A 44,144-nucleotide genomic window follows, 5' to 3' on the forward strand; every position below is an offset into this window, starting at 1 on the left:
TCATTTTCGATTACAGTGGTATCAATATATGGGTAAAGGAAGGTTTGTAGAAATACATACTCCAAGTAGACTTGTGCGAACTAATTTGTGTATTAAATATGATGGATCAAGAATTCATTCATCTCTTGGTCAATCTGCTAATAAACTTGGCGGAAAATGTCCAGGATTACATTGTTCTATTCACCATTTGGATATGTTATATTCCGGAAGAACTCAAAAAAAACGAGGTATATACATCCGAGGGCTTGAAAAACAAATTAGTAACACTCCAGGTGTGGATTTACATAGCCGTTCAATGTATATGAATTTTTTGGGATGCGAATATGTAGCAATAGGTGATTATAAAAATGCAATTCAAATATTTAATGACATTATTTTATTACTACATAATAAATTTGATTATAAAGGTTTAAGTTATGCCTATTTGTATCTTTCGCAGCTTTATTTATTACAAGGCGAAATAAAAAATGCAAAAAAAAATGTGGAGCACGTAATAACCAATAATTTAGAAACCATAGACAGGGCTTATTCGGTTTTAGCACAAATTTCATTAGATGAAAGTAATATTAATGATGCTTATAAATTTTGCCAATATGCATTACAGCATAATCCAAGTGACATTTACCCATTGTTAAACATTGGATCTCTATTGCAAGAAAATGATCCTGTAATAGCACTTTCTTATTTTAATAAGGCAATTAGTTTAAATCCTTATCTGCTTGAACCAATTGTATTTAAAAATGGAGAAATAGCGAACCCTTATGTTTTTCAGTGTCTTTTATTATCTTCTTACACTAACATATTCGCACATTTGGAATATTGTTATAAGATGATTGGAGACAGTATAAAATCAAATTATTGGGCATGTAGGTATAAAGAGATATTGGAAAATGATATTAACCCTGCATAGATAGGAGACCTCGAATGGGAAAAAAAGACGCTCGTGTAGAAAAAGAAAAAAATGTCGAAGCATTTGAAGATCATTGTGAAGCTATTGATAGAATTCTAATCAATGGAAAAGTTGGTGAAAGTTATAATATAGGCAGTGGTTGTGAAAAAAGTATTAAAGAGATTGCAGATTATTTATTAACGAGATTCAATAAAGACGAAAGCTATATAACATATATTGAATCTAGGCCATCTCATGATGCAAGATATTTATTAGATCATACTAAAATAAAAAATGAATTAAACTGGGAACCGCGAACTTCTTTTGATGTTGGAATAGAAAAAACCGTTGATTGGTATATTAAAAATGAACAATGGTGGAGACCGTTGTTAGGGCGTAATATTATAGATGAGTCAAAATGGAGTAATATAAAATAATAAAAAATTATTTGCCTGCAAATGGTTAGAGCCCTTTCTTTTAGGCAATTCAATAACATATTGTATACCTTGCTATCTATATGTGAATCTATATGGGATAAAAAATTTTAATATGGTTGAATCGAATGAGTTATATTCTGCGCTCAGAAAAGATACCGATAAAGCAGCAGGGTTACCGGAGGCTTTAAAGAAGTTGCTTACAAATACACTATATTAGGAGAGAATATTACAATGGAACCGATGATTTGCTTAAAGAAAGTATGTAAAGAATTCAAGACATTAAACCGTAAGAAAGGCAGATTTGGTTTTATTAAGGATTTATTTTCCAACAATTATTCTATTATTAAAGCAGTCAACCAAGTAAGTCTGCAGGTAGAAAAAGGAGAAATTGTAGGATTTATTGGACCTAATGGAGCAGGGAAATCCACCATGATAAAGATGCTAACTGGAGTTCTTATACCTACTGAAGGGGAAATCTGTGTTAATGGATTTAAACCGTACAAGAATCGTGTTAAGTATGTAAAGGAAATTGGGGTAGTCATGGGGCAACGTAGTCAGTTATGGTGGGATCTATCAGTAGAAGATTCGTTTAAAGTTATGAAGGAGATGTATGAGTTAAGTGATGAAACTTATCGCAAAAACATGGAGATTTTTGACGACGAAGTACAGATATCTGAACTTTATGACAAATCGGTACGTCATTTATCATTAGGGCAAAAGATGTTATGTGAATTAGTGGCGATCCTTTTGTACAATCCAAAAATTATTTTTTTAGACGAACCAACCATAGGTCTAGATATTTCAATTAAAACAAAGATTAGAAATATTATTAAGAGGATGAACCTAGAGAATGGAGTTACGGTGATTCTTACAACACACGATATCAGCGACATTGAAGCATTGTGCGAGCGAATTGTGATTATTGATCATGGGGCCCTCATCTTTGATGATTCGATTGGGAAGATGAAGAAACTTATGGATGCCAATCATCGAGTCATTGAAGTGATCGCAAAAGAACCAATCAAAGAAGCAACTTTAACGGAGCTGGAGGCGAAGCTGAATCAAGATTCGATTAGGATTGCATCTAAATCCAAACGCAAAGTAGAACTCGTATACCAGAATGATAGAGTGGACCTCAATAATGTTTTCGCGAAAATCACACATGCCATTCAGATCGAAGATATTAGTATTTCAGATACAAAAATTGAGGATATTATTAAGCAAATTTATGAAGGTAATCTATTATGAAAAAGTATACAGTTTTAATCTTGGCTGGAGTCAAGACTTCTTTTAAATATCGCTTTAAGATAATTACTAGCATATTATTTAATTCAATATATTTATGTTTGCTCTATTTTGTTTGGAGAAGTATCTACAATGACAAGATAACTATTTCAGGGCTTACGTTTCTTCAGACCTATACCTATATGTGTATTTCTACAGTTTTAACCCATTTATTCAATTCACGTACAGATTGGAAAATGTCTATGAGAGTAGTCAATGGTAGTATCATTAGCTATTACACAAAGCCACTGCCAGTACAACTTCAATTTTTCTTTGAGGCAATAGGAAATGTGTGTGTTATATTCCTATTGGTAGTGATGCCAGTGGTCTTAGTAGTTCTTAGGATCAGACATCTAGGCATATACATGAATTTTGTTTTTTTCCTATTATCTCTTTTGTTAGCATTTGCAATTAATTTCTGCATGGAGTATATTGTTGGAACCATAGCTTTTTTTACCGAATCTTTATGGGGAATTATTATACTGAAAAATACACTTATTTCTTTCTTTTCAGGTGGACTGATTCCATTGCGTTTATTTCCGGAAACAATGCAGTCTCTACTTCAGTGGCTTCCTTTTCGTTGCATTATTGATGTTCCTATTAGTATATTATTTGAGCCAAACATAGGAATTGATGTGATATTTGCTCTATTGGTGCAGCTAACTTGGGCTATAGTTTTAGTACTAGTTTCGCAACTATTCTTCAAGATATCTGAGAAAGTACTTACAATCAATGGAGGATGAGAATGGAAAGGAAGAATTTTATAAAATGAAACGGTTAAGATATTATGTGAAAATTTATATGATTTTGGCATCGAGATATGTGAAGGCTCGAATGGAATACAAGACGGATTTTTTAATTAGTATGTTCGGAATTTTCTTTGAGAATATATTAAGTTTAGCATTTTACTCAGTAATCTTCTTTCAGGTAAAACAGATTGGAGAGTGGAACTATTATGAGCTGGTCTTTATGTATGGTTTTATGGTAATGGCATCGTCTTTTTTTCATGTATTCTTTGGTAACATGTTCAATTTGAAAGCATACTTAATTAATGGTGATTTCACAAAGTTCTATTTTCGACCATTGAACATTTTGTTCTCTTATGTGTCGGAAACCATAGATATTAAGTCTATCTTTCAATTTGTCATTGGCGCATTTCTTCTTATCACATCTTCGTGTGAATTAAATCTTAAGTGGACTTGGTCTGGAGTTATGTTGTTATGTATTTTACTAATTAGTTCTGCAATTATTATAACTTCGATAATGACTATTTGTGCTTCTTTTGGATTCTGGGTGAGAGACCCTTCGGTGATTATGGATTTTATGCTTAAAATCAAAGATTACTCCAAATATCCATTAAGTATATACAATCCAATTTTACGAATTGTCTTTACGTTTGTGATTCCTTTGGGATTTATGTCATACTACCCATCACTTAGATTTGTCAAGGGTATGTTTTGTTGGGATGTTAAATGGGTGATGCTTCAATTGATAATTACTGTTATATTGTTTTTGGGGGCAATTAGAATATTTATTCAAGGATCTAAGTTTTACGATGGTGTTGGGCACTAGATATTAATGCATTTAGTGGTATCGAGGAAGATTTAATTCTAGGAGAAAGTATAGAAGATTGGCTTATGAGAGCTTTCGTATACAACGTCACATAACATACGGTACTTTTTCCCTTTGATGCATCAATACCTATACTAATCATACTAAACCTCCTCGTGTTTTTACCGAACTGAATCTTCCGAGAGCTACCGTACTTGCCTGTCCATTCGTTAAGAAAGTAAAGCAAAAATCTACCTGCTTACGTGTGGTACTTAGTAAAATAGAAGTTCTTACATAAAACATAAGTAAGTATAACTAATACAAGCACAAATCATATAGCCCTAAATATATTAATATATATTGTTTCTTTACCTCAAGGAGGATTACAATGAAGAAATTCAGAATAGTTGCTCTCATGATGCTTGTATTTATATTAATTACTGGATTAAGTGCATGTAAAAAGGATAGTGACTTAATAAAGGTACAATTAAATGAAGTAGCACATTCTATGTTTTATGCACCTCAGTACGTAGCAATCGAATTAGGATATTTTAAAGGGGAAGGCCTGGATGTTAAACTGGTAAATGGACTTGGAGCCGACAAAACTATGACAGCGGTATTATCAGGTGAGGCAGATGTGGGATTTATGGGAGCGGAGGCCTCCATCTATGTTTACAATGAAGGCGCAGAAGATTATGTGGTTAACTTTGCCCAACTGACTCAGCGTGCAGGTAACTTTTTAGTATCCAGAGATATTAACGAAGAGTTCTCATGGGAGAATATAAAAGGAAAAACGGTTATTGGCGGAAGAGCCGGGGGTATGCCACAAATGGTATTTGAGTACATTTTGAAAAAACAGGGAATGGATCCCAAGACAGATTTAACAATTGTTCAAAATGTTGATTTTGGTTTAACTTCACAGGCATTTATTGCAGGTACTGGTGATTATACCATCGAATTCGAACCAAGTGCTAACGCTATTGAAAAAGAAGGTGCTGGTAAAGTTGTGGCTTCTCTTGGTGTAGAAAGCGGTAAAGTTCCTTATACTGCTTATGCTGCAAGGAAGAGTTATATTGAGAAAAACCCTGAAATTATTCAGAAGTTCACCAATGCCATTCAAAAAGGCATGGATTATGTACAAACACATACTCCGGAAGAAATTGCAAAAGTTATTGCACCTCAATTCCCGGAAACAGATCTAAAGACCGTTACTGCCATTGTAAAGAGGTATTATGATCAGGATACATGGAAAGACAATGTGATTTTTGAAGAAGAAAGTCTTGATTTATTACAGAATATATTAGGAGAAGCAGGAGAATTATCAGCTAAAGTACCTTATAAAGATTTGATAACAAGGGAATTTGCTGAAAATGCTTATAAGAAATAGAAATTAAAATTAGATAAATAAAGTGAATTAGAACATTGGGAGACATAATACGCATGGCTAAACTTCCTTGCGATATAATTTTTCCCATAAAATAAAGTGGCTTTGCCTATTGGTAAAAGCCACTTTATATATATCATTGCTTATAAACTTTGCTAAACTTTTATTATTTCTCATCTGATTCAGAATCTTCAGTAGTTGAACTTGCTTTCGTTTCACCTGTCATTTCGTCATCGTTATCAATGAAATCATCATCGAAGTCATCATCAAAATCGTCATCAAAGTCTTCCAGATAATCTGGTGTTAAGTATCTGTATACTGCATAAGCAATTCCCGCAACTGCAGCAACTGCACCTATTACAGCTAGAATAACCAGTAAAGTATTGGTGTCTTTTTTCTTCTCTTTTTTATGAAGTAGTTCACCAAGTTTAGCTGCGTTTAACAATTCTTCAAATTTATTATTCATACAAACACGTCCTTTCGTAGTAAATGAATTCTTTTTTATTATACCACAATAACATGTTTTTTACTATAGATTTTCTGGAAAATGAAAGAATTCTTACATATTTTATACTTTTTTTAGTTTTGCAAAAGAAGCTAGCATCTTTTTTATTCCATTATTTTCAAAATTTACAGTTACTTCATAGTCTTTTCCACCGGCATTGATATTTGTTACGGTACCGGTACCGAATTTAATATGTTCCACGGTATCACCAACACCATAATCTAAGGTACCCATATTCTTGCCCGGAATATCTTTTGGAACAGTAGTAATATATGGTTTGTCAAATAAGGTAGAGCCTAAATGATTGTTAGATGAAGCCTTGGCATTGTTACCGGTTTGTGATTGAAATCGATTAGAGGGTGTAACTCCTGCAGGTCTTAATCTATCATTTACTCCACTATTTAAACTGGTAAATGAATTACTTCTCATAGAATCAGACTTAAAGGGATTTCGCTCCATTGTAAGTAAATATCTTGGTATTTCGTTTATGAATCTGGAAGGTCTGTTAAACTGCGTATCACCCCGAACCATTCGTATGGAGGCTGCACTAAGTGCCAGGCGTTTCATGGCACGGGTAATACCTACATAACATAGTCTTCGTTCTTCCTCAATTTCGGATTCCGGATCATCAGCATGAATGGACATATAACTTGGGAAAATACCTTCCTCCATACCGCATAAGTAAACATAAGGGAATTCCAAACCTTTTGCACTATGTAAAGTCATAAGTACAACCTGATTGTTATCTTCATTTAAATTATCAATATCGGATACTAAAGCAACTTCTTCCAGAAAACCGCTAAGAGTTGGTTCTTCCGGGGTGTTCTCTACATAAGCAACAATTTTACTTTTTAACTCACCGATATTCTCAATACGATCTTCTGCATCGTCTATATTCTGACTTTCCAGATCTTCGATATAGCCAGTAGCCTCTAAGATTTCATCAAATAAATCAGTAAGTGAATATTCCGTAGAAGAAAGTTTTGATTTCAATATTTCAATTAAGCTTACAAAGGGTGAGATTTTAGAAGCCATTCTGCCCAAAGAAGAAATATAATCCGCTTGTTTTAAGGCTTCATAAAAGCTAAGATCGTTCCTCTGTGCATAATCGTCTACTTTATCTAAAGTGGCTAACCCAATTCCTCGTTTTGGAACATTAATAATTCTCTTTACTGCAATACTGTCCAAACCATTGTCTATGGTTTTTAAGTAAGCCAGTAAATCTTTGATTTCTTTTCTGGAATAGAAATTAATACTTCCGATAATTTTGTAAGGTACATTTCTTAACACTAATTTTTCTTCAAATGCACGGGACTGTGCATTGGTTCTATATAGTATGGCAAATTCATTATAGGCAGCCTTATCCTCAGAAACCATATGAGCAATTTCATTTACAATATGCTCCGCTTCTTCATAATCGCGGTCAAATTGGGTGAAAGAAATAGCGTCCCCGTCCTCATTATCCGTCCATAAGGACTTGTCCTTTCTGCCCATATTATTACTGATTACCTCATTGGCGGCTTCCAGAATACGTTTGGTAGAACGATAATTCTGCTCCAGTTTAATCACTTTGGCAGATTGATATTCTTTTTCAAAGTTCAGGATATTATAAATATTGGCACCCCTAAACTTATAGATGGACTGGTCATCATCACCTACCACACATAAGTTATGTTCCCGTAATCCCTCGTCATTTATTCCATTTGCCAGAAGACTGATTAATTTAAACTGGGCAGTATTGGTATCCTGATACTCGTCAACCATAATATATTGGAAGCGTTTTTGATAATAGGTTAAGGCTTCTTTGCTGCTTTGAAATAATTCCACGGTTTTATAGATTAAATCATCAAAATCCAAAGCATTATTATTCTTTAAACGTTTTTGGTATTCTTTATAAGCTTCCGCAAACTTTTTCTTTGTAAAATCCCCAACTGCCCTTAATTCATATTCTTCCGGTGAAATCAATTCATCTTTTGCAGAAGATATAACAGATAGAAGAGTACGCTCTTTCAGATTCTTTGTATCAATATCTAAATGCTTACATACTTCTTTCATTAAAGATTTTTGGTCATCGCTGTCATAGATGGTAAAGCTTCTATCATAACCAATCAGGTCAATCCAACGTCTTAAAATACGAACACAGGTGGAGTGAAAGGTACTTACCCAGATATTCTCGGAACCATATCCTACAATTTTGTCCACACGTTCCCGCATCTCGCTAGCGGCCTTATTCGTAAAGGTAAGAGCCAGTATATTCCAAGGGTTTACATCTCTGTGTTCCATTAAATAAGCTATTCTATGGGTTAAAACTCTTGTCTTTCCTGAGCCTGCTCCGGCTAAAATAAGCAATGGACCTTTATCGTGCTCCACTGCCCTTCGCTGTTCTTTATTCAAGGTATCGTATATACTCATAATTTCCTCCGAATTCTGAGAAGTTTCGACTTGCCCAGAATCATCTATGTATCTATATTTACTGCAAACATATGTTTAATTATAGCACGAAAATAAAGTTCATTCAACCTTATTATAAGTGGAATCATCATTATCACTATCACCCCTATTTGCGGCTTCTAAAATATCACGTTGCGCTGCAATGGTTGCCAAAGTATCGCCAATCTGTGAAAAAACAGATGCCAGCACATTCAGTTCTTCTTCTGATTTATCTTTTGCTATGGCGATGGAAACCGTGGAAATAAAAATGACTAATTCTTCAGGACTCAATGAATTCACCTCCATTTTTATTATATGTTAGAAAGGAAAAAGGATGATACCATGAAAGACAGAAAGGCGAGTACTCTTGTATTTATGATTTTAAAAACGAATTTAGTTTACATCTAGTTTTAAATACTATATAATGACATAAAGAGGTGATTTTCATGGAAAATAACAATGACGAATACTTAAAAAGCATATTTGAATGCTTTAAAAAATTAGATTATATTAATCCGGATGAAATTCCTAATATTGACTTATATATGGATCAGGTAACTACATTTATGGATGAGCATCTTCAGGCTTCCAAACGTTATAGTGAAGATAAACTGCTTACCAAAACAATGATCAACAATTATACAAAAAACAATTTGTTGCCTTCACCCAATAAGAAAAAATATTCAAAAGAGCATATGCTTTTATTGATATTTATATATTACTTTAAGAATATTCTATCTATTAATGACATTCAAAGTATTCTTACCCCTCTTACTGAAAAGTATTATGATGAAAAGGCAGACATTGGACTGGAAACAATCTACAAAGAAGTATTTAAGAACCAGAATGAGCAAATAGATGCTTTGGTTAAAGATGTTATAAGAAAGTATAACAAATCCAGAGAATCCTTTTCAGATGCACAGCCAGGGGAAGACAGAGAGTTTTTGAATACTTTTTCTTTTATATGTATGTTAAGTTTTGATGTATATATTAAGAAGCAGATGATTGAGAAAATTATTGATGGGACTTTAGCGGATAAAACTAAAGAGGAGAAGAAGAAAGAGTAGAGGAAATTGTAAGGGGAGATAAATTGTAAGATGGTCTGGGATAAGTTGCAATAATGTTTGGAGAAAAAATGTAGTAGGGCTGCAGAAAAGTGGAATAAAAATCAAGAAAAGAGAAGAAAGACTTGAAAGAGCTGGTGTAAAAATGTAGTGGGATTTGAAAAATCTGAAATAAGACTTGATGAAAAAGTGAAGTAAGATTGGAAAAATCTAATGTAGGCTTGAAAAAGTGAAATAAGATTTGAAATACTGTAATAAAGCTTGATAATAAAGGCTCCGTTTCTTATTTCGTGTAAACTCGTTTTACAGAATACTCCATTTTGAGCTTAATGATAATACACAAAATCCATGAACCACAGTCAAGGCTGAACCCCTTGCCTTGACAGCGTTTCATGGATTTTATAAAATAATTAAGGCTCAAAAGTTCCAAAACACTGAATTTGAAGCGGTCTCATAATAAACTTTGGGACTAAATAATAATAATATGATTTAATACTAATAAAATATTAGTATAATAGTAAAAAGCATTTTAATGTAATACAAATAAGAACTGCAAAAATAGAAGTAAATATAAAAAGGCTATTGAAAACAGTCTCTACCTGCATTCTGAGAGAAGAGTCTTGTTTCAATAGCCTGTTTTGGTTGACAAAATACAATAAATACTATTGTATGTAATTACGTATTCCCTTTTTAGTGGCTTGCCGTTTAATTAAATATATGCTATTCTTCATTTCCAGGTTTATCATTCATTCTTGAAAAAACCATATCATAGCCATCATTACCATAGTTTAAAGAACGATTTACTCTGCTGATGGTAGCTGTAGATGCGCCGGTTTGTTCCGCGATTTCTAAATAAGTTTTGTGATTGCGAAGCATACGGGCAACTTCAAAACGTTGTGATAAGGATAACAATTCATTGACGGTACAAATATCCTCAAAGAAGGTGTAGCATTCTTCTTTATCTTTTAAACTTAAAATTGCGTCAAATAAATAGTCTACAGAATCCGTTCTTATGTTTTTACTCATAATTTAAATCTCCTCATCTCCTGTTATGTGATCGGTACGAATAACCATAAGGTATATGGTAAAATTCTACCTATATTTTAACACGATAAAGTTTTAAAGTAAAGCATTTTTCTAGAAAAAATAATTAAAAGAATATAAAAAATTGTAAAATAAAATATCGGTTGTGGATGGAAATATAATATTGAGAAATTAAATTTTTAGAGATAGAACTGTTTGTAAATCTTAGAATATGGATATGCCTTTGAGAATATAGGGGTTAAAATTTTGAGAAAACAAAGTGGAGTGAGGAAAAAGAGCTACACATTCTAAGACTACAGAAATGCAGATTTAAAAACGATATTTGAAAAAATTCGTCATCTTGAAAATACAGTATATATTAGGAAGAAAAGATCGAGTAGAAAATGATATCTTTCTATTAAAAAGTTATGTTAATTTTAGAAATAAAATGCATAACAACCTTGATAAAAATATGTCATTCTGAGTGTAATTCAGTTAAGACTTATTTTAAATAAAAATCATTTAAAAAATTCTGACTTTAGCTCAGAATGACAGCAGTATGGGGCGGTATTTCCTGGTTATTATTTCTTTAAAGCTTCTGTATCTATTCCAGCGTCTTTTAGTGCAGCTTCTGTAGCTGATATTACAGCATTACTGGTTATGGTTGCACCTGATACGGTATCAACTGCTAAACTTTGTTTCGATATGATTGATTTAGCAACCTTTGGAGCTGCAGCGCCACCAACTTCTTTTGTCTCATCTGGAGCATCGACATCAATTGCATTAATAGTTCCGTCATCTGCAACAGTGACCTTAACGGTAACCTCTCCCTCATATCCCTGAGCCGTTCCAGTATATGTTTTGCCCTCTACTGCATCAGTACCTTTGTCTTTTGAACAACCCATAAGAAATAAGCCTAGAAAACAGGATAACGAAATTAACATTAAAAATTTAATATATTTATTGCTTCTCATAATTTACACCTCCTTTAGGATTATTATTATCAACAATTAGAAATATTATTAAAAGGATGAAACTAATGCCGGAATTATTGAAATACTGAGAGAAGGTTATAAAGATAAAACATATACATATGGACAAATAAACAGATTGTATCGTATAATAATTTTTATTAGTGTCTTAGCTAAGAAATCAAATTTAGAAATATGTGGTTTACAGCTTATAATAGATTACGCTTAATACAATTTACTTAATGGTCTTGGCATCAGTTCCTGAAATTATTTAACCAAGAACTTTGCCGTTGGTATAGTAAAATAGAAAAGAAAAGTAATAACAGAGGCAAGGTATTATCCAATATACCTATATAGAAATTCCTTGCTAAAACTATGGTACAAGGAGAAACAAAATGAAAAAGGGAAAAGAATATGAAGGTTATGTAAGTACACTGGAATTCCCCAACAAGGGAATAGTTGAAATAGAAGATGGAAAAGTAGCAGTTAAGAATACCTTACCAGGGCAAAAGATTTGTTTTGTTGTAAATAAAGTTCGTAAAAGCAAATGTGAAGGCAGACTAACCGATATCATTGAACCATCACCAATAGAAACGGTAACTCCGGCATGCAAACATTTTGGACCTTGCGGCGGCTGCACTTATCAGACCATACCTTATGAAAAACAACTGGAATTAAAATCGAATCAGGTAAAAAAATTAATTGATTCTGTATGTCCTGATTATTTCTTTGAAGGAATAAAAAGAAGCCCGGCGGAATGGGGTTATCGAAACAAAATGGAATTCTCCTTTGGTGATGAAGTAAAAGATGGGCCGCTAGCCTTAGGACTTCATAAAAAAGGAAGTTTCCATGACATTGTAACCATATCAGAGTGCCAAATTGTTAATGATGATTATAATAGAATACTTACTTGTACATTAGAGTATTTTACTCAATTAGGTACCGGCTTCTATAAAAAAATGACCCATATAGGTTATTTAAGACATTTACTTATTAGAAAAGCAGAAAAGACAGGTGAAATACTGGTTAACCTTATTACCTCTACTCAATGGGATAATAATCAACTGACAGAAGAAAAAGCCTTGGAAACCTGGAAACAAAAACTGATGGAACTTAATTTAGAGGGAAAATTAGTTGGAATCTTACACACATGCAATGACAGTCAAGCTGACGTTGTTCAAAGTGACAGAACCGATGTCCTCTATGGACAGGATTATTTTTATGAAGAAATCTTGGGATTAAAGTTTAAAATATCAACTTTTTCTTTCTTTCAAACCAATTCTCTGGGGGCAGAGGTTTTATACAGCAAAGCTAGAGAATACGTAGGAGAAACTAAGGACAAGTTAATTTTTGACTTATATAGTGGAACAGGTACCATAGCTCAATTATTAGCATCTGTGGCTAAGAAAGTGATTGGCGTTGAAATTGTTGAAGAAGCGGTTGTTGCGGCAAGAGAGAATGCGGCGTTGAATCAGCTTGATAACTGTGAATTTATAGCAGGAGATGTGTTAAAGGTAATTGATAGTATTGAAGAGAAGCCGGATTTGATTGTTCTGGATCCGCCAAGAGATGGGATTCATCCTAAGGCTTTGGATAAGATTATTGATTATGGGGTGGATCGAATTGTATATATTTCTTGCAAGCCAACTAGTTTGGTTCGGGATCTTGTTGTGTTACAAGAAAGAGGATATAGGGTGGATAGAGTGTGTGCTGTGGATATGTTTCCGGGGACGGTGCATGTTGAGACCGTCGTGTTGCTGGAGCGGAAAGCCCGGTAAATCAAACGATTTGGGGATTTTGGGAGAAGAATGGACGTGTGTTCTTTGTGATGCTGAACAGTCAAAGGAAACTTATTTTACCCCCGGGATAAATAAGAATTTAATGCTAAGGATGGAAAATGGATAAAAGAAAATTTGTTAACTGGATTTTGCTTTTAATTACTTCAGGTATCGTATTTTTTATTATTGAAATGTATACACCAGTTGGTATATGGGACTATGTTGCTGAATGGAATCTAGAAATATCTCAGGGACGAGTCATTTGGCTTTTTTTAATCTATTGGGGTGAAATTTTTATAATTTTACTATTTTGGGATTTGCTTGTACAAAAAGTTTCTGTGGAAGTTAGTATACTATTAGATGGGATATCAGAGCGTTTATTAAAAGCGAAGAAAATACGGTTAGCTATATTAGGAATTAGATTAAACTATGGTATTGGCAAATTAACGTTTTTTTTGAGACCTGGATGGTGGAGATATGGCTTATCAGATGAAGACGAGATAGTTTGGAATAGTATTAGAAGGCCCCCGATTAAGGATACTATTTTAGGAATATGCTTTTCTCTTATCAAACTCCCCGCATTAATATCACTATTCTTAACTGCTATTAGTCTTAGGTGGATTGAATTAAGTAATGTGTCAAATGAATTGAAGCGTCTCGGCAGTCTTGACTTTGACTTTTGGGAGTATATCAAATTGTTATCACCTTTAACCGTTTTTGTACTAATCGTGTTTATAGGATATTTCATTAGTTTCAGAGGTAATATGAGAAGAACGATAGCACAAGCAAATCGCAAGAAAATGGAAGAGATTATTCAAAAGCAAAGAGACTTATCTGAGGCTATTGGAGACGCCATTAACTTAATAGCTTCAAACCTTCAATATGTTATTAATTGTCAAGAATTAGTAGCTGATTTTTGGATTCATAGTAAATTTCCTCACTATGTTGACGAAAAACAGAGGTTGTGGAGAGACCTAAATATTGAAAGTTATTGTTTTAAAGATATACCAGAATTAGAAATCATTTCACAAAAGTTTGATGAATTGAATTCAAACGGAAACTGGAATGCTATGAGGGCATTTTCTAGCTACAAGTACGAGTTTTTGACTCTTGCAACAAGAAGTGGTTTTTTGAATTCAGAGAAATTGAATGAGATTTTTTTCACTAATGAAGGCATGAAAAAATTAGTTGATGATGCTAAGTGTCCAATGATTGAGTATTCCAAGGAAGAGATTCATAAAATGAGAGAAAATTATTTAGATGGGATACCTGGTAGAATTGTTGACAGCTTAGAATTATTATATAAATTCTGTAGATATTATGATGAGATGAATGCATTACTAAACTTTAGATCGGATAAGGTTGGTAGAGCATTGAGAATATTTACAGGAAAGGAATAAATTGTCGTATTTAGCAAAATGAGACTTATTATGAGATTGATTTAAATGGAAATCTCATAATGATGCGATAGGAGGACAAATGAATGAAGCACGAAAGTGATATTGAAAAAATGATTGATGTGGTAGATACAGAATTAAGTTTTGCGTCTATTTATGAAAAGGAGTATATGCCTAAAGAATATGAGAAAGAAATAAGGTCAGCAAATATATTGCTGATACCTAATGAAAACTTTAGAGATAAGCAAGGATTATTTTTTCCGGAGTGTACAGATGAACTTTTGGATTTTATGAAAGAAAAGGAAATTGAAAACGTAAAAGTTGATATTTGTATTTCTGATGAGGATTTTAAGAAATTAGAACTGCATGCAGATATTGTATATATTGATTTGGGAGTGTGTGCAGCTGGAGATTGAACGGCGGAAGCGATATCTGGAGGAGCATGGGATCAAGTCTTATTCTAATAATACGGAGAAGAATCCGTTTGCTTCGAAGATTATCTGCGGGGAGTGTAATAAGGTTTTTTCCCGTAAAGGGTGGTGGAGCAGTACCGGAGAAATACGGAAAATCTGGCAATGCAGTGAGCGGTATAAGGTGAAGGGGGTCATGGGGTGTGCGAATCGGCATGTGGAAGAGAGTACACTGGAAAAAGTGTTTGTTATGGCATGGAATGGGATTTTGGAGAATAAGGAATATATCTTGCGGAAGTGGGGGAAGCAGATGCAGGGTGAGGATTTGCAGAAGGTGTACCGGGCAAAGAAGTTCATAGAGTATACGGAGGAGACAGGAAACTTGATGAAGGTGGATACGGATTTCGTGTTGAAGACCTTGGATTGCATCAAGGTGTTTGAGGATGGGATGTTGTTGGTGAGGTTCTTGGACGGAACCGAGATTGAGTGTAAAAATGAAGAGGAGTAAGAAAAGATGCCGATTGGAAGTTACTTTCCTGATCGGTCTTTTTTCTTGCTCTTTTTTCGGATAGTAAAACATGGAGTGGTGTGATAAAATATATTAATGGGTGCAAGAGGTAGCGAAGGTATTCTGAAGGGATAGGAATAAAAATGATGATAGAGCTTGATTGGGCAAAATTTGAAATATTAAATAAAAAGTATACAGATGCATTTGAAACTCTGTGCTTACATCTTTTTAGTAGGTTTGTTCATACAGAGTGTATAGTTGCAGATTTTAACCAAGCTGGATTGGAGACAGAGCCAGTCAAGTATAAAGGAAAATTCTACGGCTTTCAATCAAAGTATTTTAGCCCAAGTATGGACTATAAGCAAATAGAACACTCTGTTAAAAAAGCATTAGCATTATTTCCTGATTTGGATGTTATTAAGATATTCTATAATTGTAATGCGAGACTGTCGATGTCTCCTACAAAAAAAGAATTAGATGAATCAGCTAGAAAGCTTGGAGCTAAGTTGGAATGGTTAGGAAGATCATATTTTGAAACAGCATTAAATAAAAAGGAAAATTTGGATTTATGTCAGTTGTTTTTTGGCACTGGAAGGGAATTGGAATATTTTGCCGATATAGTAGACGTTGAAAAAAGAACATTTTTAACAAGTGACAATTATCTAGAATTAGAGGTATTGTGTGCTGAAAAAAGATTAAGTAATAGTGAAGAACTTGTTGATGACCTTCTAGTGAGTAGCGAAATATCAGTAATTAGAGGTTTACCTGGCACAGGTAAAAGTGTACTTTTTGATAAAATATTTATGATATTAAGTGGAAGTAATCAAAATTTTTATGAGCAGATTGCGGCAATATCTAAAAATAAGAGTATTCCAATCTTGATTAAGTTAAAATACTGTTCGGCCTGTCCTTTAGAACAGCTTATCATTGCTAAAAAAACAGAATATAAATTGGATTTTGATAATTACTCGGTAATTTACTTATTTGATGGTCTGGATGAGGTTTCGAGTGAAATTGCAGAACAAACAGTGTCGTATATTAAAGAACTGGTAAAACAAAAGAGTACAAAGAAGATTATTTTGTCTGTTCGAAAAATGTCCAGTAACAATATGTATTTGTATGATTGTGTTAAAGAAAATGCTTCCTATGAGATTCAAGAACTGGATGAAAAAAAGATGTTTTCATTTTTTGAGAGTAGGAGAGAGAAAGAAAAGATTGAGAAACTTAAAAGTCTGAAAGTGACTAATAAAAAATTACTTTGTGAAATACAGGATATATTATTGCTTAATTTATTTTATGATTCTATTAATCATGTTAATGATGGAACAACGATTTATGATTTGTTTTGGCTAAAAGATCATTATTGGAATAGCAAAAGGAAGAATAAGTTAACAGCTTTAGATTTACCGGAACCTCAGTCAGATGAGATATTAGAAATAAATAAGCGAATAGCCTATCAGATGCATTGTAGTAAATCGGTAATTATATCGCAAAAGAATTTTAGAAATATCGTATCAAAAAGGTTTCCTAAATTAAGCTACAAAGGTGTAAATGCGATCTGCAATTACATTTTAGAAACATATTTTGAGAATGGTACGGAAGATGAGTTTTACTCATATCAACATAGACGATATCAGGAGTATTTTTATACGCTATCTTTATATGATTTGTATAAGTACGATGTTGGTAATTTGCGGAAAGAACAAATATTTACTAATTATGAACTCTTTGATGAATTTGTTTTACCCTATTTAGAAGATAGAAGTGATAAAGAAAAACAGTTGCCATATTCAATAGAAGTGAGATTGTTTAAAACATATATGGGAAAAAATCCACTATGGGGAGCAGATGAACCGGGATATAAATACTTAAATGAATTTTGTTATGCAATAGCTGCACAAGAGGATAATGTTTTTTATCGTTTAATCCAGGATGAAAATCTTTCATTAAAGGGTAATGTTTTGATTGATGCATCTTATATAAAAAGCATTGCTAAAAGTGAAAGGGCGTCAAGTATCGGCAGAATACCAGATCCACTTGAAGAAGTATTTCGCTTTGTATTGTGTAGCATAGAAATATTTTGGAAATGTAATAAAAAAGATGTAGCTTTAAAAGCAGTGCAAGAATTGCAGCAATCTATATGTTTCATAAGGAAAGAATATCCGGAATTGCTTCAAAAGGTGAATAACGCTTTCTTTGAGGAAAAAGGAGCACAGATTTTTATAGAGTTAATTTTTTTTGGAAAAAGTGCAAGAGAGAAGCTTGAGGATATAAATAAAAATGGTATTAGAAAAAGTGTTGTGGCCAGAGAAACAGAATACGAGAGGCTGTGTGATGCTTTTTTTGAAGTTGTATTTAGATATAGATTCGATGAAGTATTAAGTTTACTGGATTTATTTACAGATGAAAATATAGAATGTTTGTGTAATTTTTTGATTCGGGTTCAGAATTTAAGATATTTAAAAGATAAGGAGATTTCAGAAAAACTTAGAAAATGTTTAAATCACTGTACTGAAAAAACAAAGGGTATTGTGATGCTTAAAAAATATTTTGATTTTGAGTTAACAGCAGAAGAAGAAAAGGTAATAGAAGAAAAATTTGAACGATTAAGTATAGAGCGATGGGTGGATTTATTCGGTTTCAAGAAAGAACATAATAAGGCTGCTTTCTTGAGCATGGTATTAAAACGAAATTGTGTGAGTGAACAATATAAATATGATACCAGAGTATTGTATCAGAATTTATACTGTAATTATGCAAAAATATTAGATGGTGAGATAACGTATACAAGGCTACTGACGGCGTTTTTTTCTGATTATAATAATACAATTTTTAATCGCTTTACAAACATTACTTATGAAGTTACAAGTATATTTGCATTAGTTATTGGCGAGAAAAAATTGGAATATGCAGAACGGCAAAATCTTCTTGAGATATTGAGTCAGAAAGCAGAAAATACAATTCATATGGGATTGTTATTTAAATTATTAAAAAATGAAAAAGTAGAGGATTGCGACAAACTAATAAGGAGGTTTTTACCATCTATTAAACAATCCTATCAAGGCAATGAAAGCTTTGATACAACAGAAAATGTTAAGAAATATTTCAACATGGCATATTTGTACGCCAATTTTGATAGTGACAATAGTTTAGAATATATTAGAAAAGGTTTGAATTCAGGTGTTATTCGACACGGATGGAGAAAGGATGGGATAGTAGATACTTTTCTGTTAGACGCTTTGGAAATTATGTGGAATAAATATTATTTTGAATGGAATGAATTGCAAGCGTTCACAGAAAAATATTTTCAAATGATATTGGCAATAAATCAGATTACTGATGAAAACTACAGATGTTCAACGATTAAAAGATTAATAGAAATATTATTAGAGAATGATCTTGAACTGGCAAAAGAAATGATGAAAAATATAGTATCAAATAATTTACAGGTTAACGATTTGATCTTGCAATATAGCAAGACATTGGTAAAAATTGGAGAGTCAGTAGATGAAATAATATTGTGGTTTAATTACTTTGATATTGAAAATTATAATGAGGAATCAATATCAATGAAGCTACAAATACTATTATTGATTTACAAGAGTGACTGGTATGATAAGAAAGAAAAAGAGGATATAAAAGATAAAATAAAATATTATGCTGGCAAGGGTTGGATATCAACACCTGTACAATGGGACGATGAACTATTTCAATTTTACCTAGATTTTTGCCAAAACGAAAATATAGGGGTGCATGTAAGAAATATAACGCAGGAGCATGAGATTGATAGGGCTTCAGCGGAAAACAAGTTTTGTAAAAAGGTTGCAAAGTGTAAAACTAAAAAGTATTTGCAGAAATTATTTAATGAGCTAATGGATTATCATAATCATATAATAATTCAGTCTGGCGAGGATTGGAATATGATTGTGGATAGAGTGTACGAGATTGATGGAAATGTTGATAAAATACTGACTTATATGGAATCTTGCAAATTTCCTCATGATACATATTACACTTCAAATTCTTTATATTTATATATGCCGCTAGGACGCATTATAGAAAAGGAGGGGCTGACAGCAAAATTATGGAATCACCTAAAAAAGAATGGAGGATATGGTGATTTTATTAATCTCATAAAGGCTTATGAATATATAAGCAATAAAAAAATGTGTAGAAGATTGTTTATAAGGTTTTTTCGATATTGTGAATTTTTGGTTTATGATGAAGCACATTATGGAGTAGATACGGAACAATAATTCTTTTGGGTATTGAAATGGGGTAAAAGGTATCCCACTAAATGGATTATTAACTTTTTCTCAAAAGGTGACGGTTTCGCCATGTAGTATAAGAAGTAACTTTCAACACATGTTGAGAGGTGCGTACTTTTGTCCAACAAAAATTCGTAGACATCTCCACCGTCCTTATAAACCGGAAAATTAAATAAAATGGACTTTAGGGGCAGCTCTGAGTCATCACATGGGAAAATCTCTATTTCTTTGATTAACGAAGAAATTAGGGATTTTCTTTCTTCATCGCTGATTTTGTCATACACCTTTTCAAAGTTTGCCAACAGGGTGTAGATGTTCTCTAAGGTAATTGCATCTTGCTCCACAGCTTTGCGGCGGAGCTTTACATCTTCAATTTTTTCTTCAAGTTCAACGATAACATCGTACAGTCCATCAAGGCGGAGGGTCATATCATGGAGCTTGCGTTCCCTAAAGCGGGTATCCTCCGGCAAGCTGTCAATCTCATTTTCAAGGCGAGTTTTATTTAAGTCAACTTCTCGAAGTTTGACTTCGTAATTTTTTAGCTCTCTATCGAGGGTAGAAGTGTCAATTTGCTTGCCTATCTTTGATTTTATTTCGGCTGCAAAATCCTCATTTTGAATTAGCTCTCTGATTGCTTCAATTACAAGCGGCTCTATATCTGTTTTCTTGAGCATGGCTTTATAGTCACAGCTTTTCCCTCTTGCTGTTAGAGCCTTGCTGCACACATAATAGTAAATCTCTTTATATGTACCGTCCTTGTTCGTCCATGCGTGTTTGTTGGTATACATCGGACCGCCACATTTCGGGCATTTCAAGATACCGCTTAACAAATGTGCTCTATCCCGACCTATTTTCGATGGGGATTTTACACCTGTTATTTCTCGCTTTTCGTGAGCTTTATTCCATAATTCCTCGCTTATAATAGCTTCGTGTTGACCATCTGCAAGGATATATTCCTCTTGGTGTACTTGGCGGTATTCGTTTTTACTGCCTTTGACCTTTTCTCTTGTTCGTCTGCCAAAAGCGATTTTTCCAGAGTATACAGGGTTGTCAATTATCATTCTGACAAAATGGGTACTCCATTGTGTTAATGTTCCGTTATCCCGTTTTACCTTTTTGATGCCCTGCAAGTTGAGGTAATTGGCAATTTTATAAAATCCCATATTGCCATTAACAAATTTATCGAAAATAATGCGTATTGCATCGGCTTCTTCCTCTTGAACGTAAAGCTGTTTATCCTTTAGGTAATATCCATAGGGAGCAAATCCACCATTCCAACCACCTTGACGAGCCTTTTCCTTTCGCCCGTTCATGGTCTGCTCAATAATGTTTTCACGCTCTATTTCAGCCACGGCAGACAATACAGAGATAAGAAGTTTGCCGCTTGTCTGCGATGAGTCAATGCCTTCTTCAATGCAAATCAAATTCACACCAAAAGATTGAATGTGTTCCAAAGAGTTAAGTATGTCGGCGGCATTTCGTCCAAAGCGAGAGAGCTTATATACTAAAACATACTCAATGTCTAAACCGTTTTTAATATCACTGAGCATTTGTTTGAATGCAGGTCTGCCCTCAATGGACTTGCCGGATTTTCCTGCATCTTCATAGATATTTACAACTTCCATTTCTTCTCTATCTGCAAACCGTGTTAAGCTGTTTTTTTGCCCATCTAAGCTAAATCCATCAACTTGCATTTCTGTACTTACACGAGGGTAAAGCACACATTTTTTTCCACTCCTATTCATAGTCATACCTCCAATATATTATTGGAAAACATCAATACACAAGTGCGTTTTTCAGTTCGCACGGTTTATTTCACCTAAAACTTCTGCACCGTGTTTTTCAATAATTTGAGAAAGTACATTTATGAAGTCTTGATATGCTTTTGTTTTCTCAAATGTTTGATTGGGAGCAGGAGCTTTGGGAGCATTGTTGGACGTTTCCTTGATATTTTCCATTCGCAATCACCTCCAAGTGCATTGCTTACATAAAGTATAAGCAAATTTTTTATTTATGAAAAGTTTGTCGTTTTATTAGCATGAATGAAACTAAACGCACCGCAAGTTTACATTAAATAAAAATGTGGTGCGATTATGTTTGCTTATTTGCCGTATTTGCCACGCACCCCGGCAAGGGGGATATTTTGAGCTGCTGTTAGCACAGCATCATAGCCCCACAATACCGTAGCTTGTCCTTTCAAAAGCCACGCATACCGCAGGAACTCCCCCTGTTTCTCTCGTAAAGGGGGCGAAACGTATTGAAGTATCATTGTCCCTTATGTGGGTCATTGCGAACGAGTTGCCAAACTCGGTCTAACAGTCCATTTTATCGCTCGGGCAGTATTGTATTCACCTCCCCATACCGCTGTCTTGGCGATGTCTGTTAAGTCGCTTTGCCTTTCGGCTCACATAAGTAATGTACTCAAAATATCGTATATGAAATTTTCAAGGAACAAGTTTTAATGTTTGGTATATGAGAGAAAAACTTTCTCTCATATACCTTGAGAAAAAGAGGGCATATTCGGACTTGGATTACAAATTATTTTTCAAATATTGTTCCATGTAGGTTAAACCTCTCTCAATGGAATTTCTGATTGCCTTTTCCGTTACTCCCTCGGCTTTGGCAATAGCGGTTTTGCTCATTCCTAAAAAGTAGTGAGCATATATCCGCTTTGCCCGCTTATCGGGCAATGTGGCAATAGCAGCATGGAGCTGTTCGTTTGTCAGCTTGCGTTCGTATATCTCATCGGGTGAGAGGGAAACAAACAAGGCGCTATGTTCAATGCCGTCATCACGGTCAAGGGAGTAATACGCTTTGTGGTAGCGTATCCTGCTTTGATAGGCTTGCTCTGCCTTGCGGTATTCTTCAAATATGTTAAATATCTCATCGGGAATATCAATATAGGTATCTATGCCTATGTGGGCATAATAATCTTTTAAATTTATTGTTTTCATGGTTGTACCATCCTTTCGATTTTGGGGTTTGCTGAAATCGAAAGGACGGCGGTGGAGAACGACAGCGAGGGTCTATAAACGCAAAAATGCCCGACTGAAATTCATAAAATCTCAATCGGGCATGAGCATAATTATTTCTTGCTATGTAGTTTGTAGTTTCGTGTGGTTGTCCGTAATCGTCCCACAATGGAGCAAAACTTTTTTTGATAAATTACCAAGGGATTGAGCATAAGTAAACACGGCGATACCTCCAAAGATACCGCCGTATCCTTAAAAGGGCGACTTTAATACACCCACCTTGTTTTACTTTTATAAAGAAAAACGGCGGCTTTGATTGTTACTTCAAAACCGCCGTTAGGTTACTTTATTCTGTCTAAGGCATAGCTACTCTGCTGCCACAACAACGGTTTTTTTTATTTCCGCTTCGTGCAGCAAGCAAATTTTAAGATTATTTGTATGACATTCCATTTATGATGAAGATGTATCAGTTTTCATCGATAGACGGCAAAGTTTGCATGAGGGCAAAGAAATACTCAGGCTCTCCGGTACTGAAATAGTTATACCAAGCTTCCAGTGTGTCTGATTGAAATACGCCCAAATGTTCAATGATTTGCTTTGCCCACAACAAGCCACCGGTAGAACCTGCGGTAATGAGGTTATTGTCTGCTACAGATGAATTGTCGATATAAAAGCTTTTTCCTTTATAATTGGGAGAAACCATTTCGAGAAACCCTGCCCCATTACTGGTATGCGGGCGATTATCTAAAATCCCTGCATTGGCAAGCGCGGCGGTGGCTCCGCAGATTGCACCCACCATGGCTCCTACTGAAAGGAATTCACCTGCTTTTTCGATAATTTCTTCATGCCTTGGGTCGTTCCAAGTATTTGCACCCGGCAATAGCAATACACTTGTTTCACTCACAACCATTTCCTCAATCAAGCAATCTGGCATAATTGTAAGTCCGCCCATTGTACGGATTGGGTCTGTTGAATAACTGACAGTTTTTAGAGATACACTCTGTGCATCTTTTTTGAAAAAGCGAGCGGAATTCAGCTCCGAAGCAACATATCCGAGTTCCCAGTCGGCTAAAGTATCAAGAACATACACATAAATTGTAATCATAATTTCCTCCATTGTCATTTTTTATAATTATTAGTATTTTGCTTCAAAGATGTTAATTAGGCAACAAGTCACTTAAACTAATGATTTTACTGCCTTTGCTTTCATAATAACGCAGCATTTCGTCAATTTTCCTTTTATCATAACTGGTAATGCAATCTGATAGGACATTAACGCCATAATTTGCTTTGCATAAGTTGTAACAGGTCGATTTAACACAAGCAACAGCATCTGCTCCCGCTATATAAAAATTATATATCTCATTATTACGAATAAAGCCAACGAACTCCTCACTGGTTAATGCGTTTCCTTTGCATTTTGTGAAAATATTGTTTGATACCAATTTCATATCTGAAACCAATTCAGCCCCATGTGTATTGGGCTTAAAAGTTCTTGTGCCGTCTGATAAATTTTCATGCCTAATATAAACAACATGAATATCATTAGTGACCGCCCAATCGACTGCTTTGTTGATATTTTCGATAATTTCCTTGTAATTCTTTGTAATATCATTTTGAATGTCGATTATTACTAATGCTTTTTTCTGCATAGTTTTATCCTCCTGATGCGTTGCTTGATTTGTTTTCTTTTTTATTGTATCATGTAATTGTTGACAGCAGTATGACAACAATCTAAAGTAATCAAAAGAAATTAGAAAGGCGGCAATCAAATGAAAGTAGATAGGCTTGTTAGTATTATTATGATACTCCTTGATAAAGAGCGTATTGGTGCACAGGAGTTAGCAGATATGTTTGAAGTTTCGCCTCGCACAATTTACCGTGATGTAGACACTATCAACATGGCGGGTATTCCTATTCGTTCAACACCTGGTGTGGGCGGCGGTTTTGAAATCATGGAGAAATACAAAGTTGATAAAAAGGTTTTTTCGACTGCCGACCTTTCTGCTATCTTGGTGGGGCTTTCCAATTTTGCCAATATGATGCAAGGTGAGGAACTGGTAAACGCTCTTGCAAAAGTCAAGAGTTTTATTCCTGCTGACAGAGCAAAAGACATTGAATTAAAAGTAAATCAGATATGTATAGACTTAAGTCCGTGGATGGGCAATAGCAACATACAACCATATTTAGAAATTGTCAAAGCAGCTTTGCAGGAAAGCAAGCTACTGACCTTTGAATATATAGCCCACCACGGAAATAAATCTGTGCGAACAGTCGAGCCGTATCAGCTTGTATTAAAAAGTAGTCATTGGTATCTACAAGGGTATTGCAATAAAAGAAATGATTATCGTCTATTCAGACTATCTCGTATGTCAAACCTACAAATACAAGAAGAAACTTTTATACCACGAGATTATCAAAAGCCAATTTTAGACTTTGCAGAAATTTGGGAAACGATGCAAACAAAAATTAAAATCCGTATTCATAAATCTGTGATGGATATGGTTCTTGATTTTTGCTCTTATGAAGATTTTTCTCCCGATGGAAATGAGCATTACATTGTCAACTTTCCTTTCAAAGAGAACGATTACTACTACAATATTCTTCTCAGTTATGGAGATAAATGTGAGTGCTTAGAGCCGTTGCATATCCGTACAGAGATGAAACGTAGAATACATGATATAGCTGCTATATACGGGAGTTAATACATTCTTCACTTTCTTGTCCTCTTTTGAAAGGGTTGATATAATTAAAAATTTTATATCAATCTGTTAATTAAAAGGAATATTAAATAATAGCAAGATTGTTTATATGAACATGAAATCAAACTGTACTATTCATCAAATTACACTTCGTTCAAATATTACTACCTGAAATGTATAATGATAAGGGGTGATATTAGAATGTACCAAGACGAAAGAAAACTTGATTTTCGTCCCATCGGCAAAGCGATAAAATCAGCAAGAGAAGCAAAGGGGTGGACACAGGAACAACTGGCACAGCTTGTTGACCGTTCTCCACGAAATGTAATGTACATAGAGAACAGAGGGCAACACCCAAGGCTTAATACTTTTTATCAGCTAATGACCTTGCTTGATATTTCTGTTGACCAATTTTTTTACCCAAATACTGAGGATAGTAAGAGTGATTTACGCAGTCAGATTGACTTTGCACTTAACTCACTTAGTGATAAAGAATTGACGGTGGTACAATGGGCGATACAAGGCGTGTTAAAGGCACGGGATATGGAGGAGTAATGTCCTCTTGTTCCGTGCCTTTGGCTTTGTCTAACTATTACATTTTTGCCTTAGAGCATTGCAAGTATTGTCAATTTCTAAACGCTCATCATCGGTTAAATTCCGGTGGTTGTGTGTGTAGCCTTGTTCTAAGTAATCGGAATAGCCATTTAACAATACCTCAATCATATCTTCGGGGGTTTTACAGTAATCAATACTATACCATTCTTCGCCTTTGCCGTCCCAATACATAACGGTATAGCCTTGCTTTGTGTGTACCACCTCACAAATAGTGTCTTTTTCTAAATAATCTTTGAATACCTCTAAAACCTTTTCAAAGGTCAGCATTTGTATCAGCCCTTTCTAATTTTTGGTGTTTATGTACCAGTAGTTTCTACTACCTATTATAACCATGATAGTAAAAGTAAATCACACTGTAAAGGATGCGGATATTGTTTGCGAACAAAAATGGCAAGCAGGGCATACGGGTGACCACCGTATGCTTTTGCTTGTTGGGGAGTATCCCCAATCCCCACTGAAACGATGATAAATCATCGTACTACGCCCCATAAATGGTGCTGTAAAATCACAGGGTAGCTTAACGCTGATCCTGTAATTTTTCTTTTGCCTTTTGTTCTTGTTCCATTCCCAAAAGGCGGTCGATATTTGCCTTTGCGGTCAGAATATCTTGCATTTCTTTTCTTGCGGCATGGTACTTGCTGTAAGCCTTATTTTTTACGGAAAACAGCTCATCACATTCAGCTTGCAGTGCTTTAATTGTAGGGAGCTTTTTTACACCCAGTTCCTCAAAAGCTGCCTTTGCCGCCTTATGCAAGGTAAGCTCGGCACGGTGTTCCTCGTAAAACTTTTTAGAGTAGCCTACATTGCGGTAGTCGGTGTAAATATCTCGGGTTTTGGCATAGTTGAAGATATGCTTTTTAAGAGCCTGTATTTCAGCAATACGCTTTTCAGCGGTCTTAATTTGTATGTTCAGCTCATCGAAAGTAGCGGTGCATTTCTTCGCATTTTCCTCTAAATCGGTATAGGCAAGGAGCTTATGCTCTTGCAGGAAATTAACGGTCTGTGCCATCTGCTTTAGGTTGAAAATCTTTGCCCACTGCTCATAGCCTTTGCCCTTGCCTTGCTGTAATTTTGTCTGAATATCCACAAGGAGATTAACGGATTTTTCTTGTCTTTTCGGTTGTTTGGCAGAGGACTTTTTAACTTCTCTTTGCGGTGCTTTACCCTCAATGATTGCTTTGATTTCATCTTCGGAATAGCCCTCGCCAAGAGAACGCAGTCGGATAAATTTCTTTTGTTCCGCACTCTTAAAAGAGTAGTGCTTACCGCTTTTCATTTCATATCCGGCGCCCTGCATGAGCTGTAAAAACTCATTAAAGGTTTTAGGCTTCCCGGCAAGCACCTCATCTATGGTCTGTCTTAGTTTGTCAGAGTGCGATGGAGCTTTTTTATCCCCAAGCCACATACCATAATGACCTTTGGAGCGTTTGGGATTTTCGATAATGGAAAGCTCATTTTCAAGGCAAAGGCGGTCAGATATTTGGGCAAGAGCCTTGCCACTTCTCTTAAAATCCCGAAACTTTTTGGTACAGTCAAGAGAAGTGGAATTGAAAATAATATGATTATGGATATGGGATTTGTCTATGTGCGTGGCAACGATAAATGCGTGTTTGCCTTTGGTGAAGCTCATGCCCAATTCATAACCGATTTTGTTTGCAAGCTCGGGTGTAATTTCCCCGGGCTTAAAGGACTGTCGTATCTGATAGGCGATAACATTACTTGCCTGTTGTCTGCCTGTTATATCATCATATTGCCGCTTAGATAGCATAAACTCACCCTGCACCGTTTTAGGGTCGCACTCGTAGGAGGATAACAATTCACCCTCATTTGTTTTCTCGGGATTTTTAGCATAATCGGTGCGGTCAGCAAGGCAATCGGCAATGGATTTTCCTTTGTTTTGGTGCATGGCAATTAGCCTTGTGGTAGCCATAATAACACCTCCTTTGGGGCAAGAAAAAAGAGTTGCCAACGGCAACTCTTTTCAAACTAATAGCATCAAAATTTCATCTTATTAAAGTTCATAATACATATTAACTGTAATGTGGATGGTAATACACCTTCTTGTAAAGCAATGTAGCTTATACTGGACACTGATTTAAAGAAATCAGCTTCATTAGTAGGCTTGTGGTCGGGGTTGCGTATCATCATATCCTCTTTAACAAGGTTACACAATCTATCCATCTCAAACTGTGGTGTAGCGGCAATCTCAGCTAATATGCGTTCTTTTGTCGTTGTATCCCCTGAAAGTGCATTGCAGCATGAAATAAAATTATCAATTTCAGATGGGATAGAGTATTTACAATTATATGTCGGAGTCACGCAATCTAATGTTTCCCAGAGTTCCTGTACACTGTGGCATTCAAATAACTCGGCAGAGTATGTATCTTCAATAAATTGTCGCTCTTTCTCGGAGTAAAAGTAAAATAAAACCTTTTCTATGTTTTTGTTTTTACTTATCAAATCAAAAATATGACCATCATTATTTGGTGACATTCCTATAATAGATAGCTCTCCCTGTATTTTCTCAAAATCACTAAAATGATAATTAGTTGCCATATTAAGCTTAGGGTTTCTTATTTTGGTCATTATCATTTCATATTCAAATGGTTTTTGTGCTTTTAAAGCATTAAGGTCACGAACAAACATACTGTCATTTTCATATCGGAATGAAAATGCCTCTGATGCTTCGAGCAAATCTTCAAACTGTTTTGCTATCTTGTATTTCAGCCTGCCGCTGTAATTTAATAATGCGTTACAATGACAATGCTCCATGCCTTTGACAACAATGGTTGTACCTGCCTGTGTTCTTATATACCCTTGGACATTGTTTGGGTTTTCGCTATTGGCGAGAATAGAATAATCACCGTGTAGATGAAAAACTCCTCTTTTAATAAGACTTTCAACATTATTATCGTAGTTGAGTGTAAACAAACAATCAAAACTATTAAAAAATCGTTTAGCTTTTTTCGGCATTTTCAGATACAATTCTTGAATTTTTCCGCTATTATAAATGGCATCAAGTATAAGTCTTTCAAATCCTTGTATTGCAGAAATTCTTTCGCTCTGCAAATCTATATTTTTCAGAAAAAATAAATGTAAGAGAAAAAACCAATCTTCAAGCATAACTTCATGTGAGTTATGGACATTTTCTGTGTATCTTTTCTTAAAATCTTTTAGGGCGTATTGTGTTTCATCATCTGATACATATTCATCATATTCATTTTTACGAATATCGTTTGCTAATTTGGCAAAATCATTAAAAATGTTGACTATTTCTTCTCCAGTTAATGTGTTTCCGAATAGTGCATCGTAAGAACCTAATTTAGCTCGAAATTTTATTCGTTTCATAATAAATTCATTAGCATATGCTTTGCCGCCAAATTGAATATTAATTCCGTTTCCAATTAGAATTGATTTCATATCAACATACCTCCTTTACCTTAAATATTATTAAAATTATACCACGCATCTCTGTAAAATTCATCAACAGCTTTTAAACGAAAAAGCAGAAGTGCCACCATAAAGCAAGGGTCGAGATAAACGGACTTCGCCGCCCTTGCTTTACGGTGACACTCCTACTATGCGGCAATTAAGGGGCGATAGCACACAAATGCTACCGCCCCCTAACCATTTCTAAGGCTAAATACCTTTCAGCCAGTCATTGAAGTATTCCACTCTTGCAATTATCCACGCTCCCATCATCGGCAAGCCCCACGGACTGATGAGGTAGCCTGCGATAAAAGCAGGTATTGCCTGTAAAAAGCCGGCCACGATAATTGTACCGATACCGAGGGCAAACAGGACAAAGGACAGAATACCTAAAATCCCACCGCCGAACACAAGCACAAACTTTGATATTCCAAGCAGGATATTCAGTGCCAAAGTGATTGGCAGCAACACGATTTTAAGTAATATTTTCATAAGCACCCCTCCATATCTCTTGTGTATTTATCGTAGCAGAAGAAAGGGAAAGTGTCTATCTTGTCATCTCAAATCGCTGCCAATCTGAGCATGATTTCCTCGGCGGCACTCCAAAGCCTGTCATAGCTTTTTCGCAAATCCTCGATGTCCTCACCGTAAATACTGCCTGTTTCATGCACCCGTTTGGTAAGCTGATTAAGGCTGTTGCTCGTTACTCGCAGCACCCTTACAAGCTCCCTCACATCGGCGGTATCAAGGTGAATGATAAGCCCGTCAATCGCCATTTTGCGTAAATAGGCTTCGGTGTTCTTTGTGCCAAGCTCCTGCATTTTCTGCTCAATCAGCTCTTTTTCCTGTTCCGTCACTCTAAGCTGAATACGGATATTTCTCTGTCTGTTTGCCATCACCGTTCCTCTCTTTCCATCTTAGATTTTTTAGGTGGTATTGCGGATTTTGGTTGCTGTTGTTTTAAGCTGTCCAGTATGGATGGTCGAGCCTGCTTAGATACCATTGCCGTATCTCTCGAGGAGGCAGAACGCATGGCACTCATATTCAGCTCTCTGTCGAGAACGGCGAGCCGTGCGGTTTTATCCTTTAGCTCCTGCTCCTGCATAAACGGCTTTTGCACCTCAACCTTTGCCGCCGCCTGCTGATTATAGAGGTTTTCAAGTTCCTTTTGCACCGATTGCAACCGCTGTGGCATATTGTTTAGAGCATTGTCGATACGAGTGAGGTTGCCCCTTGCATCAAGCCCGAGCTTTGCTGTGTGGCTCATCGCTCCTTTCAGCGTAAGGGTATGTTCGTTGCCAAAGGCAGTATAGCTTAAATACATGGTAAAGCCTTTGTAACTGCCGATTTCCACAGGCTCACTGTTCTTTATCTCTTTGCAGGCTTCGAGGATTGCCGCCCCTGCATTGTCTTTATCGGTGAGGGTATCGCCCTTGATAGTGATTTTAAAATCATCTTTAGACAGCTCACCTTGTAACACTTTTGGGGTATGCTCTGTCAGTGTCACAATGTCCTGTTCAAAGCCTTTAATATAGCCCTTATGCCTTTCAATGCTTTCGGGGAAATGTTTTAGCAGGTTATCTTCCAAGCGGTATTTTGTGCTTTGGTGGTTGGCTTTTAAGAGCTTCAGCTTTGCTACCTCAATATCCAAGTCCATTTTTTCCTTTATCAAGGGATTTCCTGCACACAGAGCCTTGATTTCCGCATAAGAGAGTGCGGCTTCGTCTATGTCCTCACAGGAACGGACAGGAGATTTTGAGGTCATTATCTGACTGATGAATTTCTGCTTATTTTCCACCGTCTGCCAAAGGTAGGCATCAAAGGTGTCCTCGGTGACATAGCGGAAGATTTTTACTTGCTCGTTGCTGTTGCCTTGACGGATAATTCTGCCCGAGCGTTGGGTTAAATCCCCCGGACGCCACGGACAATCAAGGTCATGGAGAGCCACAAGGCGGTCTTGCACATTCATGCCGGCACCGCATTTTGCGGTACTGCCAAGCAGAACACGGACATCACCGTTACGCACCTTTGCAAACAGCTCTTTTTTTCGTGTATCAGTATTGGCTTCATGGATAAAGGCTACCTCGGCGGCAGGCACACCCTTTGCGATGAGCTTCTCTCGTATATCCTCATAAATGCTAAAAGCGGCTTGTGGGGCTGTTACATCATCAGGGAGAGCATCTTCAAGGGCATGGAGTTCCACACCATTGATTGCACTGCCGCCTGCCTTTGCTACCTTATCGGCTTGCGGTCTGCCTTTGGGGGTGGACAGGTCGCAGAACAGTAGCTGTGTCAGTTTATCGCCCTTACCGTCCTCCCATATACGCAGGATATTACCTACACAGGTGTTCACCTTACTGCCCTCATCATCGGGCAGCATGGGGTTGATTACTCGTTGGTCAAGCCCTAATTTTCGCCCGTCTGAGGTCACTTTCAGCATATTGTCAATAGAGGGGTCTATGCGGTCATTGTGTATTTTGGCGGCTCGTTCCGAAAGCTCCTGCACCAATTCCTGCTGTATTTCTGTGGGCTTTGCAACTACTGTTTCATAGATAACCTCGGGGGTCGGCAAGTTCAGCTCATCGGCGGTCTTGATGTCGGCAACTTCCTTGAACATGGACATAAGCTCGGGCAGATTGAAAAAACGTGAAAACCTTGTGCGTGGGCGGTAGCCCTTGCCCTCGGGGGCAAGCTCATTTTGTGTGACGGTTTCGCCAAAGGTAGAAGCCCACGCATCAAAGTGGAGAAGTCCTTTTTCTCTGAGGGTGTCATACTGCAAATACCGCTGCATGGTGTACAGCTCCACCATTGAATTGCTCACGGGAGTGCCTGTGGCAAACACTGTGCCTTTGCCGCCTGTCAGCTCGTCCATGTAACGGCACTTTAGAAACATATCGCTTGATTTTTGAGCATCGGAGGTAGAAAGCCCTGCCACATTTCGCATTTTGGTAAATGTAAAGAGATTTTTGTAGCTGTGGGCTTCATCCACATAGAGCCTGTCTACACCTAACTGCTCAAAGGTAACAACGCTGTCTTTGCGTTCTCTTGCTTCGAGCTTCTTTAACCGTTCAATCAGCCCTTTTTTAGTGCGTTCAAACTGCTTGACGGTAAAGCCCTCGCCGCCGCTTGCCTTGACTTCTCGTATGCCTTGCTCAATATCACTAATCTGTTCACGGAGTAAGCGTTCCTGCCGTTCAAGAGAAACAGGGATACGCTCAAACTGGCTGTGTCCGATAATGACCGCATCGTATTCGCCTGTGGCAATCCTCGCACAAAACTTCTTGCGGTTTTTCGTTTCAAAGTCTTTCTTCGTGGCCACCAAGATATTGGCGGCAGGGTAAAGCCTTAGAAACTCGCTTGCCCACTGCTCAGTAAGGTGGTTTGGTACGGCGAAAAGCGGTTTTTGACAAAGCCCAAGCCGTTTGCTTTCCATTACCCCTGCAATCATTTCAAATGTTTTGCCTGCACCTACTTCGTGTGCAAGCAGGGTGTTGTTGCCGTAGAGAATGTGGGCAATGGCATTTATTTGATGTTCTCGGAGCTTTATTTGTGGGTTCATGCCCACAAAATTGATATGGCTGCCATCGTATTCACGAGGTCTTACGGAGTTGAAACGCTCGTTGTAGAGCTTAACAAGGGTCTGCCGCCTGTCGGCATCTCGGAAAATCCAATCCTTAAATCCGTCCTTGATAAGCTGTTGTTTTTGCTGTGCCGCTTCGGTTTCTTTTATATTGAGGACACGAATTTCCTTTCCGTCCGGTTCGATTTTGGTGTCATAGATGCGCACATCACGCAGATTTAGAGTATCCTCAAATATCTTGTAGGCATTGGCTCGGGCAGTACCGTAGGTAGCATAGGCGGCAACATCATCATAGCTGATGGAGTTTTTGGCTGTTACGCTCCACTCAGCGGTGAAGTTGGAGTAATTGACCTTTATCGTGCCTTGATTGCGGTATGGGGTATCAAAGAGTTCATACATAAACTCCTGCATATACTCTTTATCAATCCATGTGCTGCCAATTCGCACCTCAATTTCGCTTGCATCTAAGTCTTTGGGCTGTGCCATTTGCAGGGCTTCAACATTGACCTTGTATTCCTCAGGTGTTCGGGCGGCAAGCTCGGCGGTACGCAGTTTTTCACGCACATTGCCCGATAGATATTCGTCAGCGGTGACATAGTGGGGCGGTGCATCGGTGCTGTACAGCTCGGGAACACGGAAGATGACACCTTTAAGCTGTGTTGCGATTTCTTCTTCAGATAGCCCTGTCAGCTCTGCCATAAAAGACATATCTACCTTTGCTTTTTCGGCAATGGAAACAGCAAGGGCTTCAGAGGGGGTATCCACGCTTGTGATTTTAGTGGATTTCTTAATCGTCCGTTTGGTGAACATATCCGCTTTGGCTTTGAGATTGCCGTCCTCATCCACATCTTCAAGAGAGCAAAGGAGATAGTAGGAATTGTCCTCACTAAAGGCAATGGAATTGCCACGGCTGTTAATCAGTCCATATTTTGCGGTAAACCTGTCATAGAGCTGATTTAATTTGACCTGTTCGGCTTTGATAACTTCATCGCTAAAGTCCTCAAGCTGATAATAGATAAGGTCATTTACACACTCACGCAGCTCCACAAGCCCTGTAATGCGTTCTTTTGCGGTTTGGTTTAGGGCAGGCTTTACCATGCGTGAGTTTTCACGGAAGTAAACCTCACCGTCCACAAGGGCATAGGTGTGGTTTTTCACATTGGGGTCGGCAGGGATAGACACTTGCTCCGATATTTCCAAGTCGGGCAGATCCGCTTCGCTGATTTCGCCCTCCACATTCAAGACAGCCGCCTTTAACTGCTCAGAGAGGTCTGCACCCTCTATGGGAACACAGGCACTTTCTTCCCCAAACTGACCGCTGACCATTTCCATGTTGCCGAGTATCATGCCCGGGTGGTCTGCAAAGTAGCTGTTTAGGGTGATGTCATTTTCATTAAGCCCAAGATGTATCCAATCCCTATCCACATCAATCGGTCTGTCACGCTTTTGCAGGAAGATAATATCACTGGTGACTTCTGTTCCTGCATTTTTGGCAAATGTGTTGTTTGGCAGTCTGATTGCTCCGAGCAGTTCAGCCCTCTGTGCAAGGTATCGTCTGACCTCGGGATTTTTCTTGTCCATTGTTCCCTTAGAGGTGACAAAGGCAACGATACCGCCCGGACGGACTTTATCCAAAGCCTTTGCAAAGAAATGATCGTGAATAAGGAAGTTTTGGCTATCATAGCGTTTCTCGGTGAGCTTGTAGTTGCCAAAGGGTACATTGCCGATTGCAAGGTCAAAAAAGTTGTCGGGCAGGTCGGTTTTCTCAAAGCCTGTTATAGAGATATTGGCAGAGGGATAAAGCTGTTTTGCAATCCTGCCTGTGATACTATCAAGCTCCACACCATAGAGGTTTGAGCCTTGCATACCGTCGGGTAGCATACCAAAGAAATTGCCCGTTCCGCAGGCAGGCTCTAAGATGTTTCCGCTTTTAAAGCCCATTTGCTCCACCGCATCGTAAATTGCCTTGATGACCGTTGGAGAGGTGTAGTGAGCGTTCAGCGTACTGGCTCTTGCCATTTCGTACTCGTCCTCGGTCAAGAGGTCTTTTAACTGCAAGTATTCACCATGCCCGAAGTCTTTGCTTTCATCAAAGACTTCGGGCAAGCCGCCCCAACCGACATACTGAGAAAGGGTTTCCTGTTCCTCTTTGGTGGCAGGACGGTTTTCTCTTTCAATGGTTTGCAAGGCAGTGATAGCGGCAACATTACGCTGATACTTTTCACGCTTGCTGCCCTCGCCTAAGTGGGTATCGGTAATGCGGAAGTCCTCGGCTTTTTCCTGTGGTTTTTCGGGCTGTGAGTAATACTCTAAAAGCTGTAAAAAGCTCTCACGGCTTTCGGCTCTCAGCACAGGATAAAACAAAGAGGGGTCACGCAGGGTAACTTGATGGTCGGTAATGGCCTCAACCAAAAAAGGCGTACCGTTTTCAAGATAGACGGTATCGCCTTTAGCGTAGGGGATAGGTGCAGTTTCGATTTGCTTTTCTCCGGCAGGGATAATATTTTGCACAACCGTCTGCATGGTTTTGTATTCCTTGGGAGTAAGCACATCCTCTGCTTTGATGTTGTTGGATTTGTTGCCGTATGTGTCGGGGATAATAAACCTGTTCCAGTTGTTACCGTCTGTTTCAAACAATAACCGCTGTTCGCTGTCCTTATTTGGAACAAGCCCACTGCCTGCAAAACGCACCCATATTTCTTTGGGGGCATTGACCTCAACCGTTGCTAAATAACTGCCCTTTTTCACTTGAAACAGGTCGGTGTTTTCGGTGTCGTACATTTCTAAGGTTAGCTCTGCCGTATTTTGCTGTATATTTTCTTCGGCTCTTGGCTTTGTTCCGTTTAAGCGGTCGGCTACTGTTTGGGCTTCTTCTTCAGTATCGTAGGTAAGGTAGGTATCCTCTGTATGGTGGTATCTGTCCATATCATCATCGGGAATTGTGTTATCACGGATAATGAAAGGCTGTTCCCACGCATCGGAGGTCTGCTCCACGGTGTACCTTTGGGTTTCGTCATTCACAAAAAATCTGTTTTGCAGAACAAGCTGACCGATATGCCTTTGTACCTTTGTCCAAGACAGCTCAAGGGATAAATCGCCTTTGGAAACGGTAAAGGCAGGGAGATTACCGCCGTATTCATTTTTCAGCCAGTAGGCAGTGCCACGCTCTCGGCTGTGTGCCTGCATATATGCAAGCAATCGAGCTTTGCTGTCCTCGCCACCGTTCCATTGGAGCAGGGCTGCTTCAATGTCAGATTGGGTAATTTCCGTTGGAGTGACAGAGGGAGCTGCTTGCACAGTGTCGGTAGTTTCTTGCCACATAGCCTGCGGCGGCTCTGCTAAAGGTACAGTCTCATCAAGTCCAACAGCGGCAAGCTGCTGTTCCTCATATTGAGCTTTTTCCTCGGCTGTTAAATATCTGTCAGTAGCAACCAATGCACGGAGATATTTTTCTATTTCTGTCCATTTAAGTGTGCTTTTTTTGTCTGTATCATAGTGGCTTATCATCATGCCTTTCGAGGGCTGATAGTCAATAAACCCTCTTGAGCCATCTTGAAAAGTATGGCTGTGTCCGTACCACCCAAACTCATTTTTTATAAAGTCAACAGCCGCTTTTTCGGTAGGGCTTTTCTTGTAAAAGTCATAGACACGAAATTTACCGCCTTGAGTGCCTGTGCCACGCTGTAACTCATATTCGATTTCGCTGTGTGAAATAGAAAAAGCAGACTGACTTTGCGTTTCTACACGCTCTTGTCTGTCTGCTATTCTTTGTATCTGCTCTTGTTCTGTGGGGAATAGGGTTAGCTGTAAATAAGTTCCGTCAGTATCAGTTCCTCCGCTTGGGCTTTGAGGTTGTTCATGTGACCTACCCACTGCATCTGCTGCGTCATCTTGTCGGGTGGTGTCTGCACTTTCTGCAAGTCTGTCATTATCTGCTCCAATCGGCGGTTGGCTGTTTGGTCGATTTCCAGTAGATGAGCTTGCAGCTTCTCGTTCAGTAACAGATGGTTGAACAGAGCTTTGCGGTGTTTCTCCAGATAGGTTTTCCTCATTCTGCCGTATTTCCCGAGGGGCTGTGTCGGCTGTTCTGTCAGTGTGATGTTGGGTATCAGATAATCCCCGTTCTTGCTGTAAGTTAAGTTGCTCATGCTCGTTGCTCCTTTCACGTTCTGTTTTGATTATGGTGAGTGATATTTGTCTGAATACCTGCTCACTTTGTTCGCTGACTGCCGTACCCAAAAGGCTGACAGCAGCAGAGGTATTAAAGTCGAAGATAGGTAGAAAATCCTCATGGTCGAAGTAGCTTTCAGTATAAAGCCCACATCGTTGCATAAGGGTATAGGCTATACTGACGGTGGCGGCATTTTCAAAAGCGATACGAAGATTGTCTTCGTCATAGTCATCTAAAAAACTGTTTTCTGCAAAGTAGGGTATTTCCTCTTTGTGATTAACATAATACTCTTTCGCCAAATCATTGGCAATGTTGTAAAACCCGTCTGTGAGGTTATCGCTGTACACACCGAATTTATCCTCGAGCATTTCTAAAATCGACTGTTCGTGATAATCCCTCATTTCCCAAAGGAAAGGGCGGCGAGAATTTTCTCGGCCGCCCGTATCAGACACATCAAATACATATTTTAGTTTTGGGGTATCGCCTGTGGGGTCAAGCAGGGCAATGCCCGTAGAGCCACGGCGAACAAATCTGTTCATCTTGTCATTCCACAGCTCATAATCTGCACAAGCCGTTGCATCGGGTCTTTGTGTGTAAATCATAAGCTGTTCATGGTAAGGGTACTTATATAGCCGCCCCACCGTACCAAGAAACCCTGTCCAGTTCGCAAGGCTGCTTGTTAAACGCTGTGCCGTTTGCTCGGCAAGGTCGGCATAGGTTTGTGCTTTTGTTGGCATGATTATCCTCCTTATAAAAAATAAAAAGAAGCTAGGCTATCCAACCTCTTTTATAGTACGATTTATTTTTTTACAAATACCAAGGGTTAAAAACTTTTTCTTTGCGTCATTTGCTAAATCAAATTTTTCATTCCACTCGGCTGTTACTTTTGAACGTTTGACTACTTCTGCTAAGGAATAATCTTTAAAGTAATCTATTCTAATGCCATCATATACTTTGTCACAACACCAATTAAAAAATTCAATTAAAGCAGTGGAACACTCTTCCTCTTGATAGTCAACGTCATATTTCTTTAAAACATTATTTAAGTTTTGGCGGTAGCATATTTCGCTCATCTCTATGTGAAGATAGTTTTCGTATGTATCAACTTCGGTGCCTTCCTCATCTCGTATCGGAACTTCGCATTTTTCAATTCCGCTTTGTTGCAATTTGTACTCAAAATATGAAGAAATGGCATTTTCCGTGGCGTTTTGTTCTTTATATGTTTTCACATCTCCATAGGCTAAAAACAAACTGCTCCATGCTTCACGCTCATGCTTTCGCATATATTTTAGATAATAATTTTTAGAGTATGGTTTAATCTTGTAAAATACACTTGGGGAATTCTCATGTTCAAGTATCTCCATTGTCGGCAGAATTACATTCATACACAACCCATTTCTATTCGTTATATGAAAATAGATATGTGAAATTAAAACAGATATAATGCCAGACAAGATTATTGAAATGACAGTGGCAGCATTTGTATTCCACCAAGACAAAAAATTGTTTAATAAAATTTGACAGTCCATAGTTATCCTCCTAAAATCTTCACATTAAATTATATCATAAAGATTTCAGAAGTAAAAGCACTTAAGATGAGTAGGCTTTCGCCTACTCAAAATCGGGAATAAGCTCACCCGAAAGGCTTTCAAATTCCTCATCACTCATAGCTGACAGCTTATCCATAACCGTCTTGGTGAGGGTAAGTAGTTCTGTTTCATCTGCTGCAAGGTGGCTTTGCATTTCTTTAAGCTCGGACAGCAAATCTGTCCTTGAGCCTGTATTGTAAATGCACATCAAATTACTTTCTTCTACTGTAAATCTGCTCATAATCATCGCTCCATTTCTGCACCGACTGAGGGTGCTTTTTTTAATTTCTCTTTTTCCTGCAACGGCTTTGTTTTAAGCTGTTCCATGACCGACTGTTTTTCTTCTCTGCGTGTGGCATCAAGCAAATCCATAAGGGAGATAGGCTTGCCGCTTTTGGCATCTTCCTCAAGCTGTGCCACGGTGGGCTGATTGTTTAAGATACCGTCAATCTGATTGTAGTTTTGCTCGGTGGACATTTCAGCAGCACGGAGGGGGTTATCCTCATTTCTGATGGCAAAGGCACGAGTGCCATTGCCCATAATGTGATATGCACCGTCATCAGAGCTGTGGTGGTAGCCATAGCCTGCCGCCGCCATCTGCTCCTTTGTCATATCGGCAAGAGAAAAACTACCTCGAGGGGTTTCCACTTTTTCGCCTGTAAGGAAGTTATCCGGCACAATAGGTGCAGGCTCCGCAAACTTTGACAGTTCCTTAAAATCGTAGCTGTCACAGTAATGGTATGTTACAACACCATTTTGCTTGATTGCAACGATATCGCTGACCGATAAGGAATGACCTTTGAAATCCGCAGGGTGGTCATTGTTAAAACGCTCCCATATTTCCTCAAGCCTATCCCTTTGATTGGCATACTGTGTAAACGGCTCGGTATATACAAAATTGTAGTTGTCACGCTCCACCAAAAGTTCACGGCTCTTTAGCCAGTCCAGTCCTTCAAAGCGGTAATCTCTAAGCTCATCACCGTCTTTGAGCTGATAAATGGCAAAGGCATCTTTGCTGTGTTCTAAAAAGAGCTGTTCGCTCATTTCGGGCGAGAGCTTGCCATCACCTTTCATTTCTTCATATTCTTGCAGAGCAAGCCAGTCGGCTTTTTCAATGCCAAACAAACCGTTATGATTGTCGATATCCTCACGGTCAAAAGCCATTGCTTCGGTATTGTCCTCATAAAGCAGATACACCGTCAAATCCTGTTCAAACAGTTCGGCTGCTCTTTCCTTTGAGAGAGGTAGCAGCTCATCAGAGAGATAGCCATAGGCATTGCGGTCTGCAATGCTTACATCGGGGTCGGGCATGGGGTGGCTGTGTTCCGGGGCAGGCGGCTCGGGCAAAGGGGTTTTTTCTGTATTTGCCACAGACAAGTGGCTGTCAAAATACTCTTTGAGGTCATCAAAGCCATTCCAAACATCTTCTAAGACAAGTTTTCCATCGCTGTCTACAATCACGCAGGCGGCTTCATCGCCATGTTCCTCATGTTCAAGAAGAAAATATGCAGTGCCATTTATCTTGTCGGTATCAATCACATACCAAGTGCCGATATGCCCCTCAACCTCAATGTTAGAGCTGCCCTCGGTAATTTCAGTTTTGCCGATGTCATGGGCTTGCTCCAATGCAGGTGTTTCTGTGGCAATATCCATGCCACGCTCTTTGATAATCTCGGCAAAGTGAGTATCAATACCGCTTATCAGCTCCGATGAGGTCTTATTTATGGTTTCAAGAGAAGCTCTAAGCTCGGCAAGCTCCTTGCCCTTGCTCCAAGTAGCGATATAGCCCAAGCTGTTCTCGGCGGTCTGTATGCCGTAATAACTGCAAACGGCAAAGGAAATACTTTCGGCTTCAACTTCCTCGGTGTTGCGGTCTTTGGGTTTAATGGGCTTTTTGCTTTCGCCCTGCTGTGCTTGCAATTCCTTTTCCACTTCTCGGTTATGCAAGAGAGAATGTGCGACTTCGTGAATGGCGGCAGAAATGGTCTGCACCTCGCTCATACCATCACGGATTGCAATTCTCTTATCCTCGATGTGATAGTAACCGTCCGTATCCTCAGACATCGGCTTGATTTCAATGGGAACAGGTGCGGTGCGTTTCACCGCTTCCATAAATATCTCAAACTGCTCCACATTACCTGTCAGATTGCTTGCAAGGGTGGGTAGCGGTTCACCCTCTGTTTGCGAAACATCAAACACCGATACCACACGAAATATGGGTATCTGAATTTCCACTTCCTCGGTCTGCACCTTGCCGCTTGCATCAAGGATAGGTGCTTTCGTCTGTGGGTCGAGTTTTTCTCGTTCCTCTTTGATTTTGTATGGGGTGGGGGCAATGATTTTAATGCCCTTTTCGCCCTTTTTGACATAACGGGAAAATCCATCACGCCATTTGTTAAAGCCTGCAACGAGAGTTGCATCGGGTTTTTGCATGGATATAAGCATAGTGTTGTTAAGAGAATATTTGTGAAAGCGGCTCATGGTCTGAAGATAGCTCTTGTATTTGTCACTCTCAAAAAGCTCCTTTATGCCTGTTTCAATGCTGTCAGTTATTTCCTTTAACCGTTCTTTTGGGTTTTGTTTCTCTGCCATAAGGGGTACTCCTTTCTGTTTTGGGCATGAAAAAAGCACTCTTGATTTTCTCAAAAGTGCTTTTCTTTATGTGTTTTACATTTGCAATTCAAAGTGTAGGTATTCTCCCGATATACGCAAATTGAACAAGGGCGTTAATCTCAGTCAATTCTTCATTTCCGTTAAACAAATCATATAAGTAATATAAATTAATTTGCTTTTGATAGTGTGAAATAGCTTCTTCAAAATTGCTGTATAGCTTACCACTCTCATTAATAGAGGTAGACTTATCTTCAGTTTTACATTTCAACAAGTCGTAGATATTGTCATGCCCATCAAAATTTAAAGTAAATATTGATTGAGATGGGTCGTGAAGATCACGGTGTGCAATCAAATAACTATGTTTCTCGGCTTCTGTAGGATAAGGAATACTCTCTAATTGAGTACGATTTTCTTCAAGCCAAGCAAAAGCACTATCTTTACCATGAGTTTTAATAATTGACAAGCATAACTTGTCAGCTACTATAATATTATTGTTATCCAGCTCATACAGATATTGCCATGTTTTTTCTCTTACCACAGGCGGTAGCAATGAAAATAGGCTTAGAACATGAGGATTGAAGCACAAATCAATTTTTACGGAAGTAAAGAACTTCAGAAACAGAATAGAATATAAATCCAGTAATGCATCTTCAAGTTCAGCGACTTGTGTATCGGTGAAGGATTCTGTATATTGTGTGTGAGTTCCATCGTTTCCCGTTGGGCGTATCTTTTCTATGCAATCCAACAATTTGCGACCTAATTTTTCTTCTAAAAGTTCAATCTTGTCTAAGAAACTTTTCTTATAACCTACTTGTCCTAAAGTTAATTGAGTATCACTTCCAATATTCAGTATTTTTCTAACTACCACCTCGGCATATTGGCGAATAGTAGCTACTTTACCCCTATTGGATTTTTCGATATACTCCATATCGTGTATTAAATCACATATCATTGTTGAATATTCGTAGTCATCAAATTCCTTCATATTATTCACCACCACTAATTTGTTTTTGTTTCATTATACCATAATACAACTGCTATAGACTACCAAGAAATCGTCAATGTTGTTACATTGTTTCTATTTCTTCTTCGCCCCAAACTCCATCTTGAAATTCACAAACTGACCGCCCGTATCATCAAGAACAACAACACAGTCATAGGTCTTGCCTGTCTTTTCGGAATAGCAGCCTTTCAGCGGTACTTTCCCATTTTTCAAAAGCTCTGTAACAATCACCTTTGTTACGGTTTTTTTCTTTGCCGTGAAAAAGCGGTTTTCTTTCCAAATGGCAAAGCCGCAAGCCTTATCAGAGCAGCAAAAGCCCTTTTTATTTTCGGTAACTGCACCGCCACAGCGCGGGCATTTGCCTACACTCTCACGGTCAGACGGAAAGAGGGTGTCTGCTCCCTTAATCATTTCATAGGTCTTTACAAGGGCGGTGGTCATGCTTACAATCTCCGATAAAAAGCCATCGGCTGACAGCTCCCCACGCTCTATAAGTTTCAGCTTTTCTTCCCATTCTGCTGTCATCAAGGGGGATTGCACCTGTTCGGGCAGTACGGTGATTAAGGCTGTGCCTTTGTGGGTGGCGGTAAAATACTTGGTCTTTTTATCGCCCTTACGCTCTGCAAGCCCCGACTTAATCAGCTTTTCCAAAATGCCTGCACGGGTTGCCGGAGTGCCAATGCCTTTACGCTCGGCATCGGTTTCCGCTTTGTTGGCATTTTCCATAGAGGACAGCAGTGTATCGTCTGTAAAAGGCTTGGGGGGTGAGGTTTTACCCTCTTTTATTTCAGCCTTTGCGGTAAAGACTTCGCCCTGGTCAATGCTTGGCAGGGCTTGGTCTTTATCTTTATCCTCTTTTTCCTGCTCGCCCTTATAGAACTTTTGCACCGCCTTAAAACCGTCTTGAAGAACGGTTTTCCCTTTGGCAGTAAAAACGGACTCACCGCATTTTGCAGTGATAACCGTTTCGCTGTATCGGTGGGTATCGCCTATGGCAACCAAAAGGCGAACGACAAGGAGTAACAGCGTTTCTCGCTCTCCATGCGGCAAGCTCTGCACATCAAGCCCCTTTGTATTCATAGTGGGGATAATGGCATGGTGGTCGCTGACTTTGGAATTATCAATGACCTGTGCCGTGTTGACAGGTAACTCGGCGGCATTGGGCATAAAAAAAGCCGCCGTAGCTTTCGCTAAGACGGGAATACCGCTTTCCATATCCTCGGTTAAAAATCGGCTGTCAGTTCGGGGATAGGTGATGTATTTCTTTTCATAAAGGCTCTGTGCATACTGTAAGGTCTGCTCGGCGGTAAAGCCTAACAGCTTATTGGCTTCACGCTGTAAGGTGGTGAGGTCATAGAGCTTTGAGGGCTTTTCCGATTTTTCCTTTTGCTCCACACTTTCGATGAGTACATCTTGACCGTCACAAGCCTTTAGAGTTGCCGCAGCCTGTGCCTTGTCTTTGAGTTTCTCACCAATAAGGGAAAAGCCATTACAGGTGAGATGTACCGTGTAAAACGGCTCGGGCTTAAAAGCGGAGATAGCGGCACCACGCTCACAAATCATTGCGAGGG

At 38.1% G+C, this 44,144-nt stretch carries 35 protein-coding genes and 2 pseudogenes; 15 read left to right on the forward strand and 22 right to left on the reverse strand.

The window, feature by feature from the left end; all coding sequences use genetic code 11:
- From RT261_RS03540 to RT261_RS03565, 6 genes are all read left to right on the forward strand, one after another.
- The coding region (locus RT261_RS03540; protein WP_313129442.1) for a tetratricopeptide repeat protein at window positions 1–910 on the forward strand (910 nt) is incomplete at its 5' end.
- Window positions 911–924: 14 nt separating this feature from the next.
- Window positions 925–1,326 (forward strand): GDP-mannose 4,6-dehydratase, encoded by a 402-nt coding sequence (locus RT261_RS03545; RefSeq protein WP_313129445.1) that lies wholly within the window; start codon window positions 925–927, stop codon window positions 1,324–1,326.
- 231 nt (window positions 1,327–1,557) lie between these two features.
- The gene (locus RT261_RS03550; RefSeq protein ID WP_313129447.1) at window positions 1,558–2,574 is read left to right on the forward strand and encodes an ABC transporter ATP-binding protein; all 1,017 of its coding nucleotides are present in this window, start codon (window positions 1,558–1,560) and stop codon (window positions 2,572–2,574) included.
- Window positions 2,571–3,353, forward strand: coding sequence for an ABC transporter permease (locus RT261_RS03555; protein ID WP_313129449.1), 783 nt, complete (start codon window positions 2,571–2,573; stop codon window positions 3,351–3,353). The genes RT261_RS03550 and RT261_RS03555 overlap by 4 nt, the downstream gene beginning before the upstream one ends.
- A gap of 25 nt (window positions 3,354–3,378) precedes the next feature.
- The gene (locus RT261_RS03560) at window positions 3,379–4,182 is read left to right on the forward strand and encodes an ABC transporter permease (RefSeq protein ID WP_313129451.1); all 804 of its coding nucleotides are present in this window, start codon (window positions 3,379–3,381) and stop codon (window positions 4,180–4,182) included.
- A 367-nt stretch (window positions 4,183–4,549) separates the two neighbouring features.
- Window positions 4,550–5,548 (forward strand): ABC transporter substrate-binding protein, encoded by a 999-nt coding sequence (locus RT261_RS03565; RefSeq protein ID WP_313129454.1) that lies wholly within the window; start codon window positions 4,550–4,552, stop codon window positions 5,546–5,548.
- Between the two features lie 163 nt (window positions 5,549–5,711).
- On the opposite strand, the gene RT261_RS03570 is transcribed toward RT261_RS03565, so the two are convergent.
- The 3 genes from RT261_RS03570 to RT261_RS03580 form a co-directional block, all read right to left on the reverse strand.
- Entirely contained in the window at window positions 5,712–6,011 is a 300-nt protein-coding gene (locus tag RT261_RS03570; protein ID WP_313129455.1) for a DUF4366 domain-containing protein, read from the reverse strand.
- Between the two features lie 102 nt (window positions 6,012–6,113).
- Window positions 6,114–8,462, reverse strand: coding sequence for a DNA helicase PcrA (gene pcrA / locus RT261_RS03575; RefSeq protein WP_313129457.1), 2,349 nt, complete (start codon window positions 8,460–8,462; stop codon window positions 6,114–6,116).
- A 99-nt stretch (window positions 8,463–8,561) separates the two neighbouring features.
- Window positions 8,562–8,786, reverse strand: a complete 225-nt coding sequence (locus tag RT261_RS03580) for a DUF6774 domain-containing protein (protein ID WP_313129459.1) — start codon at window positions 8,784–8,786, stop codon at window positions 8,562–8,564.
- Window positions 8,787–8,926: 140 nt separating this feature from the next.
- On the opposite strand from RT261_RS03580, the gene RT261_RS03585 reads away from it, so the two are divergent.
- Window positions 8,927–9,547, forward strand: coding sequence for a DUF1836 domain-containing protein (locus tag RT261_RS03585; RefSeq protein ID WP_313129461.1), 621 nt, complete (start codon window positions 8,927–8,929; stop codon window positions 9,545–9,547).
- Window positions 9,548–10,264: 717 nt separating this feature from the next.
- On the opposite strand, the gene RT261_RS03590 is transcribed toward RT261_RS03585, so the two are convergent.
- Together RT261_RS03590 and RT261_RS03595 are read right to left on the reverse strand one after the other, a co-directional pair.
- The gene (locus tag RT261_RS03590; RefSeq protein WP_313129463.1) at window positions 10,265–10,570 is read right to left on the reverse strand and encodes a YerC/YecD family TrpR-related protein; all 306 of its coding nucleotides are present in this window, start codon (window positions 10,568–10,570) and stop codon (window positions 10,265–10,267) included.
- Between the two features lie 578 nt (window positions 10,571–11,148).
- Window positions 11,149–11,541 carry an FMN-binding protein gene (locus RT261_RS03595; protein ID WP_313129465.1) on the reverse strand — a complete coding sequence of 131 codons (393 nt, stop codon included), beginning with the start codon at window positions 11,539–11,541 and terminating at the stop codon, window positions 11,149–11,151.
- Between the two features lie 392 nt (window positions 11,542–11,933).
- Here RT261_RS03595 and rlmD point away from each other — a divergent pair, with 392 nt between their 5' ends.
- The 6 genes and pseudogenes from rlmD to RT261_RS03625 all read left to right on the forward strand — a co-directional run bounded on the left by rlmD (window position 11,934) and on the right by RT261_RS03625 (window position 19,887).
- A complete protein-coding gene (gene rlmD / locus RT261_RS03600; RefSeq protein WP_313129469.1) occupies window positions 11,934–13,316 on the forward strand; it encodes a 23S rRNA (uracil(1939)-C(5))-methyltransferase RlmD in 1,383 nt (460 codons plus the stop codon).
- A 119-nt stretch (window positions 13,317–13,435) separates the two neighbouring features.
- Window positions 13,436–14,716, forward strand: a complete 1,281-nt coding sequence (locus tag RT261_RS03605) for a hypothetical protein (RefSeq protein ID WP_313129472.1) — start codon at window positions 13,436–13,438, stop codon at window positions 14,714–14,716.
- An 83-nt stretch (window positions 14,717–14,799) separates the two neighbouring features.
- Window positions 14,800–15,129, forward strand: coding sequence for a hypothetical protein (locus RT261_RS03610; protein WP_313129474.1), 330 nt, complete (start codon window positions 14,800–14,802; stop codon window positions 15,127–15,129).
- Window positions 15,080–15,370, forward strand: a pseudogene (locus tag RT261_RS20980) (zinc ribbon domain-containing protein); the annotation flags it as partial. The gene RT261_RS03610 and the pseudogene RT261_RS20980, both read left to right, overlap by 50 nt.
- 3 nt (window positions 15,371–15,373) lie before the next feature.
- Window positions 15,374–15,631 (forward strand): hypothetical protein, encoded by a 258-nt coding sequence (locus RT261_RS03620; protein WP_313129918.1) that lies wholly within the window; start codon window positions 15,374–15,376, stop codon window positions 15,629–15,631.
- A gap of 146 nt (window positions 15,632–15,777) precedes the next feature.
- Entirely contained in the window at window positions 15,778–19,887 is a 4,110-nt protein-coding gene (locus tag RT261_RS03625; RefSeq protein WP_313129477.1) for an NACHT domain-containing protein, read from the forward strand.
- Here the strand turns inward: RT261_RS03625 and RT261_RS03630 are convergent.
- From RT261_RS03630 to RT261_RS03650, 5 genes are all read right to left on the reverse strand, one after another.
- On the reverse strand, window positions 19,863–21,644 hold the full coding sequence (locus RT261_RS03630) for a recombinase family protein (RefSeq protein WP_313129479.1): 1,782 nt from the start codon (window positions 21,642–21,644) through the stop codon (window positions 19,863–19,865). The genes RT261_RS03625 and RT261_RS03630 overlap by 25 nt on opposite strands.
- 51 nt (window positions 21,645–21,695) lie before the next feature.
- The gene (locus RT261_RS03635; RefSeq protein ID WP_313129482.1) at window positions 21,696–21,857 is read right to left on the reverse strand and encodes a hypothetical protein; all 162 of its coding nucleotides are present in this window, start codon (window positions 21,855–21,857) and stop codon (window positions 21,696–21,698) included.
- Between the two features lie 573 nt (window positions 21,858–22,430).
- Complete coding sequence (locus RT261_RS03640) at window positions 22,431–22,853, reverse strand: RNA polymerase sigma factor (protein WP_313129484.1); 423 nt, start codon at window positions 22,851–22,853, stop codon at window positions 22,431–22,433.
- 484 nt (window positions 22,854–23,337) lie between these two features.
- A complete protein-coding gene (locus tag RT261_RS03645) occupies window positions 23,338–23,976 on the reverse strand; it encodes a type 1 glutamine amidotransferase family protein (RefSeq protein ID WP_313129486.1) in 639 nt (212 codons plus the stop codon).
- Window positions 23,977–24,028: 52 nt separating this feature from the next.
- Complete coding sequence (locus RT261_RS03650; protein WP_313129489.1) at window positions 24,029–24,523, reverse strand: cysteine hydrolase family protein; 495 nt, start codon at window positions 24,521–24,523, stop codon at window positions 24,029–24,031.
- Window positions 24,524–24,643: 120 nt separating this feature from the next.
- Here RT261_RS03650 and RT261_RS03655 point away from each other — a divergent pair, with 120 nt between their 5' ends.
- Both RT261_RS03655 and RT261_RS03660 read left to right on the forward strand, forming a co-directional pair.
- Complete coding sequence (locus tag RT261_RS03655; protein WP_313129491.1) at window positions 24,644–25,576, forward strand: helix-turn-helix transcriptional regulator; 933 nt, start codon at window positions 24,644–24,646, stop codon at window positions 25,574–25,576.
- A gap of 198 nt (window positions 25,577–25,774) precedes the next feature.
- A complete protein-coding gene (locus RT261_RS03660; RefSeq protein WP_313129494.1) occupies window positions 25,775–26,128 on the forward strand; it encodes a helix-turn-helix domain-containing protein in 354 nt (117 codons plus the stop codon).
- Window positions 26,129–26,158: 30 nt separating this feature from the next.
- Here the strand turns inward: RT261_RS03660 and RT261_RS03665 are convergent, their stop codons facing one another.
- The 12 genes and pseudogenes from RT261_RS03665 to RT261_RS03720 form a co-directional block, all read right to left on the reverse strand.
- A complete protein-coding gene (locus RT261_RS03665; RefSeq protein ID WP_313129496.1) occupies window positions 26,159–26,455 on the reverse strand; it encodes a hypothetical protein in 297 nt (98 codons plus the stop codon).
- Between the two features lie 250 nt (window positions 26,456–26,705).
- Window positions 26,706–28,118, reverse strand: coding sequence for a relaxase/mobilization nuclease domain-containing protein (locus RT261_RS03670; protein ID WP_313129498.1), 1,413 nt, complete (start codon window positions 28,116–28,118; stop codon window positions 26,706–26,708).
- 65 nt (window positions 28,119–28,183) lie between these two features.
- On the reverse strand, window positions 28,184–29,608 hold the full coding sequence (locus RT261_RS03675; protein ID WP_313129501.1) for a hypothetical protein: 1,425 nt from the start codon (window positions 29,606–29,608) through the stop codon (window positions 28,184–28,186).
- A gap of 219 nt (window positions 29,609–29,827) precedes the next feature.
- Window positions 29,828–30,109 (reverse strand): CD1845 family protein, encoded by a 282-nt coding sequence (locus RT261_RS03680; protein WP_313129504.1) that lies wholly within the window; start codon window positions 30,107–30,109, stop codon window positions 29,828–29,830.
- Between the two features lie 68 nt (window positions 30,110–30,177).
- Window positions 30,178–30,513, reverse strand: a complete 336-nt coding sequence (locus tag RT261_RS03685) for a plasmid mobilization protein (protein ID WP_313129506.1) — start codon at window positions 30,511–30,513, stop codon at window positions 30,178–30,180.
- Complete coding sequence (locus RT261_RS03690) at window positions 30,513–38,105, reverse strand: SNF2-related protein (protein ID WP_442871759.1); 7,593 nt, start codon at window positions 38,103–38,105, stop codon at window positions 30,513–30,515. Before RT261_RS03690 ends, RT261_RS03685 begins: the two co-directional genes overlap by 1 nt.
- Before the next feature lie 36 nt (window positions 38,106–38,141).
- Window positions 38,142–38,897 carry a hypothetical protein gene (locus RT261_RS03700; RefSeq protein ID WP_313129512.1) on the reverse strand — a complete coding sequence of 252 codons (756 nt, stop codon included), beginning with the start codon at window positions 38,895–38,897 and terminating at the stop codon, window positions 38,142–38,144.
- A gap of 82 nt (window positions 38,898–38,979) precedes the next feature.
- Complete coding sequence (locus tag RT261_RS03705) at window positions 38,980–39,198, reverse strand: transposon-transfer assisting family protein (RefSeq protein WP_313129514.1); 219 nt, start codon at window positions 39,196–39,198, stop codon at window positions 38,980–38,982.
- 2 nt (window positions 39,199–39,200) lie between these two features.
- Complete coding sequence (locus RT261_RS21105) at window positions 39,201–40,268, reverse strand: YodL domain-containing protein (RefSeq protein ID WP_442871760.1); 1,068 nt, start codon at window positions 40,266–40,268, stop codon at window positions 39,201–39,203.
- A gap of 93 nt (window positions 40,269–40,361) precedes the next feature.
- Window positions 40,362–41,567 (reverse strand): annotated as a pseudogene (locus RT261_RS21110) (ArdC-like ssDNA-binding domain-containing protein); the annotation flags it as partial.
- A 70-nt stretch (window positions 41,568–41,637) separates the two neighbouring features.
- Entirely contained in the window at window positions 41,638–42,555 is a 918-nt protein-coding gene (locus RT261_RS03715; protein ID WP_313129519.1) for a hypothetical protein, read from the reverse strand.
- Between the two features lie 93 nt (window positions 42,556–42,648).
- Window positions 42,649–44,144: type IA DNA topoisomerase (locus tag RT261_RS03720; protein WP_313129521.1), on the reverse strand; the 1,496-nt coding region annotated here is incomplete at its 5' end.

Source organism: Anaerocolumna sp., from assembly GCF_032079385.1.
Lineage (GTDB): Bacteria > Bacillota > Clostridia > Lachnospirales > Lachnospiraceae > Anaerocolumna.

Bases quoted from the DNA above. Each gene is read 5' to 3' on its own strand.
- RT261_RS03715 (WP_313129519.1), bottom strand. From the start codon at position 42,555: ATGAAGGAATTTGATGACTACGAATATTCAACAATGATATGTGATTTA.
- RT261_RS03565 (WP_313129454.1), top strand. From the start codon at position 4,550: ATGAAGAAATTCAGAATAGTTGCTCTCATGATGCTTGTATTTATATTA.
- RT261_RS03630 (WP_313129479.1), bottom strand. From the start codon at position 21,644: ATGAATAGGAGTGGAAAAAAATGTGTGCTTTACCCTCGTGTAAGTACA.
- RT261_RS03665 (WP_313129496.1), bottom strand. From the start codon at position 26,455: ATGCTGACCTTTGAAAAGGTTTTAGAGGTATTCAAAGATTATTTAGAA.
- RT261_RS03655 (WP_313129491.1), top strand. From the start codon at position 24,644: ATGAAAGTAGATAGGCTTGTTAGTATTATTATGATACTCCTTGATAAA.
- RT261_RS03550 (WP_313129447.1), top strand. From the start codon at position 1,558: ATGGAACCGATGATTTGCTTAAAGAAAGTATGTAAAGAATTCAAGACA.
- RT261_RS03700 (WP_313129512.1), bottom strand. From the start codon at position 38,897: ATGGACTGTCAAATTTTATTAAACAATTTTTTGTCTTGGTGGAATACA.
- RT261_RS03610 (WP_313129474.1), top strand. From the start codon at position 14,800: ATGAAGCACGAAAGTGATATTGAAAAAATGATTGATGTGGTAGATACA.
- RT261_RS03680 (WP_313129504.1), bottom strand. From the start codon at position 30,109: ATGAAAATATTACTTAAAATCGTGTTGCTGCCAATCACTTTGGCACTG.
- RT261_RS03625 (WP_313129477.1), top strand. From the start codon at position 15,778: ATGATAGAGCTTGATTGGGCAAAATTTGAAATATTAAATAAAAAGTAT.
- pcrA (WP_313129457.1), bottom strand. From the start codon at position 8,462: ATGAGTATATACGATACCTTGAATAAAGAACAGCGAAGGGCAGTGGAG.
- RT261_RS03690 (WP_442871759.1), bottom strand. From the start codon at position 38,105: ATGCCAACAAAAGCACAAACCTATGCCGACCTTGCCGAGCAAACGGCA.
- RT261_RS03555 (WP_313129449.1), top strand. From the start codon at position 2,571: ATGAAAAAGTATACAGTTTTAATCTTGGCTGGAGTCAAGACTTCTTTT.
- RT261_RS03605 (WP_313129472.1), top strand. From the start codon at position 13,436: ATGGATAAAAGAAAATTTGTTAACTGGATTTTGCTTTTAATTACTTCA.
- RT261_RS03640 (WP_313129484.1), bottom strand. From the start codon at position 22,853: ATGAAAACAATAAATTTAAAAGATTATTATGCCCACATAGGCATAGAT.
- RT261_RS03545 (WP_313129445.1), top strand. From the start codon at position 925: ATGGGAAAAAAAGACGCTCGTGTAGAAAAAGAAAAAAATGTCGAAGCA.
- RT261_RS03645 (WP_313129486.1), bottom strand. From the start codon at position 23,976: ATGATTACAATTTATGTGTATGTTCTTGATACTTTAGCCGACTGGGAA.
- RT261_RS03590 (WP_313129463.1), bottom strand. From the start codon at position 10,570: ATGAGTAAAAACATAAGAACGGATTCTGTAGACTATTTATTTGACGCA.
- rlmD (WP_313129469.1), top strand. From the start codon at position 11,934: ATGAAAAAGGGAAAAGAATATGAAGGTTATGTAAGTACACTGGAATTC.
- RT261_RS03580 (WP_313129459.1), bottom strand. From the start codon at position 8,786: ATGGAGGTGAATTCATTGAGTCCTGAAGAATTAGTCATTTTTATTTCC.
- RT261_RS03570 (WP_313129455.1), bottom strand. From the start codon at position 6,011: ATGAATAATAAATTTGAAGAATTGTTAAACGCAGCTAAACTTGGTGAA.
- RT261_RS03675 (WP_313129501.1), bottom strand. From the start codon at position 29,608: ATGAAATCAATTCTAATTGGAAACGGAATTAATATTCAATTTGGCGGC.
- RT261_RS03585 (WP_313129461.1), top strand. From the start codon at position 8,927: ATGGAAAATAACAATGACGAATACTTAAAAAGCATATTTGAATGCTTT.
- RT261_RS03705 (WP_313129514.1), bottom strand. From the start codon at position 39,198: ATGAGCAGATTTACAGTAGAAGAAAGTAATTTGATGTGCATTTACAAT.
- RT261_RS03635 (WP_313129482.1), bottom strand. From the start codon at position 21,857: ATGGAAAATATCAAGGAAACGTCCAACAATGCTCCCAAAGCTCCTGCT.
- RT261_RS21105 (WP_442871760.1), bottom strand. From the start codon at position 40,268: ATGCCCGACCCCGATGTAAGCATTGCAGACCGCAATGCCTATGGCTAT.
- RT261_RS03620 (WP_313129918.1), top strand. From the start codon at position 15,374: ATGGCATGGAATGGGATTTTGGAGAATAAGGAATATATCTTGCGGAAG.
- RT261_RS03670 (WP_313129498.1), bottom strand. From the start codon at position 28,118: ATGGCTACCACAAGGCTAATTGCCATGCACCAAAACAAAGGAAAATCC.
- RT261_RS03685 (WP_313129506.1), bottom strand. From the start codon at position 30,513: ATGGCAAACAGACAGAGAAATATCCGTATTCAGCTTAGAGTGACGGAA.
- RT261_RS03650 (WP_313129489.1), bottom strand. From the start codon at position 24,523: ATGCAGAAAAAAGCATTAGTAATAATCGACATTCAAAATGATATTACA.
- RT261_RS03595 (WP_313129465.1), bottom strand. From the start codon at position 11,541: ATGAGAAGCAATAAATATATTAAATTTTTAATGTTAATTTCGTTATCC.
- RT261_RS03660 (WP_313129494.1), top strand. From the start codon at position 25,775: ATGTACCAAGACGAAAGAAAACTTGATTTTCGTCCCATCGGCAAAGCG.
- RT261_RS03560 (WP_313129451.1), top strand. From the start codon at position 3,379: ATGAAACGGTTAAGATATTATGTGAAAATTTATATGATTTTGGCATCG.